Genomic DNA, 53,070 nt, shown 5'->3' with positions numbered 1-53,070 from the left:
CCAGGCAAGCACATTTGCCACACTGGCTGGCTACGCCGGTGGTTTCACGTACTTCCTTATAGCTGCAGCAACCTTCGTAGATTGCTTCGCGGATTTGTCCGTCGGTGACGCCAGTGCAGAGGCAGACATACATAAGTGAGAACCGTCGCGGGTTTGAGGCTTAAGTGCGATGGATCTTAATGTTAACGAGAATGATTGTCAAAATAGTTTCATCCCCAATCCAGCGCACATTGACCATGCGCTGACGAACGGTTTTTTCGGTGTATGATGGTCGGTCTTTACGAAGCGTGATTGCGTCATGTTTCTGTCGATTTTCCCCGGCAGACTCGACCTGTCCTTTTACTTCAATCGTCACCCCACATCAGGAGATACCCTATGAGCGTACTCGTCGGTAAACAAGCCCCGGATTTCGACGTACCAGCCGTGCTCGGCAATGGCGAAATCGTAGACAGCTTCAAACTGTCTGAAGCCATCAAAGGCAAATACGGCCTGGTGTTCTTCTACCCGCTGGACTTCACCTTCGTCTGCCCGTCGGAGCTGATCGCCCTGGACCACCGCATGGACGATTTCAAGGCGCGTAACGTTGAAGTGGTCGCGGTTTCCATCGACTCCCACTTCACCCACAACGCCTGGCGCAACACCGCCATCAATGATGGCGGCATCGGCAAAGTCAAATACACCATGGCTGCCGACATGAAGCACGACATCGCCAAGGCCTATGACGTTGAGTCCGAAGGCGGCGTGGCGTTCCGTGGCGCGTTCCTGATCGACGACAAGGGCATTGTGCGTTCGCAGATCATCAACGACCTGCCGCTGGGCCGTAACATGGAAGAACTGATCCGCCTGGTCGACGCGCTGCAATTCCACGAAGAGCACGGCGAAGTCTGCCCTGCCAACTGGAAAAAAGGCGACAAAGGCATGAACGCTTCGCCAGAAGGCGTTGCGGCATACCTGACCGAGAACGCTGGCAAGCTGTAAGCCAACGTCGTGGTATTAAAAAACCGGCCTGTGAAGGCCGGTTTTTTTGTGGGTGGGGACTTGCTCCCGTGACGGCCTGACAGCCTACGCTGGTCTACCTGACACCCCACAATCCAACTGTGGGAGCTGGCTTGCCTGCGATGGCGGCCTACCAGCCAACACTTCTCTACCTGACACCCCACAATCCAACTGTGGGAGCGGGCTTGCTCGCGAAGGCGGCCTGGCAGTCAACACAGTTGGATTGTGTGCATATCCACTGCTGCGGTAACGGCCACTTAGGGTTCCGCCCTGACGGCGGCTCACTTTCGAAAAGCCGGAATGCCGGCCCAGACAAAAGTAAGCAAAACGCTCTTGCCCCACCACTCGGCACCTCGCTTAGGCTCGGTGTGCCCGAACGCAGGCTTGAATCCGTGGGCCACGAATTCAAGCCTGCGTTCGGCCAGCGTGGTTTAACGGGGCGCCTGAGATCAAGATCATAAGCAGATCAAGATCAAGAGCGGCTCGCTTCGCATCGTGGTTAGCGTCTGCTGCGACAACCTACAAAATTGTGTAGGTACCTATGCTCATCGGGGCTCAGTCGTTGAAGTCTTCCCAGCCACCCATCTGTTTCCAGCGATTGACGATGCCGCAGAACAGCTCGGCGGTCTTCTCGGTGTCGTAGCGGGCCGAGTGGGCTTCACGCCCGTCAAAGTCGATACCGGCTGCCTGGCAGGCTTTGGCCAGAACGGTCTGACCGTAGGCCAGGCCGGCAAGGGTGGCGGTGTCGAAGCTGGAGAACGGGTGAAATGGGTTGCGCTTCATGTCCAGCCGCGCCACGGCGGCGTTCAGGAAACCCAGGTCGAAACTGCTGTTGTGGCCGACCAGGATTGCGCGTTTGCAGCCATTGGCCTTCAACGCCTTGCGCACGCCACGGAAGATATCGGTCAGCGCCGCTTCTTCACTCACCGCCATGCGCAGGGGGTGGTCGAGCTTGATCCCGGTGAACTCCAGGGCAGCGGCTTCGATATTGGCGCCTTCGAAGGGTTCTACGCGAAAGAAATGCGTGTGCTCCGGGTACACAAAGCCTTGTTCGTCCATGCCGATGGTGGTTGCGGCAATTTCCAGCAAGGCATCGGTGGCGCAGTTGAAACCACCGGTTTCTACGTCGATGACGACCGGCAGATAGCCGCGAAAACGCTCGGCCATCGGATGGCGCGAGCCGCCACCGCCGTGCTCTTGTTCGTCGTCGTAATGATCTTCACTCACTTGCTTTCCTCCAGCAGGCGCCAGCGCAGTGTTTCACCGGCGCGCAGCGGGATAACGGTCAGCTCGCCAAACGGCAGGCTGGCAGGGGCGGTCCAGTCTTCACGAACCAGGGTAATGCGGTCGGTATTCGCCGGCAGGCTGTAGAAACGCGGGCCGTTGAGGCTGGCAAAACCTTCGAGCTTGTCCAGCGCGTTACGCTGTTCGAATGCTTCGGCGTACAACTCGATGGCGGCAAACGCGGTGTAGCAGCCGGCGCAGCCGCATGCGGCTTCCTTGGCGTGCTGGGCGTGGGGCGCCGAGTCGGTACCGAGGAAGAATTTCGGGCTGCCGCTGGTGGCGGCATCCAGCAGGGCTACCTGATGGGTGTTGCGCTTGAGGATCGGCAGGCAGTAGAAGTGCGGCCGAATCCCGCCCACCAGCATGTGGTTGCGGTTGTAGAGCAGGTGATGGGCCGTGATGGTCGCGCCAACGTTGGCTGACGCTTCGCTGACGAACTGCACCGCATCGGCGGTGGTGATGTGTTCAAACACCACTTTGAGCGTCGGGAACAACTCGACCACACGCCGCATGTGTTCATCGATGAAGATTTTTTCGCGATCGAACACATCCACGTCGCCACGGGTGACTTCCCCGTGGATCAGCAATGGCATGCCGACCTCCGCCATGGCTTCGATCGCCGGCAAGATCTTGTCGATACTGGTTACACCGGAATCGGAGTTGGTGGTCGCACCTGCCGGGTACAGCTTGGCGGCGTGCACATAACCGCTGGCCTTGGCTTCACGGATTTCTTCAGGCTGGGTGCGGTCGGTCAGGTAGAGCACCATCAACGGTTCGAAGCGGCTGCCGGCCGGTCGTGCAGCGAGGATGCGCTGGCGATAGGCGTCGGCTTCTGCGGCATTGCGCACCGGAGGTACCAGGTTAGGCATGATGATGGCACGGCCAAACGTGCGGGCCACATCGGCCACGGTTTGGGGTAACGCAGCACCATCGCGAAGATGAATATGCCAGTCGTCGGGACGCAGCAGGGTCAGGCGGTCGGACATTGGGGATTCCAGGCGGGTCAATCTGGTGGGAATGCTACCGGAAAAGACTCTTGCAGGCACTCGCTATCAAGTTTTGCCGGATGCTACCGATATCTCCGGGTATGCCTTAACGATGTATGACGCTGTGAAGTGTTGTAGAAACCCATGGAGCCTCCCGTGCGCCAGTATTATCTAGCTCTGCTCAGTGTGTTCGCCAGCCTGCCTGCGGCGGCCCTCACGTTCCAGACACGTCTGGAGAATATTGAGTGGAAGGTAGAGGGCGATCAGTTCGAGTGCCGCTTGACCCAGCCGATCACCGATTTCGGTTCCGGTGAATTCGTACGCCGGGCCGGCGAACAGGCGACGTTTCGTCTGAAAACCTATGGCAGCAGCCTCGGCGCCGGCTCGGCAACCCTGTTGGCCGCTGCGGCGCCGTGGCAACCGGGCCGAGGTGATATCAACCTTGGGGCCGTGCGTGTCGGCAGCGGCGACGTGCTGTTCAATAGCTCCCAGGCCCAGGCCGGTCGCCTATTCACCGGCTTGCTCGAAGGGCGCAGCCCGACGGTGCGGCATTACGGGCGTGAAGGTGGTTACTCGGAAATTCGCCTGCTGCCGGTGAAGTTCAACAAGGCCTATAACGATTATCAGCTGTGCACCACCAAGCTGCTGCCCATGAATTACGACCAGGTCAAACAGACCGAAGTGGGCTTCCCCGGTGGCGGCATTGAGCTGGACGCGGCGGCCAAGAAGAAGTTGTCCGTGATCCTAGCCTTCATGAAAGCCGATCCCACGGTCAATCATGTCGAGTTGAACGGCCATTCGGACAACAGTGGCAACCGTCTGACCAACCGCGACGTGTCCCGCCGCCGTGCCCTGGCGGTGATGGACTACTTCAAGGCCAACGGCATCCAGGAATCGCAGATCACGATGCGCTTCCATGGCGAAAGCTACCCCTTGGCGCCCAACACCAATGCCGCCAACCGTGCGCGTAACCGTCGTGTGAATATTCAGCTTGAGCGCGTGGCTACGCCTGAGAAACCGGCGCCCCAGGCCACTGCGCCGAGCAACCCGGCGGCGACCTCATAAGAGGCGACCATCGGTCGCCCACTCGACATAATCTGTCGCTTTATCTTCATTTGCTGTCGCGCCCCTGTAATTTCGCGGTTTTGATCGGTAGAATCGTCGCCTTTCCGTACAACCCCGTGGAGTGATGGCATGGCCGACGTAAACAAGGTCGTTCTCGCGTATTCCGGCGGCCTGGACACTTCGGTGATCCTCAAGTGGCTGCAGGATACTTATAACTGTGAAGTGGTGACCTTCACCGCTGACCTGGGTCAGGGCGAAGAGGTCGAACCTGCACGTGCCAAGGCGCAAGCCATGGGCGTGAAAGAGATCTACATTGACGACCTGCGCGAAGAGTTCGTCCGCGATTTCGTTTTCCCGATGTTTCGCGCCAACACTGTCTATGAAGGTGAGTACCTGCTGGGTACCTCCATCGCCCGTCCGCTGATCGCCAAGCGCCTGATCGAGATCGCCAACGAAACCGGTGCCGACGCCATTTCCCACGGCGCCACCGGCAAGGGCAACGATCAGGTCCGTTTCGAACTGGGTGCCTACGCACTCAAGCCAGGCGTGAAAGTCATTGCGCCGTGGCGTGAGTGGGACCTGTTGTCCCGTGAAAAGCTGATGGATTACGCTGAAAAGCACGCCATCCCGATCGAGCGTCATGGCAAGAAGAAGTCGCCGTACTCGATGGACGCAAACCTGCTGCACATTTCCTATGAAGGCGGCGTGCTGGAAGACACCTGGACCGAGCACGAAGAAGACATGTGGAAATGGACCGTCTCCCCGGAGAACGCTCCAGACAAGGCGCAGTACCTGGAACTGACTTACCGCAACGGCGATATCGTCGCGCTGGACGGCGTTGAAATGACCCCGGCCACCGTATTGGCGACCCTGAACCGTATCGGCGGCCAGCATGGTATCGGCCGTCTCGACATCGTCGAGAACCGTTACGTGGGCATGAAGTCCCGTGGCTGCTACGAAACCCCAGGCGGCACCATCATGTTGCGCGCGCACCGCGCCATCGAATCCATCACCCTGGACCGCGAAGTCGCTCACCTCAAAGACGAGCTGATGCCCAAGTACGCCAGCCTGATCTACACCGGTTACTGGTGGAGCCCAGAGCGTCTGATGCTGCAACAGATGATCGACGCCTCCCAGGCTCACGTGAACGGTGTCGTACGCCTGAAGCTGTACAAGGGCAACGTGATTGTCACCGGTCGCAAGTCCGATGAGTCGCTGTTCGACTCCAACATCGCCACCTTCGAAGAAGACGGCGGTGCCTACAATCAGGCCGACGCGGCAGGCTTCATCAAGTTGAACGCACTGCGCATGCGCATTGCTGCCAACAAGGGCCGCTCGTTGTTCTGAGTCGCGCGCCTGTTGTGAAAAATGGCCTCTTGCGCAAGGGGCCATTTTTTTTGCCTGGGTTTTTATGGGCGCTTTAAAAACAGAGCCGTGTATTAATGTTTAGCCTGTGTTTAAGGATTTTTTCGTAACTGGCGCAATTATTTTCCGGTTTTGTCATTTGTTTTTAAGTCTGAATGATTTTTTACATCTGAGGAGGAACTATGTCTGACAGAAAATTCACTCATGTAGTTGCAATGGATATGTGAATTGTTGAATTTTCTGTAGGAATTTTGGAAGTGCTGAAATATGTTAAATGGAACTAATGGGAACGGTTGTTCCGGATTGATTTGTGCGCGTCACGGCGACAAGCAAGGGGCATTTCCTGAAAGTGTTGTGCGGCACGTTTACTTTCAGGGGCTAATGGGCACGATATTTCACTCAAAATATGTACGCGTCGAGAAAGGTCTGAAAGCAGCCATAAAGCTCTATGCATCTAAGTTGGCGATTTTTTGTAGGTTAATTCCTATCTTCTTGTGGGTTGGGTCTCTGCCTGCTCTCGTTCGGGGGGGAATGCTATGCCAACTAGTAATCGACTAGGCTATTGTGTTTGCTCTAAATAATTCGAACAGCGAAATTGGACTTTCTCATGAATAAAGTGCTGATCGTGGATGATCATCCCGTCATTCGTCTTGCTGTGCGCATGCTAATGGAGCGTCATGGTTATGAGGTCGTTGCCGAGACTGATAACGGTGTCGATGCGTTGCAACTTGCACGGGAACATATGCCGGATATTGTGATACTGGATATCGGAATCCCCAAGCTTGACGGCCTGGAAGTTATTTGTCGGCTGGCATCAACCAAGCAAGCCGTCTCGTTCAAGGTGCTGGTGCTGACGTCCCAGGCCCCCGGCCATTTTTCCATGCGCTGCATGCAGGCGGGGGCCGCCGGCTATGTGTGCAAGCAGCAGGATCTGACAGAGTTGCTCAGTGCCATCAAGGCGGTGCTTTCCGGCTATAGCTATTTCCCGAACCAGGCGCTCAATTCGGTACGCTCAACCATGGGCAATGCCAGTGAAGCCGACATGGTCGAACGCTTATCGGGGCGGGAGATGATGGTGCTGCAGCAGCTGGCCCGTGGTAAAACCAACAAGGAGATTGCCGATGGCATGTTCCTCAGCAACAAAACCGTCAGTACCTACAAGACGCGCTTGCTGCTCAAGCTCAATGCCCGGTCCCTTGTGGACCTGATCGAACTGGCCCAGCGCAACGGCCTGGTTTAGGAGGATATTGCACCCCTTGAATACCCGTGTAACCGGCAGAAAAAAGCCTCCGTCAGGGAGGCTTCCGGCCGCCAACGGCTCGATCAGAAATCGAAGTCGTAATCGGCCAGCTGTTTTTGCAAGCGTCGCTCTTCCAGAAGATTGTCGATAGTGCGGCGTTTGCTCAAATTGGTCTTGGCCACCTCTGCCACCGGTGCCTCTACCACATCGTCATCCGACTCAACGAGGTCGTCTTCCACTTCCAGTTGTTCGTTGCCAGCGCTCATAAGGTCAACTCCAGGCTAAGACTGCCGTTGGGGCTCCTTATAGCGATAATCCGCGGACGGGTAAAAAAGATTTTTTCAATCGTCTGATCACAAAAACCAATGATCGCTCAATCGTCGGAGGTTTTGTCCTTGTATTCGCACAAGTCTTCGATACGGCAGCTCCCACAGCGCGGCTTGCGGGCCTGGCAAACGTAGCGTCCGTGCAGGATCAGCCAATGATGGGAGTCGAGCAAATAGGGCTTGGGCACGAACTTCATCAACTGCTTTTCTACCTCAACCACATTCTTGCCCCGTGCAATGCCGGTTCGGTTGCTGACGCGGAAAATGTGCGTGTCCACCGCCATGGTCAACTGCCGGAATGCCGTATTGAGCACCACGTTCGCCGTTTTGCGGCCCACGCCTGGCAAGGCTTCCAGGGCTTCGCGGGTTTGTGGCACCTCCCCCCCATGCAGCTCCAACAGCAGGCGGCATGTTTCGATCACATTCTTGGCCTTGCTGTTATACAGGCCGATGGTCTTGATGTATTCGGACAGGCCTTCCACACCCAGGGCGTAAATCGCGGCGGGTGTATTGGCCACGGGGTACAACTTCGCCGTGGCCTTGTTGACGCCAACGTCCGTGGATTGAGCCGAGAGGATCACCGCAATCAGTAACTCGAACGGTGAGGAGTAGGCCAATTCGGTTTTCGGTTCCGGATTGTCTTCGTGAAACCTGCGGAAAATTTCCAGGCGTTTTGCGGCATTCATAGGGGCAGGCGTTTCCTTGCAGGCGGTCGGCGTGATGTTAGCAATACACAGTGCAGTGGGTCAGCCGTTGGCCTCGGCATCCTGCAGCGTTTGCTCGGCGGCGTTCAATGCGGCTTTCAAGGTTGCGATTTCATGCGCATCAGCTTGCTGATCCTGAGCCTTTTTCAACGCAGCCCGGCGCATGGCCAACTGGATCTTTGCGCGCTTGAACTCGGTGCTTTTAGCGGCCGTCTTTGGTGGCTGCGGTGAGCTGTTGGCCTCCAGTGCGGCAAGCGCCTGCTCGGATGCCTCGAACTGTTGCTGCAGCATAATCAATTGCGACTGTTGCTCAAAGGTCGGCGGATGCCCAAACGCTTTCAAGGATTTGTGCAACTGCGCGCGACTCATGGCGACGCTGCTTTTGGCCTGCTTGATCGCGGCGTCCTGAGCAGCCTGAGGGTGATCGACCGGTGCCACCTCCATCGGCGCTGTGCGCTTGGCTCGTGCCAGGCGTTCGGCGAGCTTGCAAGCCTCTTCACGTTGCAGGCGGGCGTTACGTTGTTCATAGCGCCGCCGCGCCCGGTCGCGTTTGAGGTCGCGTGCACGCCGTTCATCATCGTTGCTGGCCAAGTCACCGACGATAGGCAGAACGTCAGCAAGCGGACGCATCTCGATACAGTCGACAGGGCAGGGCGCAACACACAGATCGCAACCGGTGCACTCGTCGACAATCACGGTGTGCATCAGCTTGGCGGCACCCACAATGGCATCCACCGGGCAGGCCTGGATGCATTTGGTACAACCGATGCATTCGGCCTCGCGGATATAGGCGACTTGCGCAGGCGCATCTCCACGGCTCGTGTCCAGGTCCAGTACCGGCAGGCGCAGCAGTTGTGCAAGCCCGACGATGGTTTCCTGCCCGCCGGGCGGGCACTTGTTGATGGCTTCGCCTTTAGCGATGCCTTCTGCGTAAGGTTTGCAACCCGGGTGCCCGCACTTGCCGCATTGAGTCTGCGGCAGCAGCGCGTCGATACGTTGAATGAGGTTCATGCTGTGATCATAGCGTTGACGCCCGGCCCAGGGAGAAGGGCAAGCTGAGAGGCCCCGCCGTAGCAACAGCGGGGCATTTTTCAGAGGTTACTTGATGCGTTGGCCCGGCTTCGCGCCGCTGTCCGGGCTCAGCAGGTAGATTTCTTCGCCGCCAGGGCCGGCCGCCATCACCATGCCTTCGGAAATGCCGAACTTCATTTTCCGTGGCTTGAGGTTGGCGATCATCATGGTCAGGCGACCATCGAGCTTGGACGGGTCCGGGTAAGCGCTCTTGATGCCGGAAAACACGTTGCGCTGTTCGTCGCCGATATCCAGCGTTAGGCGCAGCAGCTTGTCGGCGCCTTCCACGGCTTCGGCCTTGATGATCAGCGCCACGCGCAAATCCACGGCGGCAAAGGCGTCGAAATCGATTTCCGGGGAAATCGGGTCCTTGGCCAGCTCGCCATTGCCCGCCGGCGCGGATTGGCCGGTATCGGTCTGGCTGGCGACCAGGTCTTCTTTCGAAGCGTCGGTCATGGCCTGGACTTTCACCGGGTCAATACGGGTCATCAAGGGCTTGAACGCGTTCAACTGATGATTACCGAGCAAGGTGGTGTGATCGTTCCAGCTCAACGGCGCCACATTGAGGAACGCCTCGGCATCGGCGGCCAGCAACGGCAGCACCGGCTTGAGGAAGATCACCAACTGACGGAACAGGTTGACCCCGGTGGCGCAGATAGCCTGGACTTCAGCTTCCTTGCCTTCCTGCTTGTTCAGGGACCAAGGCGCCTTGTCGGCGATCCAGGCGTTGGCGCGGTCGGCCAGGCCCATGATCTCGCGCATGGCGCGGGCAAAGTCGCGGGCTTCATAAGCGTCGGCGATGCTCGGTGCGGCGGCCAGGAAGGCGTCGGTCAACTCCGGTGCGGCGTTCTCGGCTACCAGTACACCGGCGTTGCCCTTGTGGATAAACCCGGCACAACGGCTGGCGATGTTGACGACTTTGCCCACCAGGTCCGAGTTGACCTTCTGTACGAAGTCTTCCAGGTTCAGGTCCAGGTCGTCCACACCACGGCCCAGCTTGGACGCGTAGTAATAGCGCAGGTATTCCGGCGACAGGTGGTCCAGGTAGGTGCGCGCCTTGATAAAGGTGCCACGGGACTTGGACATTTTCTGGCCGTTGACCGTCAGGTAGCCGTGCACGGCGATGCCGGTCGGCTTGCGGTAGCCAGAGCCTTCAAGCATTGCCGGCCAGAACAGCGCGTGGAAGTTGACGATGTCCTTGCCGATGAAGTGGTACAGCTCGGCGGTGGAGTCCTTGCCCCAGAACGCGTCGAAGTCCAACTCCGGGGTGCGATCGCACAGGTTCTTGAAGCTGGCCATGTAGCCGATCGGCGCGTCCAGCCATACATAGAAATACTTACCCGGCTCGCCGGGAATCTCGAAGCCGAAGTACGGCGCGTCGCGGGAGATGTCCCACTGCTGCAGGCCACTGTCGAGCCATTCGGAGAGTTTGTTGGCCACGGCGTCCTGTAAGGTGCCGCTGCGCGTCCAGGTTTGCAGCATTTGCTGGAAATCCGGCAGCTTGAAGAAGAAGTGCTGCGAGTCCTTGAGTACCGGCGTGGCGCCGGAGATCGCTGATTTGGGATCCTTCAAATCGGTGGGTGCGTAGGTCGCGCCGCATTTTTCGCAGTTGTCGCCGTACTGGTCTTCGGTGCCGCATTTCGGGCAGGTGCCCTTGATGAAACGGTCGGCCAGGAACATTTTCTTTTCCGGGTCGAAATACTGGGTCACCGAACGTTGGTCGATGTGCCCGGCTTCCTTCAACCGCAGGTAGATCTGGCTCGACAGCTCGCGGTTTTCTTCGGAGTGGGTCGAGTGGAAATTGTCGAAGTCCACCAGGAACTCGGCAAAGTCGGCGCTGTGTTCAGCCTGCACATTGGCGATCAGTTGTTCCGGGGTGATGCCTTCCTTTTCGGCGCGCAACATGATGGCCGAACCGTGGGCGTCGTCCGCGCAGACATAAATGCATTGATTGCCGCGATGCTTCTGGAAGCGCACCCACATATCGGTCTGGATGTACTCAAGCATATGGCCAAGATGGATCGAACCATTGGCATAGGGCAGGGCGCTGGTGACGAGGATCTTGCGTGGCTCGGACATGGGGCTCGGCTACTTGATGAAACGGAGGTCGGCCACTATAAAGCGCCGGGAAATTTATTTCACCCCGTGACGCTGTTTCAGAATCTTCCGTACTTTCGAAAGCATGCCGTTCGGCGGCTGGAACGGTTAGGATAGCCGCCTGTTTCAGTCAGTCTTTTTTTCGGGAGTAGCCCATGAGCGCCGTCAATCGCGCAGCGGTGGAAGCCGTTCTTCGCCAGTACACCGACCCCTATTTGAACCAGGACCCGGTCAGTGCCGGCTGTGTGCGTGCCATCGAGGTCCAGGGCGACCAGGTGTCGGTGCAGTTGCAACTGGGTTATGCCGCGGGTCTGTTCAAAAGCGGTTGGGCACAGATGCTGCAAATGGCCATCGAGGGCCTCGACGGTGTGGGTTCGGCCAAGGTCGACATCCAATGCGTGATCGCGCCGCACAAGGCCCAGGCGCAGATCCCGGGCCTGGCCAACGTCAAGAATGTGGTGGCGGTGGCGTCCGGCAAGGGCGGCGTGGGTAAATCCACCACCGCGGCCAACCTGGCCCTGGCCCTGGCGCGGGAAGGTGCGCGCGTGGGCATTCTCGATGCCGACATCTACGGGCCGAGCCAGGGCGTGATGTTCGGCATCGCCGAAGGCACACGGCCGAAGGTCAAGGATCAGAAATGGTTTGTGCCCATCGAGTCGCTGGGTGTGGAAGTGATGTCCATGGCGTTTCTCACCGATGACAACACGCCGATGGTCTGGCGCGGGCCGATGGTCTCCGGCGCGTTGCTGCAATTGGTCACACAAACGGCGTGGGGTGACCTCGACTACCTGGTGATCGACATGCCGCCAGGCACCGGTGACATCCAGTTGACCCTGGCGCAGAAAGTGCCGGTGGCCGGTGCGGTGATCGTCACCACGCCTCAGGACCTGGCGTTGCTGGACGCCAGGAAAGGTGTGGAGATGTTCCGCAAGGTCAACATCCCGGTGCTGGGCGTGGTGGAAAACATGGCGGTGCATATCTGTTCCAACTGCGGGCATGCCGAGCATCTGTTCGGTGAGGGCGGGGGCGAGAAGCTCGCTACTCAGTATGGCGTTGAACTGCTGGCATCGTTGCCATTGGCGATGGAGATTCGTGAGCAGGCCGATGGTGGCAAACCTACCGTCGCGGCCGAGGCTGATGGGCAGATTGCGATGATCTATCAGGAGTTGGCCCGTCATGTCGGTGCGCGGATTGTCTTGCAGGAAGCGACGGCACCGGCGATGCCGACCATTACCGTGAGCGACGATTGATTAGGCTTTAACGGTTACGCGAAAAGCCTGACGCCCAGTGTGGCTTTCGGGTTTTTCGCGAGCAAGCTCGCTCCTACAGGTGGGGGCCAATAGGGCTTGTTGCTACTTTACGCAATGCGCGTGTAAGCATTCGCTTACTTTTTCGTAAGTGTTTGGTTTTTTTAGCGGTTGCGTACGTCTTAAATTGACGAAGCTATTATCTATCCTTTTGAAAAATAACGATTATTTTCATGCCGGCGAGCGGCAAAGTTTGTCAGCCCGCCGTGGGGATCGCGTTGAACTTCCCTCGGAACGCTCTAACATCAGCCCTGTGTCCACGGATTGGCACAGCCATCAAGGAACGATGGTTTGAAGGAACGTCGCAGGATGCGATTCATCAGGATGATGAAAAGGAATACAGGGACTAGGGAAAAAATGTGGGCGGGTCATACCGCCCCTTTTTTTTGCCTGTAGAAAAGTGAATGCAGGCACCCGAACGCAAAAAAGGCCCTCAAGGGGCCTTTTTTTGTTGGGCAGCGGCGCTTTAGCGCTCTAGTTGCTCAATTTTGTTGGGCTTGCCATCCCATTCAGCGGCATCCGGCATCGGATCTTTGCGCTCGGTGATGTTTGGCCACACTTCGGCCAGCTCGACGTTCAATTGAATGAATTGCTCCATGCCCGCAGGCACTTCGTCCTCGGAGAAAATCGCGACGGCCGGGCATTCTGGTTCACACAGGGCGCAGTCGATGCACTCATCCGGGTGGATAACCAGGAAATTCGGGCCTTCGTAGAAGCAGTCCACCGGACAGACTTCTACGCAGTCGGTGTACTTGCACTTGATGCAGTTGTCGGTGACGACGAAGGTCATTTCTAATTTTCTCCTCAGGCGGCGGCAGCGAAACCCCTTATGGTGGGGTTCGCGAGGTTTGAGAGCGATAGTCTGCGGACCAGGCTAAAAGCCCGCAGCATCCCAAACCGCGCGAGATTCTATCAGCTTGCAAGCGTCTGCGTTATATCCGAGTCTTCAGTGCATATAACATTTCGAGCGCTTTACGCGGCGTCAAGTCATCCAGGTCAAGCTTTGCCAACTCATCCAGCACCGGATGGGGCAGGCTGGCGAACATATCGCTCTGATGCGGCGCGGCAGGTTTCTTGCTGGCCTTGGCCGGGCTGGCGACCACGGTTTCATGGGGCAGCGCCGTGGTTTCCAGGCGGCTTAAGTGTTCACGGGCGCGGGTGATCACCTCGTTCGGCACTCCGGCCAATTGCGCTACGGCCAGGCCGTAGCTCTGGCTTGCCGGCCCTGGCAGCACATGGTGCAAGAACACGATGCGCTCGTTGTGCTCGGTGGCATTGAGATGCACGTTGGCCACCAGCGGCTCGCTTTCCGGCAGCACCGTCAGCTCGAAGTAGTGCGTGGCAAACAACGTGTACGCACGCAAATGCGCCAAGCGTTCAGCCGCCGCCCAGGCCAGGGACAGGCCGTCGAAGGTGCTGGTGCCGCGGCCCACTTCGTCCATCAGCACCAGGCTGCGCTCGGTGGCGTTGTGTAGGATGTTGGCGGTCTCGCTCATTTCCACCATAAAGGTCGAACGGCCACCGGCCAGGTCATCGCTGGAGCCGATCCGCGTGAAAATGCGGTCCACCAGGGACAACTCGCAACTGGCTGCCGGTACGAAGCTGCCGATATGCGCCAACAGCACGATCAACGCGGTCTGACGCATGTAGGTGGATTTACCGCCCATGTTCGGACCGGTGATCACCAGCATGCGGGTATCGTCGTCCAGCGACAGGTCATTGGCGACGAACGGCGTGGTCAGCACTTGCTCCACCACCGGGTGACGACCTTGCACGATGCGCATGCACGGTTCGCTGACAAACCGTGGGCAATTGAGGTCCAGGTTCAGCGCACGTTCGGCGAGGTTGCTCAACACATCCAGCTCCGCCAGGGCGGCGGCGGTGTCTTGCAACGGCGCCAGGCGGCTGATCAAGTCCTCGAGCAAGGCTTCGTAGAGCATCTTTTCCCGCGCCAGGGCGCGGCTTTTGGCCGACAGCGCCTTGTCTTCGAATGCTTTGAGCTCGGGGGTGATAAAACGCTCGGCGCCTTTGAGGGTCTGGCGACGTTGATAGTCGATAGGCGCAGACTCGGCTTGCTTGCTCGGCAGCTCAATAAAGTAACCGTGGACACGGTTGTAACCGACCTTAAGGTTCGCCAAGCCGGTGCGGGCTTTTTCGCGGGCTTCCAGGTCAATCAGGAACTGCCCGGCGTTTTCGCTCAGGGACTGCAGCTCATCCAGCTCGCTGTCGTAGCCGGTTTTCAACACGCCGCCGTCACGGATGATCGCGGGTGGGTTGTCGATGATGGCTTTTTCCAGCAGCGCCGCGAGGTCCGGGTACGTGCCGGCAGTCACCGCCAGCTGTTGCAGGTGCGGCGTATCCAACTCCGTCATTGCCAGTTGCAACTGCGGCAGGGCGCTCAAGGCATCACGCAGGCGCGCCAGGTCGCGGGGCCGCGCATTGCGCAGGCCGATTCGCGCGAGGATACGCTCGATATCACCGATTTCTTTCAGTTGCGGCTGCAGCTTTTCGAAGCGGTAGCCGTCGAGCAGGCAGGTAATAGAGGTTTGACGCGCTTGCAGCACGGTCAAGTCCCGCAGCGGACGGTTCAGCCAACGGGTCAGTAAGCGGCTGCCCATTGCAGTCTGGCAACGGTCGACCACCGATTGCAGGGTGTTATCGCGCCCGCCGGCCAGGTTGGTATCCAATTCCAGGTTTCGACGGCTGGCGCCATCGAGCACCACGGTATCGTCCAGCCGTTCATGACGCAGGCTGCGCAAGTGCGGCAGGGCGGTGCGCTGGGTTTCCTTCGCGTAGCTGAGCAGGCAGCCAGCAGCGCCGATGGCCAGGGTCAGCGTTTCGCAACCGAAGCCTTTAAGGTCCTGCACCGAGAACTGCTGGCACAGACTTTTCAGCGCCGAATCGCGCTCGAAATCCCATGGTGCACGCCGCTTGGTCCCACGACGTTTCTCCGCCGGCAAGTCCTTGGGCCAATCATCCGGGATCAACAACTCCACCGGGTTGATACGCTCAAGTTCCGCCAGCAGGTTCTCCCAGCCCTTGATCTCCAGCACGCTGAAATTGCCGCTGGTGATATCCAGCACCGACAGGCCGAACAAACGCTCATCGCCCAACACCGCCGCAATCAGGTTATCGCGACGCTCATCCAGCAACGCCTCATCACTCACCGTACCCGGCGTAATGATGCGCACCACCTGGCGTTCCACCGGCCCTTTACTCGTGGCCGGGTCGCCGATCTGCTCACAGATCACCACCGACTCGCCCAGCTTCACCAGCTTGACCAGGTAGCCTTCCAGCGAGTGATAAGGAATCCCACACATCGGAATCGACTGCCCCGCCGACTGCCCGCGCGCGGTCAGGGTGATGTCCAGCAGCTTGGCGGCCTTCTTCGCGTCTTCATAGAAGATCTCGTAGAAGTCGCCCATGCGATAGAACATCAACTGATCAGGGTGCTGGTTTTTCAGGCGCCAGTACTGCTGCATCATCGGGGTGTGGCTGGAGAGGTCGGTCATACGGGGGTTTCAGCTCTGCCTGTCTATTTGACGATTAACATCTGTCTAATACTACAGGGATTTAGCACCATGCGCAGGGACGCCCTGCGGGTGAAATCCGACACGTGGCGTATGATTTTCCGATTGCAGGGTATAGAATCTCGCACCCGAAAAGTGAGCGTCATACGGATATGAGTCATCTTGAAGACTTGCAGATGGAAGCTGCGCTACTTTTCGCTAAGGCAAACAAGAAGCGTATTGCCCGGGAGTTTACCAACCCAGCTATCTATCTCCCTGATCGTTCACCGGTTTCGGTCTTTATGTCAGGATGCGCAGGCGCCGGCAAAACCGAAGCGGCCAGTGAGCTGATCAGCGAAATCGATGACAACTCTGGATTCCGCACCATGCGCATCGATCCAGACGATCTACGTCATCATTTCGAAGGCTATGTGGGTACCAATTCATGGATGTTTCAGCGGGCTGCGTCAATTCTTGTTGACAAGATTCATGACATGGCGTTAGAACAGAGTCAGTCTTTCGTTTTGGATAGCACGTTGTGCAATTTCGATAAGGCTGATCTGAACATAGCTCGCTCCCTTAAGAAAGACCGTAAATGCGTCATCATGTTTGTCTACCAAAAGCCTGAATTGGCCTGGAGGTTTGTACAGGCTAGAGAGCGCAAGGAGGGGCGTAGAGTCCCTCCAGAAGTTTTTGTTGAGCAGTTTTTTACCGCAAAAGACGTTGTGAACGCCTTAAAGGTCAAATATCGCAACCGTTTGCAGGTGAATCTGCTCATAAAAAACACTGATGCTTCCTTGCAGATCACTGAGGAAGACATAGACTCAATCCATGGCGACCTGCACGTCGGTTACGACCGTCAGGGCCTACTAAAGCACCTCAAGGCTGGGGCAATGTTATGAAAAAAGTACAAGCCGCTCGTTCGACTCCGTTTTCTGAGTTTTTCCGTAGCGCATCGACTGACAAGAAGAAGCGTGTGTATGCAGTTGTGCTGCAGCGTGCTACCGAGCGTCAACTGAATGTGTTGAAAGCTGGATAAGCTTTCGCTCAGCCCAAAAAAGCCGCAGAGATGCGGCTTTTTTTATGCTTTTAAATCAGCCTTTTGCGGCATTCTGGGTGGCAGTCCAACGTTGATTTTACGCAGGCGCAGATATCGCTGCGTCATCTTGGCGTCTGTGTGACCACCAAGTTTCTGCGCATCGTTACCTTGGTCGTCGGTGTCAGAAAGCGACTTGGCGCGCAGGTCATGCAGGCTCGCGTCCTCCACGCCGGCCTTTCTGCAACTGATCGCGAATGCATCCTTGACCGAGCTGTAGTGAACCGGTTTTCCGCCGCGCGGGGAGCAAAATAGGGTAAGGCCACGGATCTTTCGGGGCAGCGCCTTGATCCTGTTGATCAAATCCTCAAGGTCTGGCGTCATCTGCACCAACAACCTGGCGTTCGTCTTCTCCTGTTTGAAAGCGATGCCTTCGGCGCTGATGTCCGCCAGGCGGATGGCCAGGACGTCGCCAATGCGCTGCCCGGTCAGATAGCACATCTCGTAAATCACCCGCATGTTGGCGCTGGAGTTGGCGCAGATGGCCTGGAATTCACCGTGGGTGATGTATCGGTCGCGCTTGTGCTCCAGGTGCCGGCGCACGCCAATGCAGGGATTCGAATCGACGATCTGCTGCTCCAGGGCGTAGGTGAACACTGCCCGCAGCACCGAGATCACCCGGTTCGACATATTAGGGGTGTCCGCCATGTGTAGCTTGAGGGCGACGACGTGTCGCTGAAGTACCTCGCGGGGCTCGAAATCGGCGAAGTTTTCCTTCAGGCGTTCGCACGCAGCCTCGTACTGTTTGAGCGTATTCGGCTTAAGTGGTGGCTTCGTTCTGGTACGCATATGCTCGAGCGCATCGTCGATCAGCTTGGGCATTCCACCCTGGGTGCCTTTGTCCAGCAACTTGGCGTACTCTGCCAGGGATGCCTGAAAGTCGGTGCCCAGGCGCTTCCACTTGCCCTTTCGGACCAGGTAATAAGCGCCATGCTTCTGGTACATGCACGCCGGCAGGTGCCGGTCCTTCTTGCGCGGACGCATCGATCTTCACCTCAACCCAGCCGAAGCTCCGGCCCCTTCCTTGATTGAATACCACCCAGCCGACCAATGACAACCTGGCGCAGCACCTTCGGGTGACCATCACCGCCTACCGCGAACCCGTAGCGTTCGGCGGTCAGCCACTTTATCTGTGCCCCTGGCTTCTTATAGCCAGTCAGGTCGGCAACTTCCTCTGCTGTCAGAAACATACCTACCTCCGTTCGTGTCGCGACACGTTTTCGTTATCCGTTGGTGGTGTCGCGGCTTTCTTCGTGATCATTGGCGCGTAACCTTTCCTGGAGGCAGCGCCGGCTTCGACTCAATGAAGCTGCTTGCGCTGTTCTCGCCGCCTATGTGGCGGAAATAGTCGATCTCAACCTTGGCGCTTTCGATCAATACGCGGCTGATGTCGGATACGGATTGCGCGCGCGATACCTCCTTGGCCAAGTCCTCATCGGAGGCTTCACGCACTGCCTCAAGCTGCGCAAAAAGGTGGTCCCGCAGGTCGCTCAGTTTGTTCTTCATGATTTCTTCTCCCGTATTGCTCTCTTGAGGTCTTGCTGGGCCAGGATCACGTCCTGCAACTCAGCGGGGTATTTGCGTATTTGGTTGCGCCTCCAATGCCTGTCCTTCGTCACGAGCATAAGGTTGGCCAAGTCGGTGTTACGTCTGTTTCCATCCCGTGCAGCCACAACGCACTTGTCGGGAATCGGGCCGTGGGCCTGCTCCCAAACCCAGCGGTGCTCAAGAACCCATGCACCACACGGGAGCTTGATCCTTATGTTTCGCCCGTCGTCCCTGCGCTCACCGACCTCGATCCGGTTATAGGATTCTTGGCCGGGCTTGAAGCGAGTTGCCCCCAGGATCGATTGGTCTCGCCTTAGTCCGAGGTTTGTGGCCTTGTTCTTGATCTGGCCGGCAGTCTTGCCCACCTTCGCTTCTATCTCGGGCATGGGCGTCAGAGGATAGAGCTCGGTTAACAGGGCAACTTCTTGCTCTGTCCATCTACGGCCGATCCCATCCTTACGCACGACCATGACCTCGCTGAAAATGGTCAGCCAGCACCCGGCGGGCATCGATGCCGCACGATGCCGACATCGCGTAGATCTGGCCGAATGTGGTTTCTCGGCGCTGCAGGGCGTTGAACAGCTCGATCAGGCGCTGGCCCTTGGTACCGTTGAGGCGGTTCATAGCTGGAACCTCTCATCCTGTGGGAGCGGGGTGGCGGGCAATTGCCCGCTTTGGCACATGGAAGTTGCCAGAGAAGCCCGTGTCGCCTGGCTTTCGTCGGTGGCGGTGCTGGCGGGTATCTGTAGGAGCGAACTGTCAGGCAAGCAACTGATGCCGCCTTGGGGCGTGATCCAGCAGGTGACCGAGCGGCTTGAGTCGTGCTGGACGCTGATCACTTGCTCGCCGGCGGAGGCCCGGCCAACGATCAGCAGCAGGGCAATGGTGATCAGTCCGCGCATGGGTGCAACTCCTCCAGGCGGGCCAGGCGCATCGCTTCGTCGACGTTCTTGTCCAGGTCGCTGCCGAAGTAAACGGTATCGTCGCGAACCACGCACAGGCAGGTGTCGATATCGATAACGCGGACACGATCGCGCAGCCACTCATACCGATTTGCATTCGCCGCCATCCGCACACGATCATCTATGTGCATCGAATCGGCAGTAATGGGAGTAGTGACGGTGTTGGCCAGCACGTCGAGCAGGATCTGCTGGCGGTTCTGGCCGTCCAGGTACTGACGCACAGCCTGGACGAACACGCTGTTCATGCTTCGGTCGCTGGCGTTTGCTGCGGCTTCGATATCGGGGCGCAGCCCGTCGGGAAGGCGCACCACAAACTTGTCGGCGGTGCGGGAATCGTAATTCAGTGAGCTCATTGTCCTCTCCTGTCCAATGGCTCAGATATGAGCCATTGGCACTGTGGATGCATCAACTGGGTTTTGACTTGCCGGCCATCAGCACCACCAACAGCAGGAGAACCAGGATCAGGTCGCCAACCATCGAGAAGATGCGACTGGCCGAGTCGACGAAGACAACGCCGCCAGCAAGCCCGTAGGCTGCCAGTGACCGTGTCTTGCTACCGAGCTTGGCCAGCATGGTTACAGGTGGTCTTTGAGGTTGAGGCCCAGCAGCTTGGCGCTGCGCTCCAGGGCGGTTAGCTCGGCCGGCTCGATCTCGCCGTCTGCCTCAGCCACGGTCAGCATGACGTTGAGGACTGTCAGCGCTTCGGCGGGGGAGTGCGCCAGGTCGCCCAGTTCTTTCTCGGCGTTCTGTCGAAGGATGCGAGCGCCCGACTTGAAGTCGGTCTTGGCGCGGTCGATGGTGTTGGAAAGCTCCGCGCCGAAGCCTTGCAGCGCCGGGTTGTTGCTGAGGATGGTCTCGATCTTGGAGAGCTCGCTTTCTTCCAGGTCGCCGTCAGCAGCGGCCACGTAGATCGATCCGTACACGACCGCTTCCATCAGATCACGGTTGGCCAACTTGGCTACCGCTGCGCGAGCCTGACCGGTTTTCTTGCCGAAGATTTTGCCGAACATGGTTATTTCCTTTCGTGGGTTGTGGCCGATTGGCCGGGTTTTGGTGTGGTGATGTGGAGGTACAGGCAGCCGGTGGCGATCAGCCAAACGGCGGTACCGAAGAAACCACCGACGACATCGAGGTCAGAGCTGCTGCTGATCAGGTCGCGGGCAGCGAACAACAGCCAGGCCACCGAGACGCTGAGGTAGAGCAGGATCGAGATCAGCACCTTGAACAGGCGCCACGGGGACAGCGTTTTCTGGGTCATTCACTTTCTCCAGGGCGAGCAAAGGCCCGCCGCGTTGTTGGCTTTCGCAAAAATCAGGTTTGGTTAAACGGTGAGTGCGGTCTCGATGCGGCGCACGGCCACGCGAGTCTCAACGCGGCGTTCGCCTGGGCGGCGGATGCGGCCGAACTGTTCGGTGTTGGCTTGCTGGACGGTCAGCACCATGCACAGCAACAAGATCAACGGGCTGATGATCTGGCGCTTGAACGCTTCCATTACCAGGCCGCGCATTGTCTTGGCGCCCAGCTTGAAGCGAGCAGAGTCGAGGCGTTTCTCAGCGGTGTTCGGGCTGATGCCCATGACGCGACCAATCTCTTTCACCGTCAGATCGGCGGCAGCCCACAGTGTGGCTTCAAGCTCGCGAGGAGCTAGACCCATCTTGAGATTGCCCTGCCAGTTGCCGGCGGTGAGTGTGTTGGTGGTCATGTCTGAAGCTCCATGCTGGGGTGCGATGGAGTGAAATTACAATTAACTTTTGTTTATTGCAAATATAATTTGTAATGCCGTGCAAAAAAAACCGGGGTCACCCCCAGCTTTTCACCAGAATGTGGACGACCAGAAGACCTTCCCTAGTATCCTGATCTTCTGTCGGTCAATCTCATCTGGGCCGTACTCTTCGTCTGCGTACTCGTCGCGATTAAAGCTTCGTAGGCGAATTCCACCGCCCGGGACTCTGTAAATAACGCACAGTCGAAGCTGTCCTGCATGGTCCAGTGCGTACACCTTTCCATCAACTACTCCTGTTGCCGACGTGTCTATGCAGGCAACACTTCCGTCCTGTAACAACGGACTCATGCTGTTCCCGGCGATCTCAATGCAGGCCGCATTTCGTGGAGTTACGCCCGCTTTGGCGAGTAGAGATCTGCTGAACGGGTATGTTCTCCAGTCCACCTTTTCAACGGCTGTCTCAACGCTATCGTCAGACTTGGCAATCTCCTTAATGAAAGGGAGGCTCACTGTGTCTTTGTCGAAAGAAGTCTTATCAAGGCTCGCATTAAACAAGTCCAATTCTCTACGTATCTCTGGTGGAGGCTCATCGCCCATCGTCAAAAATCCAGAGTCTGCGTCCTTTACATACAGCACCGAGTCCAGCAGGCGGTTTGGCGAGATTCTCAAGATCTCGGCCATTCGAGGGAAAAGCGCCGGCCTTGGTTTTGCTCTGCCAGACTCCCAGGCTTGTACGGACTGAGGGGTGATGTCTAGCGCGCGAGCCAGCTCGGACTGATTCAGTCCGGCGGCCCGCCTGCTCTGAGAGATGATTTCAGCGATTGTCTTCATAGCTTCAGAATACAGTCCGTTGTTGTAATGGTCATTGCAAAAAACGTTTGTAATGTACAGTTTCAATCTGTAGCCTGACTGCATTCTCATAAATTCGCAGGTCGGCCCGATGGATCTAAGTGCAGTGGCTTCAGCGGCAAAGGCCGTAGGGAGCCAAACCTCTTTAGCGAAAGTGCTTGGCTGTACGCCGCAAAACGTTCAGCGGATGTGCGCAACAGGCAGAGTGCCCGCCAAACACGTGCTGAAAATCGAAGCTGCTTCGGGCGTGTCTCGTCACGAGCTCCGCCCCGATCTGTACCCAGAAGCCTCGCCAACCTTGAACCAAATGATGCCCCAGATACCTGTCGCCGATCAGTCTGGCAAGCCATCTGTTCATTCATCCAGTACTGCGCAGGCATCCCCATGAACCCCCGCAGCGCCTCCCTATTTTTGCTGAGCGGCTGAGCTTTTCGACCGCCCACAAAAAAGCCCAGCCTGAGCTGAGCTTCTTAGTTGCTACCTGTTCCACCAGGTGGCTTTGGCATCACTTTGTCTATCGAAGGGCAAAAACAATGCAAATGAAAAATAGCACCACGCCACCAAAGGCGCAAGAGCAAGCCAAAGAATCAATTACAAGGGGGCTGGCAGTAACTGTCCCATGCATTCGCGGAGTCGAGCCTCCTATGCAGCTTCTCGAATGCGGTACTAAAGGTCTTGCCGTTGAGGTTCTGGAAATGCTGAGGCCGGTCTTCCCGGGCGCTCGGTTCTCCTGCTTCGAGGTTGCGGTCACTGAATCTGTTGATGCTTGTCGTCGTGGGTTGGAGCGTCACAAAGACTTGGTTCTGAGCTGTCGGGATGCTGATCAGCCGGGACGTGTCTATCTCGAGCGAATCAGCATGGTCCGCGAAGTCGAGGGCGCTATCGCCCAAGGCGGTGCTCTATGAACAGCGCCGTCAAAGATATCCGCGAGGTCGCATGCATTGCCATTAACGAGTTGTCTTGCTGCAAGGAAACGCTCTTCCAGATCGAGGCTTTGTTCTTCGCTATGCAGAACGAGGGTCTCGCCCGCGACACCCTGGATCAGTTGATTGTTTTGGGTGCTGGCATCGCTGGCGACCTGGCTAACGATGAGGAGCGAAACCTTGAAACGCTTCGCGCTGACTTGGATGCCGCTAAATCCGCGCTACGAAACGCTGAGTCGCAAAACGTGGCGCGAAATTCGGAGGGGCAGCCATGACCACCTCCCTTTCTGTTATTGGCCAACTTGAAGGCGAAGTCTTGCGTGAAGCAGTGCTCGACGCTGACGACATGTGCTCAATGAATTTCGCTCGCGATGAGTTCAATCGCCTGGCGGCGCTCGTTCTCGGCCAGATCGTTCCTGCCTTGGGCGGCTACCACAACAGCCAATTGGCCTGTGACCTTAGTCGGCATGTCGAGCAGGTGCGGATCTTCAGCGGGAACTTCTGCTGGCTGCATCGCCACCTGGGCGCGTCCTACGGCGTCGTTGGTGAGCGACCTGGAATTGATATCGAGGTGCGCCCATGAAAACCGACACCACGCTTCGCCTAACTCGCACCCAGTACCGTAGCTTCGCCGAGCAGACAAAGCAGGCCGGCTGCGCGCTGAGTCTTTCGACTTTCCGTGCTCTGGGCAATTGCTGGGGCATCTTCGACCCTCGCGCCACTCTCGTCTGCATGGATGTCTCGGCAGACGAGCTGTCGTTTACTGAGGGATGCGGCATTGAGCTTTCAACCAGCGTAGACGCGGGTCGGCTGCGGCGTGTCCAGCGGCCCGAGATCGATTGGTCAATCCTCGAAGATCACGAAATCTATCCGTTCATCGTTGCTCATGAGATCGGGCACCGTGTGGATAACTTCTGCTACTGGGATACCGGTCGTATTGATGACCACCAGGTCCGCACCCGCTGCGAAAGCGTGATCCGCAGCATCAACGAGGTATTGGCTGATCGCTATGCCTGGAGCCAGATTCGCCCGGGCGAGCCCGTACCGCTTTGCGAGCTCGGCAAAAGCCTTCAGGAAGAAGTCGCCGCCGATATCGCGCTGATGGACAAGCATATGCCCAGGGTTCGGCGCCAGCCGCGGGCGCTTCCTGCCGGTCGCTACCTCCACATTCCTGAGGTGATGCTCAAGACTGACTTGCATGTTTCCTTCATCGGGACGGGCGTCTCCTCGGCAGCTATTGAGCGGGCTCGCCGGCCAAGAACCTACCGCCGCGACTCTCGCTCGAGGGCTTACTGATGACCATCGCCAAATTCCAAGGCGGCGATGCCGTTATGTCCACTGCCGATCTGCGCGAGCTTATCAATGAGGCGCGTGTGGATGCCGGTGAAGCCAAGATACGCAACGACCAGTTCATCACCAAGGTTGAAGACGAGTTGGCGGGCGAATTGGGGGGGTGCAAAAAAATTGCACACCCCCAAAGCGGCGTCCTCATGGATTGCTACGACCTAACCCGCGACCAATGCATGTTGGTATCGATGCGCGAGTCGAAGGCCGTTCGCCGGAAAGTAGTGGCCAAGTTGAACGCGCTCGCTGCAGCCGCCGAGATGCGACTCCCCGAAAACCTTCCGGACGCCCTGCGCTTCGCTGCTGACCTGGCCGAGGAAAAGGCTGTTCTGGCTCTCGAAAACCAGCAGCAGGCAAAGAAGATCGAGGCGCTGGAGTACCTGTTCATGCCCGGCGAGACGGTCCCTCAGTTCGCCAAACGCCTCAACGGCGTTAATTCCCAGCTGGTTCTGGCGTTCTTGGCGGGACTGAAATGGATCTACAACACCGAAACCGACCCTGACCACTCTCCGAAGTACCGCGTGTACGCCATGGCTCGCGACAAGCATTGGCTCAGCGAGAAGCCTTTCAAAGTCGGCGGGGAGGGCATCACCTCATTCATCCGCTACGCGCCGGTGATGCTCGAGGAAGGCGCCAAGAAGCTGTTCGACCTGTACATGGCCGAGAAGCTACCCATGAAGAAGACCTGGGACGGCCAGTTCTTTTACGAAAAATTCAATCCGGAGAAGCCCCTGTGAGCAAGAAAATCACCTACGAAGAACTCATGGGGCTGATCGCCGAGGCCGCGGTCAACCACCAGCAGGCCGAGACTCAGCGCAATAGCCTGCGCCGCGAGTTGAATGCCCTCTACAAGACCTACTTCACTGCCTACGGGCACCCATACCCAAATGAGCCGCGCAAGCGTATCGACCCCGAGGATGAACGGTTCAGTGGCGTGCTGCGATTTACCGATGCAGCGTTTCAGCGCTGGCTGGCGGCTCGCTATCTGACCACCAGTACCAAACGCAAAATGCGGACGCTGATTCAGCGCCTGGAGCGATCGCTATGAAAAAGCCAATCCAGAAAGGCGCATCCAACGACATGGCTACCCATGAGGCGTTCGTCCTGGGCGACCTACTGCCTCTGGTAGTCGGTCACGCTAAAGCTGAGGGCCACCCTACCGAGATGGTTGCGCTCGCCTGCTTCCTCTCCTTGAGCACGGTCCTGCAAGCCAAGGGCATCCCACGCGAAGCTTTGGTCCAGGGGATAACCGCCTCCAATGTGCCTTTGTCCTTCCCTGGTGATATTCCGCCGGCCGCAGTTGAGCGGCTCGCGATCCTCAATGAGCCACATTTTGAGCAGTTCGATGACTTGACGCTGGCCTGCATGGCGAGCAACGGAACGAACTTCGCTCATGAGTCGCTGGCCTGCACCGATCCTGATGACGACACGGTCTGGAACGCGCATGCCTCGATGATCAACTCGTGCAACGCCCTCACCGTGCTGATCATGCGATTGTCCGGCGGCAAGATGCCGGGCGAGCCTGACGAGGAATTGTTCGTGCGGCCGGCGGGGGAAACCCTGCAATGACCAGTCCTATCGAATCAACTACCGGAATCCCGGTAGTTACCGCCACCACTGCCGAAGTAGTCGCCGGCCCCTGGCCCAACTATTCCAATTGCCGTCACCTGCCCGACCGCGACCGCTGGGAGGTCTACGCCATGGCGAAGGCCTCGCGTGGCGCCCTGGAGGATCGCGGCGTGGTCATGACCGAGAGCTATGACGCGTTCATTGCCCGGGTAACGCGGGAGCTGGACCTATGACTGTCGATACTCCACGCAAATTCCAGGGCGTATGGATTCCAGCGGAACGTTGGCTTGATCGCACGCTGTCGCCCAATGAGAAGGTAATGCTGGGTGAAATATCCAGCCTGGAGGCTGGCGCGCGGGGTTGTTACGCGACCAACGCGCACTTCGCCGAGTTCTTCAATCTTTCGATCTCGCGAGTCTCGGAGATCATCAGCGGGCTGGTTGATAAGGGGCATCTGCGTGTCGAGTTGATCCGCGAAGGCAAGCGCGTAGTCGAGCGCCGCCTGCGACTTGTCGACCCCTTCGGTTTTCCGAATACCCCTTCGGAAAACGCTGCGAACCCCTTCGGAAAAGACGGTGAACCCCCTTCGGAAAACACGCAGGGGAACAATACACAGAGCAACAATACAAAGAGCATTAAAAACACTCCGGCATCAGGCGCTAAAAAAGTGGCTTTGGATGAAGGGTTTGAACAGTTCTGGAAGTTGTACCCGAAGAAGAAAGCTCGCAAGGAAGCGATCAGGGCATGGGCGAAGCTGAAACCGAACGATGAGCTGCGCCAGACCCTGATCACCGCTCTGGGTAGCCACTGCGTTTCCGAGGACTGGGCCAAGGAAAACGGCCGATACATCCCGAACGCCGCGACCTGGATCAATGGCGAGCGCTGGACTGACGAACTCAAGCCAGCAGTCGGCGGAAAGCCATCGGCCTACAACCACCTGCCCAACCACACGCCCGATATGTACCAAGGAGGCGACAATGGCCCAGCGTTCTAATTTCCGTCCCCAGCCTGAGCAGCGCACTTTCGCCGGCGAATGCCCGATCCATGGCGATGTTGATCGCTCCGAGGTTGAGCAGTTCGATGGTTCTCTGGCAGTACGCCCGTGCAAACAATGCCAGTTCCACGGCCTGCGCGTAGCGCCACGGGGGAGCGACGAACATTCGCAGGCGCTGGCCAACCTGCAAGCCGAAAGCGTCAACAGCGCGCTTGTAGGCTCCGGCATCACGCCGCGGTTTGCCGATAGCACTCTCGCCACCTACCGCGTCACCACCCCATCCATGACCCTGGCGCTGGAAACTTGCCAGGGCTATGCCGACAACTTCGGTGAGCACTTCCAGGCGGGGCGCAACCTGCTTTTATGCGGGAACGTCGGTAACGGCAAGACGCACCTGGCCAGCGGCATCGTCCAGCATGTGATTCGTCAGCACCGTGCAGTGGCAGTGATCACCACCGCAGCCGAAATCATCCGCGTGTTCAAGCGCTCGATGGATCGAACCGCCAGCTACACCGAGGGCGATGTGATCAATGAGTTGGCGAGTTTCGACTTGTTGGTGATCGACGAGATTGGCGCCCAGGCCGGCACTCACTACGAGCTGTCGGTTCTGCATGAGGTGCTGGATCGCCGTTACAACCTGGTTCGCCCGACAGTGGTGGTGTCCAACCTCAACGCCCAAGGTCTGAGCCAGTACATTGGCGAGCGAGCCCTTGACCGGCTGCGCGAGAACAAAGCGCTGCTGGTCGGTTTCACCTGGGAATCGGCGCGGGGGCGTAAATGAACCACGAGGACAAGTATTACCGTCTCGAGGCCGAGCAGGGCGTGCTGGGCGCGATCATGATCGCCTCGCTCAACGAAAGCGCCGGAATGCTGGACGAGATCATCTCGCAGATGAAGTCTGGCGACTTCTGGCACCAGGACAACGCTGCGCTGTTCGATGTGATCTGCGACTGTCATGCGCAGCGTATGCCTGTTGACGCGGTGACGCTGGGCTCGATTCAGCACTATCTGCCCAGCGGGACATCCACTCTCCAATACACCATCGACCTATGCCGAGGCGTCCCATCGGCGGCTAATTGGAAGAGCTATGCCCAGCAGGTTAGGAAGTGGGCGCTGGTGCGTCAGTTTCGCGACCTTGGGCGAATCGTGGACAGCGGCGTTTATGACGATCTGCCAGCAGATGAAATCCTTGATCAGTGTGATTTGGCGCTGGCCGACCTGCGTGACCTGAAGGCATCTGGAAAAGCAGGTTACAAGCGGATGAGCGATGTTTTGCCGATTGTGCTGGATCACATGGATGACGTGCTCAACGATAAGGCGCCTCCGAAGCTCTCTACCGGCCTGGCGGATTTGGACAAGCTGATTGGCTTTCTGCGCCAAAAATCAATGGTGGTGATTGGAGGTCGACCGGGCGGCGGCAAGACAATGCTGGGGCTGCAGATCATGAATCACGTTGCTACTCGCGGCCACGGCGTAGGGCTGGTGGTAAGTCTTGAGATGCCTGGTGAACAACTGACACTGAGGACCATTGCGAGCCTGGGCGGCGTAGACCTGCGTCGGATGGATGAGGTCAAGTGCCTGGAGCAAGAAGAGTGGAACCGGATAGGCGTCGCGGCCGGAAAAATCAAGGAGGCAGAGCTCTACCTGCTCGACACTCCAGGCCTGACGATGCCAGCCATCCGAGCCGAGGCGTTGAAGCTCCAGCGCGAGGTTGGGCTCGACATCCTGATGATCGACTACGTGCAGATTGTCGGGACTGACGGCAAGTCACAGAACCGTGCTGACGCAGTAGCCAAGGTGTCGATCGCCATCATGAACCTAAGCCGCGAGCTGGCGATTCCGATCTTGGTGCTGGCGCAACTCAATCGAGGCCCGGCCAATCGGCCAGGCAAGAAACCACAGGCCAGCGACCTCAAGGAAAGCGGCCAGATTGAGCAAGACGCGGACGCGGTGATCCTGGTGCATTACGACCGGGACTCTGAGATGGGCCAGCAGGGCGTCACCGAGTTGATTCTGGATAAGGGGAGGCAAGCCGAAGCCGGCTCATGCCTGGTACAGCGCCAAGGCCAGTTCGGGCGGTTCGTCAACTTTGTGGGCCGTGAGCCCACCCAGGAAGAGGTGGAGATCAGCCGCCCCTTCTCCAGCCAGTACAAGGGGAAGAAGAACAATGAGAAGTTTTAAGCTGCTGGACCGTCTGCTGGGGCGCAACGCCGAGCCGTTCGTGCCTGGTGCGCACTTGAGCGCGCTTAGCTCAAAGATGGAGGCTGGACAGTGCTGGATCGTCCCGGAGGGCGCCGTTGTTGTCCCGTCACCTCCAGAGCCGAAGTACCCGGAAGCCGAGCGAATCGCTGCGTCGATCCGTGATTTTCCTGAAGACTGGGGCTGGCTCATGAAGGGCTACAAGCTGATCCATACGCCGAGTGGTTTCGTTTTGTGGGTTGCTAACCAGGATTACGGCTTGGCTGAGGTCTGCAGCAATGGCGGCAAAGGTGACTTCTCCAAAGTCGAGCAGGCGATCATCTGGCCGGCGGTCAGTGACTGGCTGGCACGGAACAAGGTCGGTTTCACCGGGCGGTTACCGAAGGCGCGGATCAAGGGGCGTGACGACGCGTTCTGCTGCTACGCCGATGGGCTGCCATGGATGGGCGTCGGCTCCTCACCTGAGGATGCGTATCGCGCTTGGCGCCACGCGATATCTGCCCAAGCCCGCGGTGACATGAGGCCAAACGAATATCTACAGGTGCGGAGTGCGAGCCTATGACGACCTCAAGATCGTTAGACAGGATCGCCCCTCGTGCTGATGCCGAGCAGACAGGCGTTAGATTCCAATATTCACGTTTTCCGCTACAAGCCACGGATTGCGGGGCCTGCGCCCTGCATCCACAAATTGTGATTGTGGAGGTTTGGAAAAGCCTCGGGAGTGCCGCAAATGAGTAACGTAACGGCGGCATTGCCGCGCAAAGTTCTGACTTCTGACGAGCGAGACTTCCTCAAGCAGGGCAACCGGCTGCTGCTCGACAAGCCCAACGGCCGTATCGGCGCCGCCGCGCTGATGGACCTGGTCGCAGACTGGGGAAACCACCGCGGCAGCCTCGGATTCCAAGACTACGCCCGCCGGTGGATCACCGAAGGGCACGCCAAGAACAAAATCGCCGACAAGATGCTCCGTGAGCTGTTTGGCCTGAACGAACCGACACCGAGGAAAGCGGCATGAATACAAGAAAACCTTCGCGCCTGCCGTTGGGCGATACCGAGTACATGCTTGAGCAATGGGGCTTCTGGCGCATGGATGGTATGGGCGTACCGAGCTATGTGTCACCGTCCTGGGCGATCATGCGGGACATGATCCCGTCGACGAGCAAGTCCTACGTCATCACGGACGAACTGGCCAGCGTCGTCGATGGTGCGGTCGCCAGGCTTTGCAAGCGTGCGCCAGAAATGGGCGACTTCATTTGGCTCTACTATGGAGCCAAGTGGCCAGCCAAGCGTATTGGCAACAAGTACGACATGAGCGAGGCAAAGGCCAGGGAGATCATCAAAACGGGAGTCGGATGGATAGACTGCTCACTGGAAAAACTCATCGAAGCCGCATAAAAAACTTGCACACGCGGAATAGCCCTGTTTTCATGGCACCGTGTTCAGCTTTTCAAGCGCGACACCACATCGAAAGCCCGGCCATTGCGTCGGGCTTTTTTGTGACCAAAATTTAGCAAGCCCAGCCACTGTGTTGGGCTTTTCGTTTCTGGAGGCCGCATGGCAAAGCTTGAGATGGAAGTGAGCGTAGAAGGCCTTCAAGACCTGGTGCGCCCACTGGTCGAGGCTATGCAGTCACTTGAACATTTTCCCGAGTTGCCGCTTCAAGTCTTCCGTGACCTTGTCGCCAACAGCCTTCATGACATTGCCGTAAGTTTCGACGGCGCCGCACTTGCCGCAGGTGATCTTCGAGGAGTTTGTCGGCCTGGCCGGAATCTCGAACTTGTCACTGCCGCACTTCTTGCACTTAACGCTTACCTTCATCGCTGATGCTCCATGGATTGTTCAGTGTGGAAATTGAACGATAGCACGGGGCCATATAGGCGTTGACGAAACACAAGTTAGTTGCGTGAGCCATAGCCAGGGTGGGCCTTCGGGCAGGGCCTGGACGCGGTATCGCCGGTCGTCACGCGTTACGAAAGAACACCGGCAGCATGAGCAGCCCAAACCTGTGTGCTATTGGGGCTGGCTCAAGCGGACTGATGGAAAGACATCGAACCTATTCCAAGGCTCGCCATATCGGCGGGCCTTTTTTTTGATCAGGATTCGGACGGAATCATGCCCTCAATTGAAATTGCAGGGCGTGCCGGCCTTGTCGATCAAGAAGACATGCATTACCTCGATGAGGCTGGCTGGACGTTTCGCGCTAGCGGTGACACGGGATACGTGCAGCGATTCCTGTACGAGCAGGGCAAGTACGTTGGCCTGGAGATGCTGCACCGGCTGATTACCGACTGCCCAGAAGGGAAGGTTGTTGATCACATTAACGGTGATGGCATGGATAACCGCAGAGCAAATCTTCGCATTTGCAGTCATGCGGAAAACCTCAGGAACAGAAAGATTCACTCGAACAATAAGTGCGGAATAAAGGGCGTTTCCTACGACCCTTCATCGTCTATTCGGCCGTGGCGAGCAAAGATTAATGTTGACCGAAAGCGGATCAGCCTCGGTCGGTTTGCTTGTGCTGAGGATGCGCAAGAAGCGTATCGAGCAGCGGCAAAAAAGTATCACGGCGAGTTCGCCCGTTTCGCGTAACCCCTTACCTATGAGGCACAGCAAATGTCTGATCCCCAATTCAACGCACTGGCCGGCCAAGTAAGTGCAATTAGCGCCCAGATTCAATCCGAGCAGTGTGCGCGGATGGTTGCGGATGAGGCATTGGCGTCTCGTGTAACGGCAAGCGAAGCAGCTATAGCGGCGGTGAAGCTTCAAGTAGACGTGGAGGCGTTGAACAAGTTTGGCGATAACATCCTGCTGGAGCGCCGTCTGGGTGCTATTGAAAAGGCGCAAGTAGGGCATATCCGGTCCACTAACTTTGTACCTGGTGTGTCCGGCTGGAAGCTCAACCACGATGGCAGTTTCGAGATCAATTCCTGCGTACTCGGCGACGCAGCTAAAGCTCCAGATCGCCAGACGGTATCGGTAGAGGTCGCGAGTTGGAGCAAGTACGACTTGCCCAAGAACGCCGCCAATCTGCTCCAGTTCATGGCGGCAGAGCTGCAAAAGGTTCCTGAGGAGTACCGGCACACTGCTGAGTTCGAAGAGTTCGATGCTATTTACGGCGCCGAATCCTTCAATGCTCGCCTGTTCCTGAGCTACTCCCGCCTCGAAACCGAGGAAGAACTGGCGGATCGCCTGGAGAAGGCGAAGGTGGCCGGCACCCACATCCGCATCAAGGACGGCGTGATCTCGGTAAGCCATGACGGAGTGCTTCGGTACCGGTTCGGCAACCTGGATGCACCTGAGCAGCCTCAGCCATTCAAGGTTGATGAAGGCAAGACCTACATCAACGACACTTTCCTCCACGATGGCGCGATCACCAGCGCAAAGATCGGCCCGAGCTGGTCGTTGAAGATGCAGGAAGGCGTAAATGGCCTGTGCGCTGCGGGTGTCGGCCTTGGCCTGATTGTCGATCCTGCGCGTTTTAGCCTCACGAAGAACGGCCAGACCGGGATTGAGAAGGCAATCACCGATGGTGATGCCAGCAAGATCCTCGAATTGCTGGCTGGCAAGATCGACGAGACTGAACTGGGCAGGAACCTTAAAGAGCAGATTGACCTGCTGGGTTGTAGCTTCGCCGAAAAGGTCAAGAAAGTGATCCGCACCGAGCTCAAACCGGGCGGCCTGCTACACCGCTCCAGCTAACCCATTCCCTCACTCCCAACCCGGGAGGATATCGAGATGAACCCGATGCCTGAGAAAAACCCCGACTTCTGGGCCCAGGTCTGGCTGGTCCTCTCGACCCCATTGTGGCAGGGCGCAATCATGGCCTTCACGATCACGCTGTTGCGCGTGCTGTACGACGCCAAAGAGCCGAACTACTGGCGCACCTTGTTCGAGGCGCTGCTGTGTGGGGCCTTGAGCCTGTCAGCCAGCAGCATCATCGAGTGGATGGAATGGCCGCCGAGCTTGTCGGTGGCTGCTGGTGGTGCCATTGGTTTCATTGGTGTGACAGCAATTCGTGACCTGATCATCAGGTTCCTGGGCAGAAAGGCGGACTCAGCATGAAGGCGATAGCAGTGGCAATCATCGTCGCCCTGGTTGGCCTGTTGCTCGTCGGCATCCAGCAGATGCGTGTCGAGGATCTGCGCGCAGAGAAGCGCATTGAATCCCAGGCCAAGGATGAGGCGGTCAAGGCCAACAACGAAAGCCAGGCCACCATCACCACGCTGCGCGCCGAAGCACTTCGCAACGCGGCGTATACCGCAGACCTGGCCCAGCGCATCAAGGCCAGTGAGAAGAAAGCCGAGAAGGCGAGGAAAGACTTTGAAGAACTCAAGCGCAACAGCAAGCCTGTTCGTGACTGGGCTGCTCAGCCTCTTCCTGACGGCCTGCGCGGCAAAGCCGGCGGTAGTAACAAAGACCCAGGCCGTAAGGATCGAAGCCCCTGAGCTGATCCCGTGCGAGCGGGTAGACCAGGATGAAGCAGACCTTCGCTTCAATGGCGATGTGTGGGAGCTGAAGGATAAGGCCATCAAGTTGCTGGATACCTGCGCTGACCAGGTGGACGCTCAGATCGTCCGCAGCCAGAGCAAGTAATCCGCGCCACGTTTTCGAATGCGCCAAATCGTGGCGCGCATAAAGGACCACACCATGAGCACAGTAAGCGCCGAGTACTACCAGATCAAAGGGTTGGTCAGCGATATGCCAGCCGATGAGCGTGCCGAGGTTGCACGCGTAGAGGCGTTGGTTGTTGAACTGGCCATGTCATCGAAGCCGGCCGCGCTTGGCGTGATACTGGCTTCGATCAAGTTATCACTGGAAGGGTGATGGCTCGAATCAAGACCTTGGGCAATAGGGTCAGCACTCAAGGCAACAGGTTGGCAACTGCTGCCCCAGGCTCATGGCGTACCGGAAAGACCACGTCCAGTCAGCGTGGCTACAACTACGAGTGGCAGAAGGCTCGGCTGGTCCACCTCAATGACAACCCGCTCTGTGTGTACTGCGATCGCGAGGGAAGGGTGACAGCGGCCAACACGGTTGACCACGTCATTCCTCATCGAGGCGATATGACGCTGTTCTGGGACCGGACCAACTGGATGAGCCTGTGCGGCACCTGCCACTCCTCGAAGAAGCAGCGCGAGGAAACGCAGGGCGCCTGAGTCGATCTGTAGCACGTCACTCGCACCTTGAGGCACGCAAACTCCCCGATCTGAGACCCGGGGGCGGTCAAAATATGGGGATCGACTTTTCCCCAGACCACTCCCCCTCTCACGCGCACTTTTTTTCCCCTTTTGAGGTTTTTTGTTAATGGCGTTAACACCCAAACAGCGCGCCTTTGTTGCCGCCGTGAAGGGTGGCGCCTCCAACAAAGATGCAGCGATAGTCGCAGGCTACGCGGCTTCCAGCGCATCGGTCGCCGGTTCCAGGCTGGCCAAGCACCCCAATGTGATGGCTGCCTTGGCCCAGACTGGTATTAACAAAATTGTTAAACCCTCCATGGCGAAGGCGTCAGCCCCGAAAGAGCCCGAATCGGCACCGGATGAGCCGGAAGAGGCCGGCTTCGATTTGGCTCAGGCACTTCGTCATTCCGACCCGAAAGACTTTCTTCTGGCTGTGATGAACGACTTCGGCAGTGACGCAAAGCTGCGAGTCGATGCAGCCAAGGCTCTCATGCCGTTCGTTCACTCACGCAAAGGTGAGGCAGGTAAAAAGGACTCAGCCAAGGAGGCTGCCGAAAAGGCTGCAACGGGCCGCTTTGGAGTTCGCCAGCCACCAAAGCTCACAGCGCTCAAGGGTGGTAAGTGATGGAATGGACTACCGCATGCCCAGACTGGGAGCGTCGGATCGTCGCCAAAGAGTCACTGATCCCTCAGGGAGCACTGTTCCCTGATCAGGCTGCTGAAGCTCTTGAGGTCTTCGGCTCGCTCAGAATGGTCGACGCCACCGGCAGCCCTTTGATGAGCGAGACAGTTCGCGATTGGGTGAATGAGTTCGTCGCTGCCATCTTCGGCGCATACGATCCAGACGAAGGTCGGCGCATGATCAGCGAGTTCATGCTGCTGATCAGCAAGAAGAACGGTAAATCGACCATCGCCGCCGGCATTATGCTGACGGCCTTGATTTTGAACTGGAGGCCGTCAGGCGAGTTCATCATCCTGGCCCCGACCAAGGAGATCGCCGATAACTCCTTCCTGCCGATCAGGGACATGATCAAGGCGGATGAGCAACTGGATGCACTGTTCCATATCCAGAACAACACCAGGCTGGTCACCCACCGGGAGACGAAAGCAACGCTGAAGGTCGTAGCGGCTGACAACGACACGGTGTCAGGCAAGAAAGCGATTGGCATCTTTATCGATGAGCTTTGGGTGTTCGGTAAACGCCATGGCGCCGAGGCAATGCTTCGGGAAGCTACGGGTGGTCTCGCCTCCAGGCCCGAAGGCTTCATCATCTACGCCACGACTCAGTCCGACGAGCCACCAGCTGGTGTGTTCAGACAGAAGCTTCTGTATGCCCGCAAGGTTCGGGACGGCGAGATTCAAGACCGGTCCTTCCTTCCAGTGCTGTACGAGTTTCCCAAGGCGATGTTGGATGCTGGCGCGCACCGCGACTTCACGAACGCTTATGTCACCAACCCGAATTTGGGCCTGTCGGTGGACGAACCGTTCCTTGAGCGCGGCTACGCCCAGGCCCAACTCGACGGCGAAGAGTCCTTCCGTGGATTTCTCGCCAAACACCTGAACGTTGAAATCGGCTTGTCGCTCAAGTCGGATCGCTGGGCCGGCGCTGAGTTCTGGGAGGTTCAGGCGGCACCGGAGGGTTTGACCTTCGAACAGTTGATTGACCGGTGCGAGGTTGTCGATGTCGGCATTGATGGTGGCGGTCTGGATGACTTGCTCGGCTTTGCTGCTGCCGGTCGCGACAAGCTCACCCGGCAGTGGCTGCTCTGGACACACGCGTGGGCTCACCCATCCGTGCTGGAGCGGCGCAAGAGCGAGGCGCCACGCTTCCGTGACTTCGCCAGCAACGGCGACCTGACCCTGGTCGAAACCATCGGTGATGACGTGCAAGACGTTGCTGAGCTGGTCGCCAGAGTCGAAGCGGCCGGCTTGCTCGACAAGGTCGGGGTCGACCCGTCAGGCATCGGTGCCATTCTCGACGCGCTCGCCGAGGCCGGGATTCCGGAAGACAAAATCATCGGCATCAGCCAAGGCTGGAAGCTGAACGGCGCAATCAAGACCACGGAGCGAAAGCTCGCCGAGGGCGGCCTGGTCCATGGTGGACAACCAATGATGGCTTGGTGTTGCGGCAACGCCCGGGTGGTACCCGCCGGCAACGCCATCTTGATCACCAAGCAGGCGTCGGGCCTGGCGAAGATCGACCCGTTGATGGCGGCCTTCAACGCCATCTCGCTGCTGTCGCTCAATCCTCAAGCCCAAAGCGGGCTCGACAATTACCTGGCTGATGGGTTCTTCGGACTCATCGGCTCGAACTCATAGGCTGAATATGGCATCTCGTTGGTACAACCCGCTGTCATGGCGCATGTTCGGCTACACCGATCCGGCGACGGGCAACTATGTCGAAGTCGACCTTGAGGTTGGTGGAAAAACCACCAAGGCGGGGATCAAGGTAACGACCAAAACTGCGCTTTCAATCAGCATGGTCTGGTCGTGCGTGAAAATTCTTTCCGAATCGCTGAGCGGCCTCCCGCTGAAACTTTACGAAGATGGCAGCGAAGGCCGAAAGCAGGTCGAAAAAAATGATGGGGCGATGAAGTTGCTCCAAAAACCAAACCCATACATGACAATGCTGAACTTCCTCAAGTTCGTGGTCGTGAACATGGCGCTGCGCGGCAATGCGTTCGCCTTGATCGAAAGGAACAGGCACGGCGACCCGATAGGGCTTGTGCCGCTGGATTGGCGGACCGTAAAGATCGACACCGAGGACGATCTCATCTACTGGGTCACACCCGATGAGGGAGAACCTTACCCGGTGTCTCCTGAGCACATGCTCCACTTCAAGCTATTCAGTCTGGACGGTGTGGTCGGCCTTTCGCCTATTGAGCACCAAGCCGAAACCATGGGGCTTGCCAAGGCTGGCCAGCAATGGTCGGCGCGGTTCATGCGCAAGGGCGGTTTCACCGGCGGGTACGTGATCTACGACCAATTCCTGACCAAGGCCCAGCAAGCCCAGGTGATGGAGAAGTTCCCGGACGTGCGCAAGGCTGACGCCGACGACATTGGGAAAATGGCCATCCTGCAGGGCGGACCGAAGATTGAGGCTGCCGGCATCACACAGAAAGATGCGCAGTTCATTGAGTCCCAGCAATTCCAGGAAGAGGCGTTAGCCGGAATCTATGGCGTGCCTCTATGGCTGGCCAACCGCGCCGGTAAGACCTCGATCATGGGCTCTAACCTTGAGCAGCAGCTCACCGGGTTCATCACCTTCGGACTCAAGCCCTACATCGACGTGGTGGAGGACGAACTCAACGACAAGATCTACCGGACCAAATCGCGCTTCGTCGAGTTTGCTGTCGAAGGTCTGCTGCGCGCTGACAGCGCAGGTCGGTCCACCTACTACGGCAGTGCGCTCGGCGGTTCTGGTGGGTCTGGATGGATGACCATCAACGAAGTCCGCGTGAAAGAAAACCTGCCTCCCCTGGAAGGCGACGAATACAACCGGGTCACCCGGTGGGAGATGGATAAAAATGGCGAATCTTGAAGTTCCGTTTGAGCTCAAGGCCGTTGACGAAGCCGGCAACTTCGAGGGCTACGCCGCGGTATTTAACAACGTGGATCTGGGCGATGACGTGATCATGCCTGGCGCCTTCACGAGAGTGAAGGCAACCCGTAGCGGCAAGCTAAAGCTCGCTCTCTATCACGACCTTACGAGACTGGTAGGCGCTGCCGACTATACCCAGGACGATCATGGCCTTCTATTGAAAGGGAGGGTCAACCTCAACGTCAGCTACGCCCGCGACGCCTACGAACTGATGAAGGCGGAAATCCTCGACAGTATGTCGATCGGCTTCAACACCATCAAGGCAGATTTCGAGGACCGCGCCGGTCGGCGTGTTCGCCTCATTAAGGAGGCCGAGCTTTGGGAAGCCTCCTTTGTACCGTTCGGCATGAACCCTGAGGCTCAAGTCCTCAGCGTCAAGTCGGACATTAGGCTTTTCGAGAAGGCCCTGCGCGAACGCATGGGTCTCTCGCAGAAGGAAGCGGCGGCAGTCGCTTCGCTCGGCTATACCGCGCTACGCCGTGATGGCGGGAGCGAGGCCACGGCGATCGTGGATGAGCTGAAAGACATTTCCAACCTGTTCACCCACCATTTCGGAGTATCGCCATGAGCGAAGTGAAAGAGCTGAAAGAATCCCTTGATCAGCAACTGAAAAGCGGATTCGAGGGCCTGCAAAAGAAATACGATGCCGCCATGGACGAAGTCCAGAAAGGCAACAAGGTCACCGGCGACCTGAAGAAGCAGATCGAGGACCAAAAGGGCGACTTGCAAAAAGTCATCGACCAGGTACAGGACCTGGAGCAGAAGGGTGTCAAGTTGCGCGGTGGCCCGGGCGAGGGCAAATCGTTCATCGACATGATCAAGAGCGATGACAGCTATAAGTCGCTGTCTTCGAACTCGGCGAACCGCGCCGAGATCGAGGTCACCAAGTCCGATCTGGCCGCAATGAAGGAGGTGAAGGTCACCAGTGCTGGTATTGTTGCGCCGATTTACGACCCGATCATCCAGCCGGGTATTCGCCAGGAACTGCGTATCCGTGACCTGCTCACCGCGATCCCGGTTACCGGGCAGAGCTACACTTACTTCCGCGAACTGCTGCACACCCGTGGTGCAGGTCCGGTAGCAGAAGGTGGCACCAAACCTACCAGCGACGTGACTTTCGAGCCGGTAACTGACCGGGTCAAAAAGATTGCGGTATGGATGCCGGTAACCGAAGAGGCTTTGGCAGACGTACCCCAGATGCAGGGGTACATCCAGGAGTTGCTGCGCTACGACCTCAAGCTGGAAGAAGAAAATCAAATCCTGAAGGGCGACGGCACTGGCGAGAACCTGAATGGCCTCATGACCCAGGCTACCGTCTACGACAACACTCTGACCAAGGCTGGCGACACCTCGATCGACATCGTACGTCGTGGCATCTACCAGGTTCGTAAGCAGTCCAAGTTGTCGGCCGATGGCGTCGTGATGAGTGAACTCGACTGGATGAACATTGAGCTGCAGAAAGACGGTGAAAACCGCTATCTGTTCGCCAATCTTCAGGGTCTGGTTACCCCAATCCTCTGGGGACGCCCGGTCATCACCTCGGACAGCATGGACGAGGGTGATGCGGACGCCGGCGGTGAATTCCTGATCGCCAACTTCGCCCGTGCTGCAATCCTCTTCGACCGTATGACCTACCTGTTCAAGATGGGTCTGATCAACGATATGTTCATCAAGAACATGATGGCGTTGCTGGCTGAAGAGCGTCTGGGCCTCGGCGTGCGCCGCAAGGAAGCTTTGGTTAAAGGCAACTTTCCGAAGTAAGCCTGAACCGCACATAACCATCAAAACGCCGGCGTGAAGTCGGCTTTTTTGTTTTTGGAGGCAGCATGAAAATCAAAGCTTTATGGGGCTTCACGGGCAGCGCCGATCTGCTTAAGGCCGAGTCATCCAGGGTGAAGCGCGGACAGGTCTTCGATGAGGCCGACGACGAATACGCTTACACGCTGCTCGGCAAAGGCCTGGTCGAGGAAATCGGTGCTGACGGCAAGTCCAAGGCGACTAAGCCCAAGGATTCGAAGCCGGCCGCGCCGAAAGAGAACAAGTAAATGATCGACCTGGCGCGCGTGAAGCTGCACCTCAGGGTGGATGACGATGAGGAAGACTCTCTCATCGGCGGATACATTGAGGCCGCCAAGTCCCATGTGGCCATGCATTGCGACAGGGAGTTGGTCGAGGGTGACCCGGTTGAGCCTGACCAGATGGCGATCACCCCAGACGTAGAACAGGCCATCCTGCTGCTGGTTGGCCATTGGTTTGCAAACCGCGAAGGCGTGGCGATGGGCACCATATCAACCACCGTACCGCTGGCTGTTGAGCGGTTGCTCATGTACAGGAAGCGTTACTGATGAGAGCCGGCCCAATGCGTCACCGCTGCATGCGCCGTGGCTACATCGACGGCAAGGATGCCCTCGGCCAGCCCTCGAAGGTTTGGGGTGACCTGGGCAAGCTCTGGGCGGAGATCAACATTCCCTCCGGTCGCATGTACGAGGCTGCGTCACAGATGCAGGTCACGGTCACTGCCGAGATCAACATCCGCTACCGCAAGGACGTGGTGGCGGGCCAGCACCTGGTGCACGACGGCACTACTTACGAAATCATCGCGCCGCTGGCCACTAACCAGCGCGACATGCTGAAACTCATGTGCAAAACGGTGAAGCCAAAATGAGCAACGGATCGTTGACGGTACTGGGGCTTGGTGAGTTGCAGGCCGATTTCGAGCGCCTGACCAAGTCAGTGGGCAACAAAATTGCCAGGGATGCAGTTATGGCTGGTGCCAGGGTGGCCAGGGACAAGGCCCGAAGTACTGCACCAGTTCGCACGGGAAAATTGAAGAAAAACATCATTGCGGTCAGCGTGAAACAGGCTGACACGCCTGGCGGCGCTACTGCCGGTATTCGCGTAAAAAATCCAACGGGCAAACAATCCAAGGCGCTCAAGCGTCCGGGCAAAAAAGGGCGCACCTCGAAAACGGATTACGAATCACCGTTCTACTGGAAGTTCCTGGAACTGGGCACATCGAAGATGCAGGCCCATCCATTCATTCGACCATCTTGGGACGGCAGCCTGCCTCAGATCGAAAAGGCCGTTGCCGACAAGCTGGCCGAAGGCATCGACAACGCCATCACCCGGTAACCCCAATGATTGAGAAATCCCTCATCGACAGGCTTTCGCCTCTGGTCGACGGGCGAGTGTACTTCGGCGTTGCGCCGGTGGACGCCGCCCAGCCACGCCTGGTGATTCAAACGGTAGGCACCACCACCGGTTTCACACTCGCCGGCTGGGATGGCTCCACCGACCTCACTATTCAGCTCGACGCATGGGGGGAGAGCTTCCTCGAGGCGCTCACGCTTGCTGGCCTGGCCTTTGCCGCGATGACCACGGATGACGCTGACTTCACCACCGGCAGCGCAGACCGCCTGGCGGATGTGTTCGAGAACGACACCAAACTTTTCAGCGTGAGCTGGGAATACACCCTGCAACCATAGGAGGCCACATGGCCGTTCAAACTCCAACGAAAGCGAAGTTCGTCAAAACGCAGGGCACGGCTCTCAGCGTTTCCAAAGCCACCACGCTCGACCCCAAGGCGGTCGGCATTGAATGGGCCGATCTGTCCGTAACGATCAAACAACCGCAGTTCCAGGGTGGACAGTCGGATGAAATCGAAGTAACGGTGCTCGCCAGTGAGGCGAAAGAGTTTACCGTAGGCCTGGCCGACAACGGCACCTTCAGCATGTCCGGCAACTGGAAGGCCGACGACGAAGCACAGACCGTGCTGCGTACCGCTCGTGACGATGGTGAGCCGCGCGCTTTCAAATCGCTGTTCAAGGACGGCTCGTCTTCGAGCTTCCTCGGCCTGGTGACCCAGTTCACCTGGGACGCCGCGCCAAACGGCACCGTTAACGGCACGTTCAACGTGCGTATCACTGGCGCCGTATCCTTCGACCTGCCGGTGGTGCCGTAATGGCCCGGGCAAAAAACGGCGCCGTGCCTGATCTGCGCTCCATGGCACTGGATCCGATGCGCAACTTCAAGCATGAGCGCCTCACCATCGACGAGTGGGAGGGCGCCCAGGTGGTGGTCAGGGCGTTGAGCGCTGGTGACTGGGTTGAGTATCGCCGCCGCGCCGCTTTGGCGGTTGCTGAGGCCCGTCAGGATGCTGGGCTTCCGGCTCAGTCTCCTGCCGCCGATAGTGATGACGAGGCGCCGCTGGAGCCGCGGGTGGAGATTCATTCCTCGCCGCTCTATGCATTCGTCCTGGTGCGGGCCTTGCTTGATGAGAACAATGCTCGAGTATTCCAAGACGAGGACGTGCCTTCCGTAGCTGATGCCTTCAGCCCAGTGCATGACCGGCTCGTCGGCAAGGTTTTTGAACTGAGTGGCGTAGCGGCCGGCGCTGGCGCGCAAGACCCGGTGGATGCCGCGGGAAACGACTGACGGAGGAGCCGGAGTTGGCGTTTATGCTGACTCTTGCCCTCCGGCTTGGCATGACGCTCCAGGACCTGCGCTCACGGATGAGCGCGGAGGAGCTGTTCCTCTGGATGGCCTATAACCAGGAGTCTCCGCTAAGCGACACCCGCGGCGATATCCAGGCCTCGATCATTGCTGCTTCGGTGTTCCAGGCCCAGGGTGCAAAAGTTTCTGCTGTGGACCTGATGCCTAAGTGGAAGGATGAGGCGGCTGCGGTGGTTGATGAGGCGGCCCAGGCTGAGGAGGGGGTAGAAATGTTCAAGGCTTTCCTGATGGTCAAGGCCGAGGAGGGCTAGGCCGCAGGATGAGGCTCGTTTTTCTCCGCTGTGCGGTGATAGAGTCGCTCGCTCAACAAAGGAGGTGGCGAGTGACTTTTATTTTATGGATTGTGACAGCGTTGATAGTTTTTTTTGCAATCGGCCTTTGCCGTGAGTTTGCGAAAACTACCGGGTCTGAGCGGTTATTGCGCTGGACGCTTGGCATTAGCGCCGCAATTATCGGGGGGATGTGGTGGGCATATCTATCTTGGGCTGGCAGTCCAAATAGAGAGGTTGAGCGCGCACAGAAAGATTGTGATGACACGACAATGGCTTATGTCATGTCTCAAAACTTCGTAAAGCAACGCCTGAAGGCTCCCGGGTCAGCTGAATTCCCATATCTGAATGGCAGGGACGTTGTTTCCGCATCTGATCATAAATGCACGTTTTATGTGTCTGCGTATGTGGACTCTCAGAATGGGTTCGGGGCGAGTATACGGACCTACTACAAAGCCACGATGACCTATGACAGGAACGAAAAGTTATGGCGAGCCCCCGAGCTAGTCATTGAGTAACCATGAAAACCCGCCTCGGCGGGTTTTTTAATGTCTGGAGAAAAGCATGGCAGGGCAAACACTTCGCTCTTTGATCGTAAGCGTTTCCGCTGAAACAAGTGCGTATCAACGCGAAATGGCCCGCGCTAGTCGCATGGGGCAGAGCTATCTCAGGACCATCACTTCTGGGAATAGGGATGCAACCAGTTCGTGGCGCTCGCAGGAAGCAGCCGTTCGCGCCCAGGGTGCGGCTATGCAATCCCTTACATCCACAGTGGGCAGCTACGCAGCGGCGATGGCTGGGGCGCTGGCGGTTGGCAATGTGATCCACCAAGCCGACGCCTGGAACCAAGTAAACGCCCGACTGAAGCAGGCCACGACCGGCACGGAAGACTTTGCAGTTAGCCAGAAATCGCTTTTTGAGCTCAGTCAGAGGACTGGTACGTCATTTGCGGATAACGCTGGTTTGTTCAGTCGCTCAGCATCATCGATGCGTGAGTTCGGATATTCCACCTCAGACGTTCTGGGAGTGACTGAGGCCCTTTCTGTGGGGCTGCAGGTTTCTGGTGCAAGCTCTACGGAGGCATCCTCAGCTATCACGCAATTCGCTCAAGCACTGGCCCAAGGGGTACTCAGGGGGGAGGAGTTCAACTCGATCGCCGATAGTGGTGATCGAGTCCTGCGGGCGCTCGCTGCGGGAATGGGTGTCGCCAGGAGTGAGCTCAAAGCCATGGCCGACAAGGGCCTTATAACCATAGATAAGCTTGTACCTGCGCTGATCGGCCAACTCGGCGTTTTGAATGCTGAGTTCAAGGCAATGCCGCCCTCCGTAAGTCGGTCGACTACAGCACTGACAAATGCTTTTCAGGCCTGGATTGGCGGGGCTGACACTGCAACTGGCAGCACTGCGGTGCTTTCTGGCGCAATTGATCTTGTCGCTAAGAACATGGATGTCCTGGCCGCATCGGCCTTAACCGCAGGCGCTGCCTATGTCGGGTTGAAGTCTGGCGAACTAATTAAGGGGTTGCGTGACCAAGTCAGCGCTTTGCGCGAAGCTCGATCCGCTGAAATTGGCCGGACTACTGCTCAGCTTGATGCGGCCACCGCTGCCGCCCGGCGCACTGCCGCAGAGGTAGTCGCCGCAGAGTCGCAGGTTGCCGCGACCAGGTTTACCGATGCCCATACAGCTGCACTCAGTCGCCTGCGCCTGGCCAGGCTTGCGGATACACAAGCGACAGCCGCGCAAACTGCTGCGCAGGCCGCGCAAACGGCTGCGACGTCGCTGGCTGGTCGTGCCGGATCCGCGCTTCTTGGGGTAATGGGTGGTCCAGTCGGGCTAGCTGTTACTGCTGGAGCAGTGGCTGCCAGCTATCTGCTGTTTCGGGACAACAGCGACAAGGCTCGGCAGGCCACCGTCGATCTCAAGCGACCTGTAGAGGAGTTGCGCAAAGAGTTCGCTGCGCTCGGCAAAGAGCAGGCCAGGTACAAGCTTGATGGAGTGATTCAGCAGCAAGCCGACGCCCAAGTGGCGGCGCAAAAAGCACTGCGCGAGATCCGCGCTGCCGCTCAAGCCAATGACAAATGGGGCGATACCTACTCCGCCAACCCATTCCAGCGCGACCGGGCGGTAACGGACTTTAATCGCCGCATTGCCGGCGGCCAGAGTATTGACTCGGCAAGCCAGCAACTGGTCGCAGCAATCGGCCCAAACGAGGAGATGACCAAGGCTATTAATGCTTCTGCATCCGCGTACGGCGAAGCTATCAAAGCCTCGGGCGATTACGGCGACGTCGCCAATATGCTCACCGCCCGCCTGAACGATGTGGCCACCGCTGCCGGCCAGGCTGGCGCCGGGCTGAAAAAAATTGCGGGGCCCGACAAGAAGACTATTGAGGGCTGGAACACCTACACGAAAACCCTCGTTGAGCGCTTGAACTCCGTCAGGGATGGGGGCGACCTGGTTGGCGAGGTGAACCGGAGGATTGAACGGGAGGGCGTTGACCCCGGTACTGCCGAGGGCTGGCGCATCCTAGCCGGCGCGATCAAGGGTTCTGAAACGGCGGCCAAGGCTTCTGAGGAGGCCCAACAAAAAGCCAAGAAAGCCTCGGAGGATATCCAGCGGCAAGCTGAGCAGCTCAACAATGCATACAAGCAAACCCTGGACAACCTTACCCAGCAGGTCGCGCTTTACGGTGAGACTACCGAGATAGGGCGCCTTCGCTACGAGCTCACGACCGGCGAGCTTTCGAAGCTGTCTGAAAAGAACAAGGTCATGCTTCAGGGCAAGGCCATCGAGCTCGATGCGCTAAATGCCAGAAAGGCCTATGACGGCCTGATGTCTAGCCTTCAAACCAAAGAGCAAGCCCTGCTCGAAACGACGAAAGAACGGATGCAGGTGCTGGAAACTGCCAACCGTGCCGGCAAGCTATCGTCGGACGACTATCGCGCTGGCGCTGATGCCATCTCGAAAGCCACGGTTACTGAGGCGCCGGAGTTCGGCGGCATCGACTCCTCGGTAGGTGGACCCTCCGGGGAGCTTGTAAAGATCGCCGAGGCTGAAGCAGCGCTCAAAAAGTGGCACGACAAGCAGCTGTCCATGCAGGCAGATCTGCGCGATCAGATCCTGGCCGACCAGCAAAGCACCAACGAGCAGAAGCTTGCCGCCGAGCAGCAGTACCTGGACCGAGTCGTCGAGATCAATCAAACGAACCAGGCGCGGCTTTCGGACATTCAGGGCGCCTACAAAGTAGCCGTGATCGGCACCTTCAGTGAGTTGTCTGGCCAGGCCGCCGACATGGTTGGCAAGATCGCTGGCGAGCAGTCCGGCGCGTACAAAGCATTGTTTGTGGCGCAGAAGGCGTTCGCGGTGGCGTCGATCATCATGAACGCCCAGATAGCTGCAGCGAAAGCACCGGCGGAACTGACCATCTTGGGTGGTATCCCGGTCGGCGCGGCGCTGCTTGCTGCGGGCTATGCCAATGCGGGCATGGTCGCCGGCATGGCGCTGGCCGGCTTCTCTGAGGGGGGCTATACCGGCCCCGGTGGCAAGTTTGAGCCGAAGGGGGTAGTTCACGGCGGCGAGGTCGTCATCCGCAAGGAAGTGGTCGATCAGCCCGGGATGAAGGATTACCTCATCGGCCTGAACCGTAGCGGTAAGCCGGGTTATGCAACCGGCGGATTTGTCGGAAGCCCAGGCATCTCGCCGGCCTTCACCGCTCCATCTGTCGCAGCCGCCGGCTCAGGATCGGCGCCGGAGATCCACTTGCACATCAATGGCGACGGATCTGGCGGGGCGGTCAACGCTCCGGAAGGCTATGAGCAAATGGGTCTGGCGCTGCTGGCCACCGCTCGTTCCGAGATGCCAAAGATCGCCCGGCAGGTGATTCAGCAAGAGAAAGGCCAGAACGGCTTGCTTGATCCAAACAATCGGAGAAACAGCTGATGGCAGAGGTATTCAACTGGTCGCCCCGGGTTGGCTCATCCGGTGACGACCAGCCTGATGTGCTTGAGTCGAAGTTCGGCAACGGCTACAGCCAGCGTTTATCGGTCGGAATAAACAATGTCGCTGGCGCCTACACCGTTTCCTTTACGGGCGGGGAGGCTTACATCAAGCCGATCCGGGAGTTCTTCAAGCGGCACAAGGGGGCAAATCACTTTCTGTGGACCCCGCCGCTTGAAGTTCAGGGCGCGTTCATCACCACCGGAGGCTGGCAGCTGCAAACCCACGGGAACAAGAAGTACACCCTTAGCACCACCTTTCAGCAGGTATTCAATCCATGATCACGTTGGACGACCAGAAGCTTGAGCCTGGCGCGATTATCCAGTTGATCGAACTGGACGGTGAAGCGCGCGGTATGGGCATCTTGCGGTACCACGCACACCAACAGTCCACCCCGATCATCTGGAAGGGTGAGACATACCTGCCCAGGCCTTACGAAACGGGCGGCTTTGGGCGCAGCGTTGAGGGCAACAACTCCACGCCCATGCTGAAGATCAGCAATATTGACGGAACGATTACAGCGCTATGCCGGCGCTTCCAGGGGATGAGCGGGGTCAAGCTGACGGTTCGGCAGACCTACGTCAAATACCTAGACCCTGCGAATTTCCCAGAGGGCAACCCGACGGCCAGCACCATGGAAAGGCTCGACATCTCCTATATCAACCAGGTCACCAGCCTGTTGCGTGAAGAGGTGGTGTTTTCGTTGGCCCCTCCGACTGCTGTTAAAGGCCAGAGGTTGCCGGGCGGCCTGATCATGAACCGGTGCGAATGGTGCCTTTGGGGTGAGTACCGCGGCCCGGACTGCAACTACACCGGGATCAAGATGTTCGACCTCGACGGCAACCCGGTGGACGACCCGGCGCTGGATCGCTGCGGTGGCCGGCCGAGTGATTGCGAATTACGTTTTGGCAAGGGCAACCCCTTGTCGTTCGGTGGCGCACCAGGCGCCGCGCTCATCGGATAAGCAAACCATGAACAAAGTGATGTTGAAACAAATTCAAGCGCACGCTGCGGCGGAGTTTCCGAAGGAAAGCTGCGGCGTGGTGATCCGTGAGGCCGGGCGGCTGAAGTACGTTCCATGCCGCAACGATGCCAAGACGCCGAGCGAGCACTTCATCATCAACCCCGAGGACAAGTGTGACGCTGAGGACCGCGGCGAGGTGACGATGATCATTCATTCTCATCCCGACGTCCCGCCCATCCCGAGCATGACCGATCGTGTCAGTTGCGAATTGCACGAAAAGCCGTGGGGCATCGTGAGCTGGCCATCTGGCGAGTACTTCGAGTTCAAGCCTGATGGTTACCAGGCCCCGCTGGTTGGACGAGAGTTCGGCCATGGTCTGCTGGACTGCTATGCGCTGTGCCGCGACTACTACGAACGCGAACATGGGATAGAGCTGCCGAACTATCCGCGCAGGGATGGCTGGTGGAACGATGGTGAGAGCCTCTACGAGAAGTACTACGAGGAAGCCGGGTTCTATCCGGTCTCGATGCCGCGCAAGGGCGACATGATCGTCATGCAGATCAACGCCGCTGCACCGAACCATGCAGGAATCTATCTGGGTGACGGTTTGCTGACCAGCGCCCCGGAACTACACCCGGCCCCGGGCACCTTCCTGCATCACCGCTACAACAAGAAATCCACCCGCGACGTTTACGGCGGCATGTGGGCCGATTACACCGTGCTGATTCTTCGGCACCAACGAGTGCCGGAGGTGGGCTGATGGCAATGAGAACAACGGTTAACCCGCAGCCCTTGGTGGTGCTGGTGATGCTTTATGGTGTGCTTGGCGCCCGGTTCGGTCGCGTTCACCACCTGGCCGTAGCGTCATGCGCTGAGGCGATTCATGCGTTGTGCGTGAAGATCCCCGGCTTCAGACGGTTCTTGCGCTTTTCGGAAGAGCGCGGCCTGACCTACGCAGTGTTCCGCGGGAAGAAGAACCTGAGCGATACCGAGATTGGAATGCGCCAGGACACCGTTGAGCCGATCCGTATTGCGCCAATTGTGATTGGCAGCAAGGGAGGCGGCTTGTTCGCCACCATTGCCGGTCTCGCCCTGGTGGTGGTCGGCGCGATAACCCAGCAGTACTACCTGGTGGCAGCTGGTGCCGGCTTGATGATCGGCGGTATCGCCATGAGTATGTCTCCGTCACCGGTGGGCGTGCTGGACAAAGAGGGCGATGGCAACAGGCCGTCCTATGCGTTCGGCGGCGCCGTCACCACCACGGCCCAGGGCCGCTGCAAACCACTTCTGTATGGCGAACGCGATATCGGCGGCGCCCTCATCTCGGCTGGCGTCTTTTCGGAAGATCAGCAGTAAGGAAAACCCATGTCCAAAATCGCAACAGCGCCTGCTGCAAAGCCTCGGCGCCGGCCTACTGCTGCCCGCGTTTTGGGCGCCAAGGGGGGCGAGCAGAAGCCATACACGCCCTACAAGGCACCCGATACTGCGCTTTCTGTTGCCACTGTAAAATTGCTCTATGCCTTGAGTGAGGGCCCAATCGTCGGACTGGTCGATGATAAGAAGTCGGTAAAACTCAACGGCACGCCGCTGGTCTCGCCTGACGGTAGCGAGAACTTTCCCGGTACCGTTTGGGATTTCCGCCCGGGCACTGTGGACCAAGAACACATCCCAGGTTTTCCGGCCATTGAGAACGAGGCGTCCCAGGGGCTGCCGGTTGTGCTGAAGTCGGATAACGCCTGGACGCGCGCGATCACTGATCAGCAGTTGTCTGCTGTGCGCATCCGGTTGTCCTGGCCGCAAATTTGGCAGGTCAAGACGAATGGCGATCAGATCGGCTACCGCATCGACTACGCCATTGATCTTTCCGTAGATGGTGGAAGCTATCAAACGGTTTTGTCAGCGACCCTGGACGACAAGGGGACGACTGAATACGAGCGCACCCATCGAATCGATCTCCCTGAGGGCTTTACCAGCGCGTTGGTGCGCGTACGTCGGCTCACGCCCAACCGCAACGACTCCAATTTTGCGGACCTGATGCGTATCAAAGGATTGACGGAGGTAATCGACAAAAAACTGCGCTATCCGAACCTGGCGCTGGGCGGCCTGCAGTTCGATGCGAAGCAATTTCAGGACACGCCGAAGGCCAGCTTCCTGATGCGCGGCCGCATTGTGCAGGTGCCGACCAACTACAACCCGGAGACACGAACCTATACAGGTGACTGGAACGGCACTTTTAAGCTTGCCTACACCAACAACCCTGTTTGGGTTTGGCGCGACCTGCTGTTGCACCGTCGCTATGGCCTGGGCCGTCGTATCACCGCCGACATGGTGGACCATTGGACGCTGTACGAGATCGGTCGCTATTGCGATGTAATGGTTCCAGATGGGAAGGGCGGCATGCAGCCGCGCATGACAACCAACGTCTACATTCAGGATTCAGTTGAGGGCTACGCACTCCTTTCGGACTTGGCCAGCGTGTTCCGTGGGAGCAGTTGCTGGAACGGTTCCCAGGTCACCATGGTGGCGGACATTCCCGGCAACGAGGACGGCTACGTCTTCACGCGCTCGAACATCATCGGTGAATTTGAGTACGTCTCTGCGGCGCTTCCTGATCGCCATACACGGGCGAAGGTGGCCTGGGACAATCCTGAAAATGAGTTCAAGACACAGCCGGCCCCAGTTACCAATGAAGAGTTGATCGGCGAGCTTGGGCACCGGATGCTGGATATCTCACGCTTCGGCTGCACCGTGGAAGGGGAAGCAATCCGCCACGGCATTTGGGCGCTTAAGTCGGAGCAGTATGAGGAGTGGTCGGTAAGCTTCACCGCCGGCATGGAGGGCCGCAACGTCGAGCCCGGCCAGATTATCTGCGTAGCTGATGAGATGTTCTCTGGCCGTGCAAATGGTGGGCGCATCAGTGCCGCGACCAGGCGCGTGATCACGCTCGACATCGACGCCGAAGTGCACGAAGAGGATCGGCTGATCCTCAACCTGCCCAGCGGCAAGTCCGAAGGGCGCATTGTGAAGTCGGTCTCCGGCCGCCTGGTCACCGTCATGGCGGACTATTCGGAACTCCCAGAGCCGGAGTGCAGCTGGTCCGTGGAAAGCGCTGACCTGGCCGTGATGCGCTTTCGTGTACAGACCATCGAGCCGCAAGGGCTGCACCAGTTCAAGATAGCGGCCACTCAACATGAGCCGCTGAAGTACCAGGCAATCGACACGGGTGCACGGATTGACCCGCAGCCGACGAGCATCATTCCCCCCGGGGTGATGTCTCCGCCGGAGAACATCGGCATTGAGGCGCGCAGCGTCGTGTCGCAGGGCATTGCTGTAACCAGCATGCGTATTACTTGGGATTCGGTGCCGGGGGCTATTGCGTACAACGTCGAGTGGCGCAAGGACAGCGGTAACTGGATCCGCTTGCCGCGCACCGGGAATCTCGGCGCGGACGTTGAGGGCATTTACAGCGGCCGCTACGTTGCGCGCGTCAGTTCGGTCAACGCCATGGACGTGGCCTCTATCTGGGGTACTAGCTCTGAGGTAGTACTTACCGGCAAAACCGGCCTGCCGCCGGCGGTGTCGTTCCTGACCACCACCAGCGAACTGTTCGGGATCAGCATCAAGTGGGGTTTCCCTGCTGGCGCTGAGGATACCCAGCGCACCGAGCTTTGGTATGGTCCGGCGAATGACCTGCAGGCCGCAACGAAGCTGGCAGACCTGGCATATCCGCAGGCCGACTATCGTATGCAGTCCCTGCTGGCGGGCGCGACGTTGTTCTTCTGGGCACGCCTGGTGGACCGTACCGGCAACATCGGTCCGTTCTATCCAGTGGTGAATGGGGTGATGGGCCAGGCCAGCTCGGATGCTGGGCCGATCCTCGAGCAGATCAAAGGGCAGATCGACGAGACGTCCCTGGGGCAACTGCTCAACGAGCGCATCAACCTTATCGACGGCAACGGCCCGGGCTCGGTCAACGGACGCATCGAAGCGGCCAAGGATGAGTTGGAAGGGCTGATTGACCAGATCGTCGACGCGCTTGAGTACGACCCTGCAAAGGCGTACGCGCTCAACGAGATCGTGCGCATGGGCCAGCACCTGTATCAAGCGAAAGGCCCGGTACCGGCGAATAATCCTCCACCGAACGCGAGCTACTGGACCGATATCGGCACTGTAGCCCAGACGGTAGATGCGTTGGCCACCCAGGTACAGCAGAACAGCGCGACCATTACGCAGCATGGCCAGGACATCACCGCCCAGGCTTCGCAGCTCAATGCGGTGAAGGTCACTGTCAACGACCCGGTCACCGGCGTGAATGCCACAGCCAGCGGGTTAAGCACCCTCAAGGCCACGGTAACCACGCTCGACGGTAAGGTCACCACCACGGCGCAGCGGGTTGACGGCATCTACTTGCAGGTCAATCCACCGCTTCAGGGTGATGACACGGCACTGATCGGTTCGGACGAGAAATACGTTGGTGTCTGGTCTGTTCAGTCAGCCCTGATCGAGGGCGACCTGGTGCAGGGGCAGCGAACCGACACAGTGGAAGTGAAGGTGGCCACAAACGCCGCTGCGGTTGTCTCCGAGCAAACCGCGCGTATCAACGCCGATGGGTCTCTCTCTACGCGGATTGATACCGTCACGGCACAGACGGCAAGCAATGCCGCAGCAGTGCAGGGCGAAATAACTGCGAGGACGAATGCTGATCAGGCGCTTGGCCAGCGGATCGACACTGTTCAAACGACGGTTGGCGGCAACACTCTCGCAATCCAGACCAACGCTACGGCCATTCAAACGGTCGATGGCAAGGTCACGGCGAACTGGTCGGTGCGGATGCAGTACGAGACCGCCAGCGGCCTCTATAAGTATGCAGGTATAGGGCTTGGCCTGGAAAACGGTCCAGGCGGGCTGCAGTCGCAGTTCATCATCGACGCGGACAGGTTCGCCATCGGCCAGGCCGGATCGGTTCCGTTCGCAGTCCAGGGCGGGCAGACCTTCATCAAGTCAGCGTTCATCCAGGACGGCACAATCACAAACGCCAAGATCGGTAACTACATCCAGTCGAACAACTATGACCCAGGCAAGACGGGCTGGAAGCTTTTCTTCGACGGGACCTTTGAAATCAATAGCTCATTGGGAACTGGGCAGGCTCGCCAAGTAATAAACAATGCTGGCGGCAAGGTATTCGATGCCGGCGGAATTAAGCGCTATCAATGGGGAGATCTTAACGCATGAGTTTCGGCGCGAGGGTGTGGGGTCCTACTGGTGTGCTGGAGCTTGATGAGACCTCATTTACCGTGGGGGTTACGTATTCGGCTTTGGTGCCAAAGAGTGCCGGTAGATACGTTGATATTGCGGTTCCTGGCGTCGAGCCGACAAAGTATTCAGCGGTTTGCG

General features: G+C 58.2%; 69 protein-coding genes (1 of these 69 only partly in view). 47 read left to right on the top strand and 22 right to left on the bottom strand.

Annotated elements, in window-relative coordinates; all coding sequences use genetic code 11:
• A protein-coding gene (locus TX24_RS29285) for a bacterioferritin-associated ferredoxin (protein ID WP_003188977.1) crosses the window boundary here: on the bottom strand, nt 1-133 show its 5' portion. 86 nt of this gene lie to the left of the window's left edge; 133 of the gene's 219 nt are visible here — the first part of the coding sequence; the start codon lies at nt 131-133; its stop codon lies off the left edge, out of view.
• 242 nt (nt 134-375) lie between these two features.
• On the opposite strand from TX24_RS29285, the gene TX24_RS29280 reads away from it, so the two are divergent.
• The gene (locus TX24_RS29280; RefSeq protein ID WP_003188979.1) at nt 376-978 is read left to right on the top strand and encodes a peroxiredoxin; all 603 of its coding nucleotides are present in this window, start codon (nt 376-378) and stop codon (nt 976-978) included.
• A gap of 573 nt (nt 979-1,551) precedes the next feature.
• Here TX24_RS29280 and rnt read toward each other — a convergent pair.
• Together rnt and pyrC are read right to left on the bottom strand one after the other, a co-directional pair.
• Complete coding sequence (gene rnt / locus TX24_RS29275; RefSeq protein ID WP_003188980.1) at nt 1,552-2,223, bottom strand: ribonuclease T; 672 nt, start codon at nt 2,221-2,223, stop codon at nt 1,552-1,554.
• The gene (gene pyrC, locus TX24_RS29270; protein ID WP_057712006.1) at nt 2,220-3,266 is read right to left on the bottom strand and encodes a dihydroorotase; all 1,047 of its coding nucleotides are present in this window, start codon (nt 3,264-3,266) and stop codon (nt 2,220-2,222) included. Before pyrC ends, rnt begins: the two co-directional genes overlap by 4 nt.
• Before the next feature lie 156 nt (nt 3,267-3,422).
• Here pyrC and TX24_RS29265 point away from each other — a divergent pair, with 156 nt between their 5' ends.
• The 3 genes from TX24_RS29265 (at nt 3,423) to TX24_RS29255 (ending at nt 6,936) form a co-directional block, all read left to right on the top strand.
• The gene (locus TX24_RS29265) at nt 3,423-4,331 is read left to right on the top strand and encodes a flagellar protein MotY (protein WP_003188982.1); all 909 of its coding nucleotides are present in this window, start codon (nt 3,423-3,425) and stop codon (nt 4,329-4,331) included.
• Between the two features lie 129 nt (nt 4,332-4,460).
• Nucleotides 4,461-5,678 carry an argininosuccinate synthase gene (locus TX24_RS29260; RefSeq protein WP_003188984.1) on the top strand — a complete coding sequence of 406 codons (1,218 nt, stop codon included), beginning with the start codon at nt 4,461-4,463 and terminating at the stop codon, nt 5,676-5,678.
• A 625-nt stretch (nt 5,679-6,303) separates the two neighbouring features.
• Nucleotides 6,304-6,936: a response regulator transcription factor gene (locus tag TX24_RS29255; protein ID WP_003188986.1), complete on the top strand. Its 633-nt coding sequence runs from the start codon at nt 6,304-6,306 to the stop codon at nt 6,934-6,936.
• 83 nt (nt 6,937-7,019) lie between these two features.
• On the opposite strand, the gene TX24_RS29250 is transcribed toward TX24_RS29255, so the two are convergent.
• From TX24_RS29250 to metG, 4 genes are all read right to left on the bottom strand, one after another.
• Entirely contained in the window at nt 7,020-7,202 is a 183-nt protein-coding gene (locus TX24_RS29250) for a PA3496 family putative envelope integrity protein (RefSeq protein ID WP_003188987.1), read from the bottom strand.
• 107 nt (nt 7,203-7,309) lie between these two features.
• On the bottom strand, nt 7,310-7,948 hold the full coding sequence (gene nth, locus TX24_RS29245) for an endonuclease III (RefSeq protein WP_003188989.1): 639 nt from the start codon (nt 7,946-7,948) through the stop codon (nt 7,310-7,312).
• A 60-nt stretch (nt 7,949-8,008) separates the two neighbouring features.
• Nucleotides 8,009-8,977 carry an electron transport complex subunit RsxB gene (gene rsxB / locus TX24_RS29240; RefSeq protein ID WP_057712005.1) on the bottom strand — a complete coding sequence of 323 codons (969 nt, stop codon included), beginning with the start codon at nt 8,975-8,977 and terminating at the stop codon, nt 8,009-8,011.
• 87 nt (nt 8,978-9,064) lie between these two features.
• Nucleotides 9,065-11,116, bottom strand: a complete 2,052-nt coding sequence (metG, locus tag TX24_RS29235) for a methionine--tRNA ligase (RefSeq protein WP_034135813.1) — start codon at nt 11,114-11,116, stop codon at nt 9,065-9,067.
• 173 nt (nt 11,117-11,289) lie between these two features.
• Between metG and apbC the strand changes: the two genes are divergently transcribed.
• Entirely contained in the window at nt 11,290-12,384 is a 1,095-nt protein-coding gene (gene apbC, locus TX24_RS29230; RefSeq protein ID WP_034135812.1) for an iron-sulfur cluster carrier protein ApbC, read from the top strand.
• A gap of 523 nt (nt 12,385-12,907) precedes the next feature.
• On the opposite strand, the gene fdxA is transcribed toward apbC, so the two are convergent.
• Both fdxA and mutS read right to left on the bottom strand, forming a co-directional pair.
• The gene (gene fdxA / locus TX24_RS29225; protein ID WP_003172109.1) at nt 12,908-13,231 is read right to left on the bottom strand and encodes a ferredoxin FdxA; all 324 of its coding nucleotides are present in this window, start codon (nt 13,229-13,231) and stop codon (nt 12,908-12,910) included.
• Between the two features lie 142 nt (nt 13,232-13,373).
• Nucleotides 13,374-15,953 (bottom strand): DNA mismatch repair protein MutS, encoded by a 2,580-nt coding sequence (gene mutS / locus TX24_RS29220; RefSeq protein WP_057712004.1) that lies wholly within the window; start codon nt 15,951-15,953, stop codon nt 13,374-13,376.
• A gap of 170 nt (nt 15,954-16,123) precedes the next feature.
• Here mutS and TX24_RS29215 point away from each other — a divergent pair, with 170 nt between their 5' ends.
• Nucleotides 16,124-16,852, top strand: coding sequence for a zeta toxin family protein (locus TX24_RS29215; protein WP_057712003.1), 729 nt, complete (start codon nt 16,124-16,126; stop codon nt 16,850-16,852).
• Nucleotides 16,849-16,989: a hypothetical protein gene (locus tag TX24_RS32250; protein WP_167348439.1), complete on the top strand. Its 141-nt coding sequence runs from the start codon at nt 16,849-16,851 to the stop codon at nt 16,987-16,989. Before TX24_RS29215 ends, TX24_RS32250 begins: the two co-directional genes overlap by 4 nt.
• A 42-nt stretch (nt 16,990-17,031) precedes the next feature.
• On the opposite strand, the gene TX24_RS29210 is transcribed toward TX24_RS32250, so the two are convergent.
• The 12 genes from TX24_RS29210 to TX24_RS29165 form a co-directional block, all read right to left on the bottom strand.
• On the bottom strand, nt 17,032-18,030 hold the full coding sequence (locus TX24_RS29210) for a tyrosine-type recombinase/integrase (RefSeq protein WP_057712002.1): 999 nt from the start codon (nt 18,028-18,030) through the stop codon (nt 17,032-17,034).
• Nucleotides 18,031-18,041: 11 nt separating this feature from the next.
• A complete protein-coding gene (locus tag TX24_RS29205) occupies nt 18,042-18,236 on the bottom strand; it encodes a DUF4224 domain-containing protein (protein WP_010564156.1) in 195 nt (64 codons plus the stop codon).
• Nucleotides 18,237-18,303: 67 nt separating this feature from the next.
• Entirely contained in the window at nt 18,304-18,552 is a 249-nt protein-coding gene (locus tag TX24_RS29200) for a hypothetical protein (RefSeq protein WP_057712001.1), read from the bottom strand.
• Nucleotides 18,549-18,980 (bottom strand): HNH endonuclease signature motif containing protein, encoded by a 432-nt coding sequence (locus tag TX24_RS29195; RefSeq protein WP_157255579.1) that lies wholly within the window; start codon nt 18,978-18,980, stop codon nt 18,549-18,551. The genes TX24_RS29200 and TX24_RS29195 overlap by 4 nt, the downstream gene beginning before the upstream one ends.
• A gap of 70 nt (nt 18,981-19,050) precedes the next feature.
• Entirely contained in the window at nt 19,051-19,218 is a 168-nt protein-coding gene (locus TX24_RS32245; RefSeq protein WP_167348438.1) for a hypothetical protein, read from the bottom strand.
• Nucleotides 19,215-19,496 carry a hypothetical protein gene (locus TX24_RS29190; RefSeq protein ID WP_057711999.1) on the bottom strand — a complete coding sequence of 94 codons (282 nt, stop codon included), beginning with the start codon at nt 19,494-19,496 and terminating at the stop codon, nt 19,215-19,217. The genes TX24_RS32245 and TX24_RS29190 overlap by 4 nt, the downstream gene beginning before the upstream one ends.
• A complete protein-coding gene (locus TX24_RS32780) occupies nt 19,484-19,909 on the bottom strand; it encodes an Arc family DNA-binding protein (RefSeq protein WP_275941386.1) in 426 nt (141 codons plus the stop codon). The genes TX24_RS29190 and TX24_RS32780 overlap by 13 nt, the downstream gene beginning before the upstream one ends.
• Before the next feature lie 52 nt (nt 19,910-19,961).
• On the bottom strand, nt 19,962-20,129 hold the full coding sequence (locus tag TX24_RS32240; protein WP_167348437.1) for a hypothetical protein: 168 nt from the start codon (nt 20,127-20,129) through the stop codon (nt 19,962-19,964).
• A gap of 2 nt (nt 20,130-20,131) precedes the next feature.
• Nucleotides 20,132-20,566, bottom strand: a complete 435-nt coding sequence (locus TX24_RS29180) for a tellurite resistance TerB family protein (RefSeq protein WP_057711998.1) — start codon at nt 20,564-20,566, stop codon at nt 20,132-20,134.
• 2 nt (nt 20,567-20,568) lie between these two features.
• A complete protein-coding gene (locus TX24_RS29175; RefSeq protein ID WP_057711997.1) occupies nt 20,569-20,814 on the bottom strand; it encodes a hypothetical protein in 246 nt (81 codons plus the stop codon).
• 63 nt (nt 20,815-20,877) lie between these two features.
• Nucleotides 20,878-21,258, bottom strand: coding sequence for a LuxR C-terminal-related transcriptional regulator (locus tag TX24_RS29170; protein WP_057711996.1), 381 nt, complete (start codon nt 21,256-21,258; stop codon nt 20,878-20,880).
• A 111-nt stretch (nt 21,259-21,369) separates the two neighbouring features.
• Nucleotides 21,370-22,176, bottom strand: a complete 807-nt coding sequence (locus tag TX24_RS29165) for an XRE family transcriptional regulator (RefSeq protein WP_157255578.1) — start codon at nt 22,174-22,176, stop codon at nt 21,370-21,372.
• A 43-nt stretch (nt 22,177-22,219) separates the two neighbouring features.
• On the opposite strand from TX24_RS29165, the gene TX24_RS31535 reads away from it, so the two are divergent.
• The 15 genes from TX24_RS31535 to TX24_RS29095 all read left to right on the top strand — a co-directional run bounded on the left by TX24_RS31535 (nt 22,220) and on the right by TX24_RS29095 (nt 30,552).
• Entirely contained in the window at nt 22,220-22,516 is a 297-nt protein-coding gene (locus TX24_RS31535) for a transcriptional regulator (protein WP_082628897.1), read from the top strand.
• A gap of 256 nt (nt 22,517-22,772) precedes the next feature.
• Entirely contained in the window at nt 22,773-23,033 is a 261-nt protein-coding gene (locus TX24_RS32050) for a hypothetical protein (protein ID WP_157255577.1), read from the top strand.
• Nucleotides 23,030-23,326 carry a hypothetical protein gene (locus TX24_RS29155; protein ID WP_057711993.1) on the top strand — a complete coding sequence of 99 codons (297 nt, stop codon included), beginning with the start codon at nt 23,030-23,032 and terminating at the stop codon, nt 23,324-23,326. Before TX24_RS32050 ends, TX24_RS29155 begins: the two co-directional genes overlap by 4 nt.
• Complete coding sequence (locus TX24_RS29150) at nt 23,323-23,634, top strand: hypothetical protein (RefSeq protein WP_057711992.1); 312 nt, start codon at nt 23,323-23,325, stop codon at nt 23,632-23,634. The genes TX24_RS29155 and TX24_RS29150 overlap by 4 nt, the downstream gene beginning before the upstream one ends.
• Nucleotides 23,631-24,347, top strand: coding sequence for a hypothetical protein (locus TX24_RS29145; protein ID WP_057711991.1), 717 nt, complete (start codon nt 23,631-23,633; stop codon nt 24,345-24,347). Before TX24_RS29150 ends, TX24_RS29145 begins: the two co-directional genes overlap by 4 nt.
• The gene (locus tag TX24_RS32695) at nt 24,347-25,132 is read left to right on the top strand and encodes a hypothetical protein (RefSeq protein WP_057711990.1); all 786 of its coding nucleotides are present in this window, start codon (nt 24,347-24,349) and stop codon (nt 25,130-25,132) included. Before TX24_RS29145 ends, TX24_RS32695 begins: the two co-directional genes overlap by 1 nt.
• The gene (locus tag TX24_RS29135) at nt 25,129-25,443 is read left to right on the top strand and encodes a hypothetical protein (protein WP_057711989.1); all 315 of its coding nucleotides are present in this window, start codon (nt 25,129-25,131) and stop codon (nt 25,441-25,443) included. The genes TX24_RS32695 and TX24_RS29135 overlap by 4 nt, the downstream gene beginning before the upstream one ends.
• Entirely contained in the window at nt 25,440-25,964 is a 525-nt protein-coding gene (locus TX24_RS32365) for a hypothetical protein (protein WP_057711988.1), read from the top strand. The genes TX24_RS29135 and TX24_RS32365 overlap by 4 nt, the downstream gene beginning before the upstream one ends.
• Nucleotides 25,961-26,197 carry a hypothetical protein gene (locus tag TX24_RS29125; RefSeq protein WP_057711987.1) on the top strand — a complete coding sequence of 79 codons (237 nt, stop codon included), beginning with the start codon at nt 25,961-25,963 and terminating at the stop codon, nt 26,195-26,197. The genes TX24_RS32365 and TX24_RS29125 overlap by 4 nt, the downstream gene beginning before the upstream one ends.
• Entirely contained in the window at nt 26,194-26,958 is a 765-nt protein-coding gene (locus tag TX24_RS31530) for a helix-turn-helix domain-containing protein (RefSeq protein ID WP_087149739.1), read from the top strand. The genes TX24_RS29125 and TX24_RS31530 overlap by 4 nt, the downstream gene beginning before the upstream one ends.
• The gene (locus TX24_RS29115) at nt 26,942-27,739 is read left to right on the top strand and encodes an ATP-binding protein (protein WP_057711985.1); all 798 of its coding nucleotides are present in this window, start codon (nt 26,942-26,944) and stop codon (nt 27,737-27,739) included. The genes TX24_RS31530 and TX24_RS29115 overlap by 17 nt, the downstream gene beginning before the upstream one ends.
• Entirely contained in the window at nt 27,736-29,139 is a 1,404-nt protein-coding gene (locus tag TX24_RS29110; RefSeq protein ID WP_057711984.1) for a replicative DNA helicase, read from the top strand. Before TX24_RS29115 ends, TX24_RS29110 begins: the two co-directional genes overlap by 4 nt.
• Nucleotides 29,126-29,719 carry a hypothetical protein gene (locus TX24_RS29105; RefSeq protein ID WP_057711983.1) on the top strand — a complete coding sequence of 198 codons (594 nt, stop codon included), beginning with the start codon at nt 29,126-29,128 and terminating at the stop codon, nt 29,717-29,719. The genes TX24_RS29110 and TX24_RS29105 overlap by 14 nt, the downstream gene beginning before the upstream one ends.
• A 168-nt stretch (nt 29,720-29,887) precedes the next feature.
• Entirely contained in the window at nt 29,888-30,172 is a 285-nt protein-coding gene (locus TX24_RS29100) for a hypothetical protein (RefSeq protein WP_057711982.1), read from the top strand.
• A complete protein-coding gene (locus TX24_RS29095; RefSeq protein WP_057711981.1) occupies nt 30,169-30,552 on the top strand; it encodes an antiterminator Q family protein in 384 nt (127 codons plus the stop codon). The genes TX24_RS29100 and TX24_RS29095 overlap by 4 nt, the downstream gene beginning before the upstream one ends.
• Before the next feature lie 234 nt (nt 30,553-30,786).
• Here TX24_RS29095 and TX24_RS33030 read toward each other — a convergent pair whose 3' ends face one another.
• On the bottom strand, nt 30,787-30,975 hold the full coding sequence (locus TX24_RS33030; RefSeq protein WP_057711980.1) for an ECs_2282 family putative zinc-binding protein: 189 nt from the start codon (nt 30,973-30,975) through the stop codon (nt 30,787-30,789).
• Between the two features lie 294 nt (nt 30,976-31,269).
• Between TX24_RS33030 and TX24_RS29085 the strand changes: the two genes are divergently transcribed.
• The 25 genes from TX24_RS29085 to TX24_RS28960 all read left to right on the top strand — a co-directional run bounded on the left by TX24_RS29085 (nt 31,270) and on the right by TX24_RS28960 (nt 52,908).
• A complete protein-coding gene (locus tag TX24_RS29085) occupies nt 31,270-31,746 on the top strand; it encodes an HNH endonuclease (RefSeq protein ID WP_082628896.1) in 477 nt (158 codons plus the stop codon).
• Between the two features lie 24 nt (nt 31,747-31,770).
• Nucleotides 31,771-32,856 (top strand): phage tail tip fiber protein, encoded by a 1,086-nt coding sequence (locus TX24_RS29080; protein WP_244175953.1) that lies wholly within the window; start codon nt 31,771-31,773, stop codon nt 32,854-32,856.
• A gap of 36 nt (nt 32,857-32,892) precedes the next feature.
• A complete protein-coding gene (locus tag TX24_RS29075; RefSeq protein WP_057711979.1) occupies nt 32,893-33,219 on the top strand; it encodes a phage holin, lambda family in 327 nt (108 codons plus the stop codon).
• A complete protein-coding gene (locus TX24_RS29070; protein ID WP_057711978.1) occupies nt 33,216-33,602 on the top strand; it encodes a hypothetical protein in 387 nt (128 codons plus the stop codon). The genes TX24_RS29075 and TX24_RS29070 overlap by 4 nt, the downstream gene beginning before the upstream one ends.
• A gap of 202 nt (nt 33,603-33,804) precedes the next feature.
• Entirely contained in the window at nt 33,805-33,981 is a 177-nt protein-coding gene (locus TX24_RS32235) for a hypothetical protein (RefSeq protein ID WP_167348436.1), read from the top strand.
• Nucleotides 33,981-34,313, top strand: coding sequence for an HNH endonuclease (locus tag TX24_RS29060; protein ID WP_057711976.1), 333 nt, complete (start codon nt 33,981-33,983; stop codon nt 34,311-34,313). The genes TX24_RS32235 and TX24_RS29060 overlap by 1 nt, the downstream gene beginning before the upstream one ends.
• Nucleotides 34,314-34,461: 148 nt before the next feature.
• Complete coding sequence (locus tag TX24_RS29055) at nt 34,462-34,959, top strand: terminase small subunit (protein WP_057711975.1); 498 nt, start codon at nt 34,462-34,464, stop codon at nt 34,957-34,959.
• Nucleotides 34,959-36,653 carry a terminase large subunit gene (locus tag TX24_RS29050; protein ID WP_057711974.1) on the top strand — a complete coding sequence of 565 codons (1,695 nt, stop codon included), beginning with the start codon at nt 34,959-34,961 and terminating at the stop codon, nt 36,651-36,653. The genes TX24_RS29055 and TX24_RS29050 overlap by 1 nt, the downstream gene beginning before the upstream one ends.
• A 7-nt stretch (nt 36,654-36,660) precedes the next feature.
• Nucleotides 36,661-37,875, top strand: a complete 1,215-nt coding sequence (locus tag TX24_RS29045) for a phage portal protein (protein WP_057711973.1) — start codon at nt 36,661-36,663, stop codon at nt 37,873-37,875.
• The gene (locus TX24_RS29040; protein ID WP_057711972.1) at nt 37,862-38,503 is read left to right on the top strand and encodes an HK97 family phage prohead protease; all 642 of its coding nucleotides are present in this window, start codon (nt 37,862-37,864) and stop codon (nt 38,501-38,503) included. The genes TX24_RS29045 and TX24_RS29040 overlap by 14 nt, the downstream gene beginning before the upstream one ends.
• Nucleotides 38,500-39,696 (top strand): phage major capsid protein, encoded by a 1,197-nt coding sequence (locus tag TX24_RS29035; protein WP_057711971.1) that lies wholly within the window; start codon nt 38,500-38,502, stop codon nt 39,694-39,696. Before TX24_RS29040 ends, TX24_RS29035 begins: the two co-directional genes overlap by 4 nt.
• Nucleotides 39,697-39,761: 65 nt before the next feature.
• Entirely contained in the window at nt 39,762-39,980 is a 219-nt protein-coding gene (locus TX24_RS29030; RefSeq protein ID WP_057711970.1) for a hypothetical protein, read from the top strand.
• Nucleotides 39,981-40,280: a head-tail connector protein gene (locus TX24_RS29025; protein ID WP_057711969.1), complete on the top strand. Its 300-nt coding sequence runs from the start codon at nt 39,981-39,983 to the stop codon at nt 40,278-40,280.
• Nucleotides 40,280-40,600 carry a phage head closure protein gene (locus TX24_RS29020; protein WP_057711968.1) on the top strand — a complete coding sequence of 107 codons (321 nt, stop codon included), beginning with the start codon at nt 40,280-40,282 and terminating at the stop codon, nt 40,598-40,600. Before TX24_RS29025 ends, TX24_RS29020 begins: the two co-directional genes overlap by 1 nt.
• Nucleotides 40,597-41,067 carry an HK97-gp10 family putative phage morphogenesis protein gene (locus TX24_RS29015; RefSeq protein WP_057711967.1) on the top strand — a complete coding sequence of 157 codons (471 nt, stop codon included), beginning with the start codon at nt 40,597-40,599 and terminating at the stop codon, nt 41,065-41,067. Before TX24_RS29020 ends, TX24_RS29015 begins: the two co-directional genes overlap by 4 nt.
• 5 nt (nt 41,068-41,072) lie before the next feature.
• A complete protein-coding gene (gene gp17, locus TX24_RS29010) occupies nt 41,073-41,420 on the top strand; it encodes a tail completion protein gp17 (protein ID WP_057711966.1) in 348 nt (115 codons plus the stop codon).
• Nucleotides 41,421-41,428: 8 nt separating this feature from the next.
• Nucleotides 41,429-41,896 (top strand): phage tail tube protein, encoded by a 468-nt coding sequence (locus tag TX24_RS29005; protein ID WP_057711965.1) that lies wholly within the window; start codon nt 41,429-41,431, stop codon nt 41,894-41,896.
• Nucleotides 41,896-42,369 (top strand): phage tail assembly chaperone, encoded by a 474-nt coding sequence (locus tag TX24_RS29000; RefSeq protein ID WP_057711964.1) that lies wholly within the window; start codon nt 41,896-41,898, stop codon nt 42,367-42,369. The genes TX24_RS29005 and TX24_RS29000 overlap by 1 nt, the downstream gene beginning before the upstream one ends.
• A gap of 23 nt (nt 42,370-42,392) precedes the next feature.
• Nucleotides 42,393-42,698 carry a phage tail assembly protein T gene (locus TX24_RS28995; RefSeq protein WP_208604739.1) on the top strand — a complete coding sequence of 102 codons (306 nt, stop codon included), beginning with the start codon at nt 42,393-42,395 and terminating at the stop codon, nt 42,696-42,698.
• Nucleotides 42,699-43,466: 768 nt separating this feature from the next.
• Nucleotides 43,467-46,655 (top strand): tape measure protein, encoded by a 3,189-nt coding sequence (locus TX24_RS28985; protein ID WP_157255575.1) that lies wholly within the window; start codon nt 43,467-43,469, stop codon nt 46,653-46,655.
• A complete protein-coding gene (locus TX24_RS28980) occupies nt 46,655-46,993 on the top strand; it encodes a phage tail protein (protein WP_005785361.1) in 339 nt (112 codons plus the stop codon). Before TX24_RS28985 ends, TX24_RS28980 begins: the two co-directional genes overlap by 1 nt.
• The gene (locus tag TX24_RS28975; RefSeq protein ID WP_057711962.1) at nt 46,990-47,676 is read left to right on the top strand and encodes a phage minor tail protein L; all 687 of its coding nucleotides are present in this window, start codon (nt 46,990-46,992) and stop codon (nt 47,674-47,676) included. Before TX24_RS28980 ends, TX24_RS28975 begins: the two co-directional genes overlap by 4 nt.
• A gap of 7 nt (nt 47,677-47,683) precedes the next feature.
• A complete protein-coding gene (locus TX24_RS28970; RefSeq protein ID WP_057711961.1) occupies nt 47,684-48,436 on the top strand; it encodes a C40 family peptidase in 753 nt (250 codons plus the stop codon).
• Entirely contained in the window at nt 48,436-49,032 is a 597-nt protein-coding gene (locus TX24_RS28965; RefSeq protein ID WP_244175951.1) for a tail assembly protein, read from the top strand. Before TX24_RS28970 ends, TX24_RS28965 begins: the two co-directional genes overlap by 1 nt.
• A gap of 9 nt (nt 49,033-49,041) precedes the next feature.
• A complete protein-coding gene (locus tag TX24_RS28960) occupies nt 49,042-52,908 on the top strand; it encodes a TipJ family phage tail tip protein (protein ID WP_057711960.1) in 3,867 nt (1,288 codons plus the stop codon).
• Nucleotides 52,909-53,070 lie beyond the last annotated feature (162 nt).

It is taken from the genome of Pseudomonas lactis, from assembly GCF_001439845.1.
Taxonomy (GTDB): Bacteria; Pseudomonadota; Gammaproteobacteria; order Pseudomonadales; family Pseudomonadaceae; genus Aquipseudomonas; species Aquipseudomonas lactis.
Note: the sequence above shows the minus strand (reverse complement) of the source record. Positions and strands in the feature narration are given on the sequence as shown.

Excerpts from the sequence above, each read along its gene's own strand:
- TX24_RS29280 (WP_003188979.1), top strand. The coding sequence starts at position 376 with ATGAGCGTACTCGTCGGTAAACAAGCCCCGGATTTCGACGTACCAGCC.
- pyrC (WP_057712006.1), bottom strand. The coding sequence starts at position 3,266 with ATGTCCGACCGCCTGACCCTGCTGCGTCCCGACGACTGGCATATTCAT.
- TX24_RS29260 (WP_003188984.1), top strand. The coding sequence starts at position 4,461 with ATGGCCGACGTAAACAAGGTCGTTCTCGCGTATTCCGGCGGCCTGGAC.
- TX24_RS29255 (WP_003188986.1), top strand. The coding sequence starts at position 6,304 with ATGAATAAAGTGCTGATCGTGGATGATCATCCCGTCATTCGTCTTGCT.
- TX24_RS29250 (WP_003188987.1), bottom strand. The coding sequence starts at position 7,202 with ATGAGCGCTGGCAACGAACAACTGGAAGTGGAAGACGACCTCGTTGAG.
- nth (WP_003188989.1), bottom strand. The coding sequence starts at position 7,948 with ATGAATGCCGCAAAACGCCTGGAAATTTTCCGCAGGTTTCACGAAGAC.
- rsxB (WP_057712005.1), bottom strand. The coding sequence starts at position 8,977 with ATGAACCTCATTCAACGTATCGACGCGCTGCTGCCGCAGACTCAATGC.
- metG (WP_034135813.1), bottom strand. The coding sequence starts at position 11,116 with ATGTCCGAGCCACGCAAGATCCTCGTCACCAGCGCCCTGCCCTATGCC.
- apbC (WP_034135812.1), top strand. The coding sequence starts at position 11,290 with ATGAGCGCCGTCAATCGCGCAGCGGTGGAAGCCGTTCTTCGCCAGTAC.
- fdxA (WP_003172109.1), bottom strand. The coding sequence starts at position 13,231 with ATGACCTTCGTCGTCACCGACAACTGCATCAAGTGCAAGTACACCGAC.
- mutS (WP_057712004.1), bottom strand. The coding sequence starts at position 15,953 with ATGACCGACCTCTCCAGCCACACCCCGATGATGCAGCAGTACTGGCGC.
- TX24_RS29215 (WP_057712003.1), top strand. The coding sequence starts at position 16,124 with ATGAGTCATCTTGAAGACTTGCAGATGGAAGCTGCGCTACTTTTCGCT.
- TX24_RS32250 (WP_167348439.1), top strand. The coding sequence starts at position 16,849 with ATGAAAAAAGTACAAGCCGCTCGTTCGACTCCGTTTTCTGAGTTTTTC.
- TX24_RS29210 (WP_057712002.1), bottom strand. The coding sequence starts at position 18,030 with ATGCGTCCGCGCAAGAAGGACCGGCACCTGCCGGCGTGCATGTACCAG.
- TX24_RS29205 (WP_010564156.1), bottom strand. The coding sequence starts at position 18,236 with ATGTTTCTGACAGCAGAGGAAGTTGCCGACCTGACTGGCTATAAGAAG.
- TX24_RS29200 (WP_057712001.1), bottom strand. The coding sequence starts at position 18,552 with ATGAAGAACAAACTGAGCGACCTGCGGGACCACCTTTTTGCGCAGCTT.
- TX24_RS29195 (WP_157255579.1), bottom strand. The coding sequence starts at position 18,980 with ATGCCCGAGATAGAAGCGAAGGTGGGCAAGACTGCCGGCCAGATCAAG.
- TX24_RS32245 (WP_167348438.1), bottom strand. The coding sequence starts at position 19,218 with ATGAACCGCCTCAACGGTACCAAGGGCCAGCGCCTGATCGAGCTGTTC.
- TX24_RS29190 (WP_057711999.1), bottom strand. The coding sequence starts at position 19,496 with ATGCGCGGACTGATCACCATTGCCCTGCTGCTGATCGTTGGCCGGGCC.
- TX24_RS32780 (WP_275941386.1), bottom strand. The coding sequence starts at position 19,909 with ATGAGCTCACTGAATTACGATTCCCGCACCGCCGACAAGTTTGTGGTG.
- TX24_RS32240 (WP_167348437.1), bottom strand. The coding sequence starts at position 20,129 with ATGCTGGCCAAGCTCGGTAGCAAGACACGGTCACTGGCAGCCTACGGG.
- TX24_RS29180 (WP_057711998.1), bottom strand. The coding sequence starts at position 20,566 with ATGTTCGGCAAAATCTTCGGCAAGAAAACCGGTCAGGCTCGCGCAGCG.
- TX24_RS29175 (WP_057711997.1), bottom strand. The coding sequence starts at position 20,814 with ATGACCCAGAAAACGCTGTCCCCGTGGCGCCTGTTCAAGGTGCTGATC.
- TX24_RS29170 (WP_057711996.1), bottom strand. The coding sequence starts at position 21,258 with ATGACCACCAACACACTCACCGCCGGCAACTGGCAGGGCAATCTCAAG.
- TX24_RS31535 (WP_082628897.1), top strand. The coding sequence starts at position 22,220 with ATGGATCTAAGTGCAGTGGCTTCAGCGGCAAAGGCCGTAGGGAGCCAA.
- TX24_RS32050 (WP_157255577.1), top strand. The coding sequence starts at position 22,773 with ATGCAGCTTCTCGAATGCGGTACTAAAGGTCTTGCCGTTGAGGTTCTG.
- TX24_RS29155 (WP_057711993.1), top strand. The coding sequence starts at position 23,030 with ATGAACAGCGCCGTCAAAGATATCCGCGAGGTCGCATGCATTGCCATT.
- TX24_RS29150 (WP_057711992.1), top strand. The coding sequence starts at position 23,323 with ATGACCACCTCCCTTTCTGTTATTGGCCAACTTGAAGGCGAAGTCTTG.
- TX24_RS29145 (WP_057711991.1), top strand. The coding sequence starts at position 23,631 with ATGAAAACCGACACCACGCTTCGCCTAACTCGCACCCAGTACCGTAGC.
- TX24_RS32695 (WP_057711990.1), top strand. The coding sequence starts at position 24,347 with ATGACCATCGCCAAATTCCAAGGCGGCGATGCCGTTATGTCCACTGCC.
- TX24_RS32365 (WP_057711988.1), top strand. The coding sequence starts at position 25,440 with ATGAAAAAGCCAATCCAGAAAGGCGCATCCAACGACATGGCTACCCAT.
- TX24_RS29125 (WP_057711987.1), top strand. The coding sequence starts at position 25,961 with ATGACCAGTCCTATCGAATCAACTACCGGAATCCCGGTAGTTACCGCC.
- TX24_RS31530 (WP_087149739.1), top strand. The coding sequence starts at position 26,194 with ATGACTGTCGATACTCCACGCAAATTCCAGGGCGTATGGATTCCAGCG.
- TX24_RS29115 (WP_057711985.1), top strand. The coding sequence starts at position 26,942 with ATGGCCCAGCGTTCTAATTTCCGTCCCCAGCCTGAGCAGCGCACTTTC.
- TX24_RS29110 (WP_057711984.1), top strand. The coding sequence starts at position 27,736 with ATGAACCACGAGGACAAGTATTACCGTCTCGAGGCCGAGCAGGGCGTG.
- TX24_RS29105 (WP_057711983.1), top strand. The coding sequence starts at position 29,126 with ATGAGAAGTTTTAAGCTGCTGGACCGTCTGCTGGGGCGCAACGCCGAG.
- TX24_RS29100 (WP_057711982.1), top strand. The coding sequence starts at position 29,888 with ATGAGTAACGTAACGGCGGCATTGCCGCGCAAAGTTCTGACTTCTGAC.
- TX24_RS29095 (WP_057711981.1), top strand. The coding sequence starts at position 30,169 with ATGAATACAAGAAAACCTTCGCGCCTGCCGTTGGGCGATACCGAGTAC.
- TX24_RS33030 (WP_057711980.1), bottom strand. The coding sequence starts at position 30,975 with ATGAAGGTAAGCGTTAAGTGCAAGAAGTGCGGCAGTGACAAGTTCGAG.
- TX24_RS29085 (WP_082628896.1), top strand. The coding sequence starts at position 31,270 with ATGCCCTCAATTGAAATTGCAGGGCGTGCCGGCCTTGTCGATCAAGAA.
- TX24_RS29080 (WP_244175953.1), top strand. The coding sequence starts at position 31,771 with ATGTCTGATCCCCAATTCAACGCACTGGCCGGCCAAGTAAGTGCAATT.
- TX24_RS29075 (WP_057711979.1), top strand. The coding sequence starts at position 32,893 with ATGAACCCGATGCCTGAGAAAAACCCCGACTTCTGGGCCCAGGTCTGG.
- TX24_RS29070 (WP_057711978.1), top strand. The coding sequence starts at position 33,216 with ATGAAGGCGATAGCAGTGGCAATCATCGTCGCCCTGGTTGGCCTGTTG.
- TX24_RS32235 (WP_167348436.1), top strand. The coding sequence starts at position 33,805 with ATGAGCACAGTAAGCGCCGAGTACTACCAGATCAAAGGGTTGGTCAGC.
- TX24_RS29060 (WP_057711976.1), top strand. The coding sequence starts at position 33,981 with ATGGCTCGAATCAAGACCTTGGGCAATAGGGTCAGCACTCAAGGCAAC.
- TX24_RS29055 (WP_057711975.1), top strand. The coding sequence starts at position 34,462 with ATGGCGTTAACACCCAAACAGCGCGCCTTTGTTGCCGCCGTGAAGGGT.
- TX24_RS29050 (WP_057711974.1), top strand. The coding sequence starts at position 34,959 with ATGGAATGGACTACCGCATGCCCAGACTGGGAGCGTCGGATCGTCGCC.
- TX24_RS29045 (WP_057711973.1), top strand. The coding sequence starts at position 36,661 with ATGGCATCTCGTTGGTACAACCCGCTGTCATGGCGCATGTTCGGCTAC.
- TX24_RS29040 (WP_057711972.1), top strand. The coding sequence starts at position 37,862 with ATGGCGAATCTTGAAGTTCCGTTTGAGCTCAAGGCCGTTGACGAAGCC.
- TX24_RS29035 (WP_057711971.1), top strand. The coding sequence starts at position 38,500 with ATGAGCGAAGTGAAAGAGCTGAAAGAATCCCTTGATCAGCAACTGAAA.
- TX24_RS29030 (WP_057711970.1), top strand. The coding sequence starts at position 39,762 with ATGAAAATCAAAGCTTTATGGGGCTTCACGGGCAGCGCCGATCTGCTT.
- TX24_RS29025 (WP_057711969.1), top strand. The coding sequence starts at position 39,981 with ATGATCGACCTGGCGCGCGTGAAGCTGCACCTCAGGGTGGATGACGAT.
- TX24_RS29020 (WP_057711968.1), top strand. The coding sequence starts at position 40,280 with ATGAGAGCCGGCCCAATGCGTCACCGCTGCATGCGCCGTGGCTACATC.
- TX24_RS29015 (WP_057711967.1), top strand. The coding sequence starts at position 40,597 with ATGAGCAACGGATCGTTGACGGTACTGGGGCTTGGTGAGTTGCAGGCC.
- gp17 (WP_057711966.1), top strand. The coding sequence starts at position 41,073 with ATGATTGAGAAATCCCTCATCGACAGGCTTTCGCCTCTGGTCGACGGG.
- TX24_RS29005 (WP_057711965.1), top strand. The coding sequence starts at position 41,429 with ATGGCCGTTCAAACTCCAACGAAAGCGAAGTTCGTCAAAACGCAGGGC.
- TX24_RS29000 (WP_057711964.1), top strand. The coding sequence starts at position 41,896 with ATGGCCCGGGCAAAAAACGGCGCCGTGCCTGATCTGCGCTCCATGGCA.
- TX24_RS28995 (WP_208604739.1), top strand. The coding sequence starts at position 42,393 with ATGCTGACTCTTGCCCTCCGGCTTGGCATGACGCTCCAGGACCTGCGC.
- TX24_RS28985 (WP_157255575.1), top strand. The coding sequence starts at position 43,467 with ATGCAATCCCTTACATCCACAGTGGGCAGCTACGCAGCGGCGATGGCT.
- TX24_RS28980 (WP_005785361.1), top strand. The coding sequence starts at position 46,655 with ATGGCAGAGGTATTCAACTGGTCGCCCCGGGTTGGCTCATCCGGTGAC.
- TX24_RS28975 (WP_057711962.1), top strand. The coding sequence starts at position 46,990 with ATGATCACGTTGGACGACCAGAAGCTTGAGCCTGGCGCGATTATCCAG.
- TX24_RS28970 (WP_057711961.1), top strand. The coding sequence starts at position 47,684 with ATGAACAAAGTGATGTTGAAACAAATTCAAGCGCACGCTGCGGCGGAG.
- TX24_RS28965 (WP_244175951.1), top strand. The coding sequence starts at position 48,436 with ATGGCAATGAGAACAACGGTTAACCCGCAGCCCTTGGTGGTGCTGGTG.
- TX24_RS28960 (WP_057711960.1), top strand. The coding sequence starts at position 49,042 with ATGTCCAAAATCGCAACAGCGCCTGCTGCAAAGCCTCGGCGCCGGCCT.